Origin of the sequence: Litorivicinus lipolyticus (genome assembly GCF_009650135.1) — a bacterium.
In the GTDB taxonomy this organism is placed as follows: Bacteria; Pseudomonadota; Gammaproteobacteria; order Pseudomonadales; family Litorivicinaceae; genus Litorivicinus; species Litorivicinus lipolyticus.
Map to the genome: position 1 here is coordinate 2083182 of NZ_CP045871.1, position 56248 is coordinate 2139429.

Consider the following 56248-nt stretch of genomic DNA (forward strand, 5'->3'; position numbering starts at 1 on the left):
AGCAACCACAATAGATTAGCAACCGCCTAGGTGCCCCGCAATAACAATGCGTGGTAAATTAAAGGTTTATTTGGCCATCTAACTAGCAAAACTGCCTTTATTCAGGAAAATCCATGAGCATCACCCCAAAACAGGTTCAACACGTCGCCACCTTAGCCCAGCTGGCGGTGCCCGCCGACGACATTCCGGAAGTCGCCGCCAAGCTGTCGAGCGTACTCGACTTGCTCGACGAAATGGCCGATGTGGATACCCAAGGGGTCGAACCGCTGACCAACCCGCTGGATCGCACCCAAACCTTGCGTGCCGACGCCGTGACCGAAACCAACCAGCGCGATGCGCTGATGCAAAACGCCCCTGCCACCCAAGACGGACTGTTTTTAGTCCCCAAGGTAATTGACTAATGTCCGACCTCACCATCGCCACATTGCGGCAACAGCTCGACGCGCTCGAATCGGGACAAATTTCGAGCCTGGAATTAGTCGACGCTCAACTTAAACGGACCGAGCACCTAAACGGCGCGCTGAATGCGTTCATCAGCATCGACCGCGACGGCGCCATGGCCGCAGCCGCAGCCGCCGACCAAGCCCGTGCCATGGGCCAACGCGCGCCGCTACTGGGCGTTCCGATCGCGCACAAAGATTTGTTCTGCACCCAAGGCCTGCGCACCAGCTGCGGCTCGAAAATGCTCGATAACTTTATCGCGCCCTACAACGCCACCGTGGTCGAGAATCTAACCGAGGCCGGTGCGGTCAGCCTCGGCAAGACCAACATGGACGAATTCGCCATGGGTTCGTCAAACGAGAATTCCTACTACGGCCCGGCCGTTAACCCCTGGGGCGAACGCCGTGTACCGGGCGGTTCGTCCGGTGGATCAGCGGCCGCCGTAGCCGCCTCGATGGTCGCCGCTGCGACCGCCACTGATACCGGCGGCTCAATCCGCCAGCCGGCCGCATTTACCGGTACCAGCGGAATCAAGCCCACCTACGGCCGCTGCTCGCGCTTTGGCATGGTCGCCTACGCGTCTTCGTTGGACCAGGCCGGCCCGATTGCCCAGACTGCGGAGGACCTGGCGCTGATGCTCAGCACCATGGTCAGCCACGACCCCAAAGATTCGACCAGTGCGCACGAGGGTCCTGAAGACTTTACGCGCCTGCTCAACAATGACGTCCAAGGCCTGCGCATTGGCGTGCCCGAACAGTTCTTTAGCCAGCAACTGGACGACCAAGTCGCCCAAGCCACACGCGACGCACTGGCGACGCTGGAGCAGCGCGGCGCGGTCTTGGTGCCGGTTGAGCTGCCGAACCTAGCCCACTCACTAGCGGCCTACTACGTCATCGCGCCGGCCGAGGCCAGTGCCAACCTGTCGCGCTTTGATGGCGTCCGCTACGGCCACCGCTGCGACCACCCGGCCAACTTGCAAGACCTATACCGACGCTCGCGCTCCGAAGGTTTCGGCCTCGAAGTCCAGCGTCGTATTTTGGTCGGCACCTACGCCCTCAGTGCCAGCTTCTTTGACGCCTACTACGTCAAGGCCCAGCAAATTCGGCGCCTGATTAAAAACGATTTTATGCGCGCATTCGAAACGGTCGACGTGATTGCCGGCCCGACCACACCGACACCGGCGTTTAAAATCGGCGAAAAATCCGATGACCCGGCGGACATGTACCTGCAAGACGTCTACACCATCTCGGCCAACTTGGCGGGCTTGCCCGGCCTTTCGATCCCGTGCGGCCTGGTCGACGGTTTGCCCGTCGGCCTACAGATACTCGGGCAACATTTTGACGAGGCCCGGATGCTGCAACTGGCGCACCAATACCAGCTAAACACGGACTGGCACCAACAGCGTGCGCCTATGCTGACGGAGGGCGCGGCATGATTTGGGAAACCGTTATTGGCCTGGAAATACACACGCAGCTGGCCACCGACTCGAAGATTTTTTCTGGCTCATCGACCCGCTACGGGGCCGAACCGAACACCCAAGCCAACATGCTGGACTTGGGGCTGCCGGGCACCTTGCCGGTCCCCAACGAGCGTGCATTTGAGTACGCCGCCATGTTTGGCATGGCGATTGATGCCGTGGTCCAAACGCGCAGCACCTTTGACCGTAAAAACTATTTCTACCCGGACTTGCCCAAGGGCTACCAGACCACCCAGCTGTTCCATCCGATCGTTGAGCATGGGCACATCGACATTCAGCTGGAAGGCCAAGACGTCCGCCGCATCGGCGTCACCCGCGCCCACCTCGAAGAAGACGCTGGCAAGAGCCTGCACGAGGACTTCGACGGCATGACCGGAATCGATTTGAACCGCGCCGGCACCCCGCTGATCGAGATTGTTTCGGAGCCGGACCTGCGCAATGCCCGCGAAGCGGTCGCCTACCTGAAAAAGATCCATGGCATTGTGCGCGCCCTTGGGATCTGCGACGGCAACATGGCCGAGGGATCATTCCGCTGTGACGCCAACGTCAGCGTGCGGCCCAAAGGCCAAGCCGAATTCGGCACGCGCGTTGAAGTCAAAAACATCAACAGCTTTAAGTTTGTCGAGAAGGCCATCAACCACGAAATCGAACGCCAGATCGAATTGATCGAAGACGGCGGCACCGTGGTCCAGGAAACTCGCCTGTACGATCCGGACAAGGACGAAACACGCTCCATGCGTTCAAAAGAGGAAGCCAACGATTACCGCTACTTCCCCTGCCCGGACCTGTTACCCGTGGTGCTGACCCAGGACTACCTGGACAGCATTCGTGCGCGCCTACCGGAACTGCCCGAGGCACGCGCCCAGCGTCTGGTGGATGACTACCAGGTCACCGACTACGACGCCCGCGTGCTAACCGCTGAAGGCGACATGGCGGACTACTTTGAGAGCGCGGCAGCGGCCGGCGCCAACGGCAAGCTCACAGCGAACTGGGTGATGGCGGCGGTCAGCGCCTGGCTCAACGAATCCGACTCGCCCTTGAGCCAGTGCCCGGTACAACCGCCGCGGTTGGCAGCACTGGTCAAACGCATCGACGACCAAACATTGAACAGCAAAGGCGCCAAAAGCGTCTGGGAAGCGATGCTAAGCGATGACGCTGAGGTCGACGCGCTGATCGACCGATTGGGCCTAAAACAGGTCACCGACACAGGCGCCATCGAAGCCGTGGTCGACCAGGTCATCGCCGCCAACCCCGGCCAAGTCGAGGGTTATCGCGCCGCGGAGCCGGACAAGCAAGGTAAAATGGTCGGCTTTTTTGTCGGTCAAGTCATGAAAGCCAGTGGTGGCAAAGCCAACCCACAGGCGGTCAATAAAATTCTACGCGAAAAGCTTAAGGGTGAATGATGCAACACAGTCCTGAATTTCTGGCTATCGTCGAGCGCAGCCGCGCTCGCATTCAAGAAACCGACGTCCACGCCGTAAAAGCGCGCGTCGACAATGGCGAACCCCTGGTCATTATCGATGTGCGCGAAGACCTGGAATTCGCCGCCAAGCGGATTCCCGGGTCAGTGCATTTAGGTAAAGGGGTCATTGAGCGGGATATCGAAGCGCACTTTCCGGACAAACACCAAGAGCTGTTGCTGGTGTGCGGCGGCGGGTTTCGCAGCGCGCTGGCGGCCGACGCCATTCAGCAAATGGGTTACACCCGAGCCATCAGCGTCGATGGTGGGTTACGCCTGTGGGCCGAAGCCGGTTACCCGGTCGACGTCGAGGCGATTTAAACGGCGGCGGCGCCAACCGCAGCCAACAATAGAAAGCATCCAAGCAATCGCATGGCAGGTCCCTGCATCTGTGAATTTGCTGTCTAATTAAAGACCAATTCTCAGGGGTTGTGGGCACTTGACCGGCAATCACAGTGTTCCCGGTGCGTAAATGAGAGGTCCATCACATCTCCGTGGGGACCATCCCAGCGCCGCAGTCGCCCGACCGGCAGCGCCGCGACCGCACCTAGGTAGCTCAACGCCCACAGTGCCTGAGTGGTCGCGACCTGATTGACCACCGGGCCCAGCACACCACTGGTGTCGCACTGCTGGGCCGGCTCACGGATATGCCCAAAGACACATTCGAAGCACGGCGCGCCCGGCGCGAATGCCGCACATTGACCCGACCACATCAGCGCCGTGCCCATGATCCAGGGCAGCCGGTGACGGCGCGCCGCATGGTGCATGCACAAGCGCGTCGCCAAGTTATCACTGGCGTCGATCCACAGGTCATGATCGCTAAACCGACCCGCATTGTTGTCGTCAAACGCCAGCACCTGTGCGTCGACCGACCCCAAACCGGACAACAAGCGTGCCGCCGCCTCGACTTTCGGGCGACCGACATCATCGGCGCTGAACCACTGACGACTGAGGTTACTTAGGTCGACCCGATCCGGATCGACCAGCGTGATGCTGACACCGGCACGCACCAGATGCTGAGACAGCCCGTGCCCAAGGCCGCCGGCACCGACGATCAGTACACGGCTATTGATGACGCGTTGCTGGGCCTCGATGCCCCAGCCGTCTAACAAAATCTGGCGGCTGAACTGGTTTAACTGGTGGTCATTCATAGCTGCCCTCCGGTGATGCGGCGATGACCGCCAACATCCGTCAAGTGCCGAACCCGGCCAAACCCGGCCGCGCTCAGGGCATCGGCCACCGAATCCGCTTGCTGATACCCGTGTTCGAGCCAAATCCAACCACCGCTTAGCAAACGCGCAGGGGCGGCGGCAATAATCGCCTGTAAATCTGCCATGCCACGATCCGCCGCGACCAAGGCCTCGAGCGGCTCAAAACAAACCCCGTCGCCACGCAATTCCGGTTCGCCAGCGTCGATATAGGGAGGGTTGGCCACCAGTGTGCCGATACAGTTCGGGGCGATCGCGTCGAGCCACGAGCCGCGGACCAGGCTGACGCCGCGGCCACCCAGGTTGCGCCGCGCATAGGATAAGGCCTGGCACGAGCGCTCCAGCGCCAGCACCATGGTATCGGGGTGTTGCTGTTTCAGCACCGTGGCGAGCGCACCCGAACCGGTCCCCAGGTCCAGAATCGGACCGGGCCCCAATGTGATTTGGGCGAAGGTTTCACTGTCCGGGCGCGGTACCAATACGCCTGGCCCAACCGCAAAGGTGGCGTCCAAAAAGTCAGCACGACCGCTAATCACCGCCAGCGACTCGCCGGCGACGCGACGTGCCAGCGCCGCCTCAAATGCGGCCTGCGACAATTCGCGCTCCGGGTGAATCATCAAACTGACCTGGTCAACACCGGCCACCGCCATCACCAGCCAACGCGCTTCCATACGCGGATCGGCCAGCCCAGAAAGGGCTGACTGTGCCGTTGCCAGCGCCTGACCTAAGGTCATTCGCCGGACAGACTGGCCAGCTGTTCGGCCTGATACTCGCTCAACAGCGGGTCCAACAACGGATCCAAGTCGCCTTCCATGACCTCAGCAAGCTTATACAGCGTGACGTTGACGCGATGGTCGCTGACGCGACCTTGGGGAAAGTTATAGGTTCGGATTCGCTCACTACGATCGCCCGAGCCGACCAAACTTTTGCGCGCCGCGGATTGCTCGGCGTGGACCGAATCCTTGGCCGCCTGATTCAATCGGCTTTGCAACACTGAGAGCGCCTTGGCCTTGTTCTTGTGCTGCGAACGCTCGTCCTGGCACTCAACCACGACCCCTGTTGGCAGGTGGGTAATGCGAATCGCCGAGTCCGTGGTGTTGACGTGCTGGCCGCCGGCGCCGGATGAACGGAAAGTATCAATGCGCAGCTCATCCTTGCTAAAGGACACCTCGTCGACCTCGCCGGCGTCGGGTAACACCGCCACCGTACAGGCCGAGGTGTGAATACGCCCCTGACTTTCGGTCGCCGGCACACGCTGAACGCGATGTGCGCCGGATTCGAATTTCAAGCGGGCATAGACATCCTGGCCGGAGATCTTGGCGACCACTTCGCGATAGCCGCCCATTTCACCGCTCGATTCACTCATAATTTGCAGCTTCCAGCGCTGACTTTCGGCGTAGCGTGCGTACATGCGGAACAAATCGCCCGAAAACAGAGCGGCTTCATCGCCCCCGGTCCCGGCCCGAATTTCCAAGTAAATGTCCTTGTGATCGTCCGGATCTTTGGGCAAGAGGGCACGGGTCAGGTCGTCCTCCAAGGCCGCCACCTGGGACTTCAAACCCGGCAGCTCCTCGCTCGCCATGGCCTTTAAGTCCGGGTCCTCATCACTCAACCACGCCTGGGCTTGCTCCAAGTCGTCGACGACCGATCGCCAGCGCTGATAGACGCCAACGGGCCCTTCCAACTCAGAGTATTCGCGCCCCAGGGTGGCGAATTTTGAGGGGTCGCTCATCACCTGTGCATCGGACATCAAGGCTTGGACTTCTTCAAAACGGTCTAACAGCCCTTCCAGGCGGCGTTCAATTCCGGGGTTCAATCCCTATCATCCTTATCAAGCCCAAGCACCTTTAAGGCCTGCGCCAGTTGCTCGGGGTGGGTGGCGGCATCGCGCAGCCCGAGGGACGGCTCGTGCAGCAATTTTTGGGTCAATTCATGCGCCATCCGCGCCAGCACCAACTCCGGCGACTCGCCTTTGCGCAGCCGCGACAGGCTTTTAGTCAAGGCGACTTCGGCTTGGCTGGCGCCACGTTGGCGCAGCTGGGCTACATGCCGCCCCGCATCACGCACCGCCTGATCGCGAGCCAGACTTTCAATTTCGGCCTCGATAATCAATTCCGCACGGCTGCCGGCTTCGGCGCGTTTGGCTCGGCCTTTATCAATCACTTCACGCAGGTCGTCAACGCTGTAAAGGTAAACGTCAGCCAGCTCGTCTACTTCCGGCTCGACATCGCGCGGCACCGCCACATCGACAATCATGATCGGACGGCGCCGGCGCGCCTTTAGCGCTCGCTCCACCATGCCCTTGCCGACCAATGGCAGCGGCGCCGCGGTTGAACACACCAGCAGGTCCGCATGCACCAAGGCGTCGCCCAGTTGATTCAAGGGCAAGGCCTGAGCATTCAATTCCGCGGCCACTTCGCGGCAACGCCCCATCGAGCGGTTAACCAGTCGCAATTCGCCAATGCCGCGCTGGCGCAGGTGTCGGCCGACCAACGCGCAGGTTTCACCGGCGCCCAACAACACCGCATTGCAGTCCTCAAGGCTGTCGAACACACGCTCGGCCAAGCGCACCGCCGCGAAGGCCACGGACACTGGCTCTTTGCCAACATCAGTTTGGGTGCGCACTTTTTTCGCCGCGCCAAACACGTGCTGCAGCAGATGATGCATGGACGAACCAAGGTGGCCATTGGCTTTGGCCACGGCCATAGCGGTTTTGAGCTGGCCAAAAATTTGTGGTTCGCCCAAGACCAGCGAATCCAAACCCGCCGCCACGCGCATCAAGTGACGTGCTGCATCCGCATCGTGGTAACGATATATGTGGGCACTGAGCTGGGCCGGATCCAGATCCGCACGCTTGGCCAACCAATGCAACATCGCGGTTTCATCGGTGTGTTCGCCTTGGATCACCACTTCCGTGCGGTTACAGGTGCTTAGAATGAGTGACTCACTGGCACCGGTAGCGGCCTTGATTTGCGCTAATTGGCCCGGAATTTCCGATTCGGAGACGGCCAAACGCTCGCGCAAATCAACCGGCGCGGTGTCGTGGTTCAATCCAATCGCTAATAGGGTCACAAAAATCTGGCCTGTGATGAAAACGTTGTTGTCGCGCACTTTAACACGCTGGAGCGATTACGCAGTCACTGGCATAGTGAGCCAATGAAATGGATCCCACTGTTTGTCCTGCTAAGCAGCGGCTGCGCGTCGCTGACCGGCGACATCGCGGCGCCGCCACACCCCCAAGCCGCCCCGGTGACGCCGATGGCGCCCGGCACTTTGGGCGATCTGCTAAGCGCCGAAATTGCTTTGAACCAAGGCCAGCCTGCCGTTGCCTTCGACTTTTTGCACCGCCAAGCACAAGCCACCGGGGATCGCGCCTTGATCCGGCGCGCCGCACGGGTCGGCACTCAGGCAGGCCCGGCCAATGCGCTGCGTTCAGCGATCGCCTTTGCCGACGCCGAGCCTGAGTCGTTCGAAGCCCAGGCCCTCGTGGCGCGCGCTTACCTGACCGACGGCAACGCCGCACGGGCTGCCGGCGCGCTGCATGCGGCGGCATTGCTGCGCGCTGACCAGCCGCTAGGCTTTGTGCGCGACCTGATCAATGACAAGCCAGCACTGGCGCAGCAGCTGACCGATGCCCTAGGCGACGATGACGGCAACGGGCTGGCCATCGAGATCGTGCGCGCCCATGCCATCGAGCAGGCAACTGGCCCACGCGCCGCACTGACGGTCATCAAAGCGCTGGCGACACGCCACCCCAAAGACTTAGGCGCTCTGTCCGAACTGGCGCGACTGTCCCAACAAACCGGTGACATCGAGGCCGCCATCAGCGCCCTGCGCCAAGCCCGGCGCTACCACCCAGACAACCTGGGACTGACCCAAACCCTGGCCCAGTTACTGGTCGGCGAAACGGACTACGCCAGCGCCATCGGCCTGTTTGATGACCTGATTGCACTGGCCGACGACCCGGCGCCCTACCGGCTATCCCAAGCCATGCTGGCGATGGAGCTGGAGCAACTGGACTTGGCCGAACAGCGCGCCCAAGAAATTATCGACCAAGTCGACTACCGCGATGATGCGCTGTTGCTGCTAGGAACCGTCGCCATTCGCCAAGGCCGACTGGGCGATGCCCGCGGGCATTTGAGCCAGGTTCGAGGCGACAGTTTTTTGAGTGCACGCTTTCGTTTCGCCGAGGCCGCCATTGCACAGACACCCCAGGCCATCGCGGCATGGTTTGATGAGGCCCGCGCCGTGCGCCCCGACTTGGCCGCTGCGCTGACACTGAGCCGCGCCCAGATTATCGCGGACAGCGGTGACAAGGCCGCCGCTTTGCAGGTATTGGACGGTGCAATCGAGCGCTCACCAGACGACACCGAGTTGCTATATGGGCGGGCCATGATGCGCGACGGCGATGACTTGGCCGGCATCGAAGCGGACCTCAACAAAACCTTGGCGCTGGACCCGGACGACGCTTCGGCGCTGAATGCACTCGGCTACACCTATGCCGATGCCAACCTCAAGTTAGAACAGGCCCTCAGCCTGATTGGCCGCGCCCTTGCCATTCGCCCAGACGATCCGGCGATACTGGATTCCATGGGCTGGGTCGAATACCGACTCGGCAATCTGGCAACAGCTGCGCAGTGGCTCGAACGCGCGCTGGCATTGCTTAAGGATGCCGAAATTGGCGCGCACCTCGGCGAGGTTCAGTTTGCAATGGGCCTGCAAGACCAAGCGCGCGCGACCTGGCGTGATGCCCAGACGCACGACGCCGACAACCCGGTGCTAATAGAAACACTCGACCGATTGATTGGCAGCCAATCGCCATGATGCGCCTTTTTTTAGTGGTGCTGGCTACGGCTATCGGCGGCTGCGCGGTGCAACCCGGCGCCCCCCTGACCGGCCCAAATGACGCCCAAATCACCGGGCGCGTCAGCCTGACTCACGACGGACGCCGCGACGCTGGGGGCTTCACCTACCGCAGCGCTGGCGCCCGCCAAAGCTGGATATTGTTCGGCCCAACCGGCACCGCAGTCGGCGAACTCAGCAGCGGCCCCCGCGGCGCGCGCTGGCAACCCACGGATGGTGATGCGCTAGCGGCTGCGGACATCGATGCGCTGGTCGAAACCGCGCTCGGCGTGGCCGCGCCACTCGCATCCGCACGGGACTGGATATGGGGCCGCGTGCCATTAGGGGCGAGCGCGCGCGATGGCGGCTTCAACCTTAATGGTTGGCGCCTTGAGTGGCTGAAATACACGGCCGACGGCGTACCCCGACTCATGCGCCTAACGCGTGGCGACACCGAACTGCGGCTGGTCGCAAAAACATGGCAGTAAGCCCACGGCTGAGGCCGTCAGCCGCCCACGGGTTTGAATGCCAGATTGATGCGCCGGCCAAGGTCAACCCACTGCTACATGTGCTGGGGCGCCGCGACGACGGTTATCACGACCTGCAAGTCGGATTTGAGCTACTGGACTGGGGCGACCGGATCCACTTCAACGCCGATGTGGCCTTTACGGTGGATGGCATCGACGGACTGGCCATGGAGGCCAACTTGGTCACCCAGGCCGCTCGCGCCCTCGCACTGGACGCCGGGATTGTGCCGCGCGGCCACCTGCGCATCGACAAACGCACCCCACAGGGCGCGGGACTGGGCGGTGGCAGTAGCGACGCGGCGAGTGCGTTATTGCTGCTACGGGACGCCTGGGCTTTGGCCACCAGCGATGAAGCGCTGTCCGCCATCGGCTTGAAACTGGGCGCCGACGTGCCGGTCTTTTTGACCGGGCGCGGGGCCATCGGCCGCGGCGTCGGCGAAAGGCTGACCCCGATGGCGTGGCCGAGGCGGCGCCTTTTACTGTGCTTCAGCGGGACCGATGTACCCACTGCAAAGATTTTCCAAGACAAGGGCTTGACTCGCACCAGCGACCCCATTACGATTCGCGCCGCTTTGGACGGGCACGGACACAACGATTGTGAACCGGTCTGTCGCCGCCTCTTCCCTGAAGTTGAGCGGCTGTTCGTGGCCCTAGCGCCCTTTCAGCCTTCATTGTCAGGCACCGGCGGAACGGTATTTGTCGAGATCCATGACCCGGATCAATTCGACCAAGTCAAAGCAGCGCTGCCGGATGGAACACAGTTCCAAGACGTCAGCACCACAGAGTACTCGTCAGCCATCAAAAGCTGATTTACACTGTGAACCATTGGGGTGTGGCCAAGTGGTTAAGGCAGCGGTTTTTGGTATCGCCATTCGAAGGTTCGAATCCTTCCACCCCAGCCAAACAACAAAAAAGCCCGGTTTTACCGGGCTTTTTTATGCCTGCTGGACTATCAGCTACGGCCGATCAAGTCCCACAAATTCCCGTACAGATCGCGAAACACCACCACCTTGCCGTAAGCTTCCTGGCGCGGATCCTCGATAAAGTCGACCCCGGCCTCGGTGTAGCGGGCGTAATCGCCGTCAAAATTATCCGTGTGCAAAAACAAAAACACGCGACCGCCGGATTGATTGCCAATCGCCGCCTTTTGATCAGCGCCCTTGGCCTTGGCCAGCAGCAACGAACATTCCGAACCGGGCGGTGTCACCACGACCCAACGTTTTTCCGCGCTAACTTCTGAGTCTTCGGTGGCATCGAAGCCCAGCGTTCCCACATAATAATCCAAGGCCTCATCGTAGTCCGATACGACCAACGCAATGCGCGCCAGTGATTGCATAACTTACTCCCTAATCAATTCGCCTAGGATAGCAAAGCGCAATCGCCACAACCGCTGATCCGATCAAAATATTGGGTATGTTTTTGGCCGCAAAAGTCTGTAGAATTTGCGCCCTTGGAATCGGCCCCACGGAGAACGGACATGGCGCAAATGATGATTTTTTCGGGTAACGCAAACCCGAAGCTGGCAAGCGATATCTCGGAGTACCTGGGCATCCCGCTGGGCGCGGCTGAAGTCGGCAAATTTAGCGATGGCGAAATCGCCGTCGACATCGCCGAAAACGTTCGCGGCAAAGACGTCTTCATCATCCAACCGACCTGCCGTCCGACCAACGACAACCTGATGGAGCTGGTGGTCATTACTGACGCACTGCGCCGCGCCAGTGCCTCGCGCATCACCGCCGTCGTCCCGTACTTCGGCTACGCCCGCCAGGACCGACGCCCGCGCAGCGCCCGTGTCGCGATCACGGCCAAAGTGGTCGCGGACATGATGGTCAGCGTCGGCGTTGACCGCGTCATGACGGTCGACCTGCACGCCGACCAGATCCAAGGCTTCTTTGACGTCGCCGTTGACAACATTTATGCAACGCCGGTGCTGCTGGACGACATTACCCAGTCGCGTTACGAAAACTTGCTGGTGGTGTCCCCGGACATCGGCGGTGTCGTGCGTGCCCGCGCCATTGCCAAACAGCTGGACGATGCGGACCTTGCGATCATCGATAAGCGCCGCCCCAAGGCCAACCAAGCCGAAGTCATGAACATCATTGGTGACGTTGCCGGTCGTACCTGCATCATCGTTGACGACATCGTCGACACCGCCGGCACCCTGTGCAACGCAGCAAAAGCACTGAAAGAAAAAGGCGCCCTCAAAGTCATCGCCTACTGCACGCACCCGGTATTAAGCGGCAAAGCGTTGGAAAACCTGTCCAACAGCGAGCTTGACGAACTGGTCGTCACTGATACCATCCCGCTCCAGCCTGAAATGCTGGATTGTGGTGTGGTCCGCGTGATCAGCATCTCAGAACTGATTGGCGAGGCGATGCGCCGCGTCAGCAACGAAGAATCCATCTCGGCGATGTTCCGCTAACGGAACCTCCCGGGGGATAAACGGCGATAACTGGTCGAGGTTGTCGCCACTACACTTACCTTTAATAGGAACATAGACATGGCAAATTTTGTTTTGAATGCCACCAACCGTGACGTAACAGGGAAAGGTTCGAGCCGCCGCCTGCGCCGTCTGGAAGATTTGGTGCCGGCAATTGTTTACGGTGGACAGGGCGAACCCGCTCAGCTCAGCCTCAAGCACAACGAGCTGAGCAAGCTGCTCGAAGACGAAGCCTTCTACGCATCGGTCATCGACTTGAGCATCGACGGCGCCAGCGAAAGCGTGATTTTGAAGGACCTGCAACGCCACCCGGCTCGTCCGGTGATTTTGCACGCTGACTTTATGCGCATCGACATGAAGGTTGAAATCGTTGTCCACGTGCCGCTGCACTTCATCAACGAAGAAACCTGTGTCGGCGTTAAGATGCAGTCCGGCAAGATCCACCACGACGCATCAGACGTTGAAGTCCGTTGCTTGCCTGGCGATCTGCCTGAGTACATCGAAGTCGACATGATTGACGTCGAAGCGGGCACCACCTTGCACCTGTCTGACTTGGTATTGCCTGCTGGCGTTATCTCAACTCAGCTGGCACTGGGCGCGGACCACGACCAGCCCGTGGTCGGTGTTAACAAGCCGAGCGGCGCCGCTGCTGACGAAGACGGCGAAAGCGAAGAGTAATCCACTCTTGGCGTCGACCTTCTTGATAGCGGGCCTGGGAAATCCAGGCTCACGCTACGACCAAACCCGGCACAACGCCGGGTTTTGGTTTTTAGACGCACTCGCAAAGCGCGAGGGGCTGACGTTTCGCAATGAAGCCAAATTTCACGGCAGTTATTGCAAAGCGACAATCCACGGATGCCAGCAACTGCTGGTGATGCCGGGCACCTTTATGAACCGATCGGGCCAAAGCGTTGGTGCCCTGGCCAAATTTTATAAATTGCCGCCTGAACAAATCATCGTGGTCCACGATGAGCTGGACTTGCCCGCCGGCAGCATGAAATTCAAGACCGGCGGCGGCCATGGCGGCCATAATGGCCTGCGCGACATCCACGCACACCTGGGGTCGCCCAACTACCACCGCCTGCGCATTGGCATCGGTCACCCCGGTGACGCCAAAGCGGTGGCTGACTATGTATTAAAGGCCCCCTCGATCGGCGACCGCCAATTGATCGACGGCGCGATTGATGAGGCGCTGCGGGCGCTGCCCCTTATTTTGGACGCGGACTTTGGACGCGCCACCAACCAAATTAACGGCTACCGGCCGTAAACAGGAGTTTCCATGGGTTTTAAGTGCGGCATCGTCGGCCTACCTAACGTTGGCAAATCAACACTTTTCAACGCCTTGACCAAGGCCGGCATCGACGCCGAAAACTTCCCCTTTTGCACGATCGAGCCGAACGCCGGTGTGGTCCCGGTACCCGATCCGCGCCAAGACAAGCTGGCGGCGATTGTTAAGCCGGAAAAAACCATTGCCACGACCATGGAATTTGTTGATATCGCAGGCCTGGTCGCCGGCGCCAGCAAAGGCGAAGGTCTGGGCAATAAATTCCTCGCCAATATCCGCGAAACGGACGCCATTGCCCACGTCGTACGCTGCTTTGACGACGACAACGTGATTCACGTTGCCAACAAAGTCGACCCACTGGCGGACATCGAAATTATCAACACCGAGCTGGCCCTGGCTGACTTAGACACGGTTGAGCGCGTCCACAATCGCCAGACCCGTGCCGCCAAAGGCGGTGACGTCGAAGCCAAGGCCCAGGTTGCACTGTGCGAGCGCCTGCTGCCGATTTTGAACGAAGCCAAACCGGTTCGTGCGCTGGACTACAGCGACGAAGAACTGCGCCACTTGAAGTCACTGCAACTGCTGACGTCAAAGCCGACCCTATACATTGCCAACGTCAGCGAAGACGGGTTTGAAGGCAACCCCCACCTGGATGCACTGAACGCGCTGGCGGCCACCGAAAACGCCACCGTGGTGGCGATCTGCAACAAGCTGGAATCCGAAATCGCCGAATTGGACGACGACGAGCGCCAAGAGTTCCTGGCCGATCTGGGCATGGCAGAGCCGGGCCTGGACCGCGTCATTCGCGCAGGTTATGAGTTGCTAGGCCTGCACACCTACTTCACCGCCGGCGTCAAAGAAGTACGCGCCTGGACGGTCAAGAAAGGCGCCACCGCGCCCCAGGGTGCCGGTGTTATTCACACTGACTTCGAGAAAGGCTTCATCCGCGCCGAAGTCATCGCCTACGACGACTTCGTCAGTTTGGGTGGTGAAGCCGGCGCCAAAGAGGCCGGAAAATGGCGCTTGGAAGGCAAGGATTACATCCTAAAAGACGGTGACGTAGTGCACTTCCGCTTCAACGTCTAAATGGACCGAAATGGCGACCGTAAAAGGTCGCTATTTCCCCGCCAAACAGCGTTGACAAGGTGTTTTGGTGCGCCTATCATTCGCGCCCACGATGGCTATGTAGCTCAGCTGGTTAGAGCACAGCATTCATAATGCTGGGGTCGGTGGTTCAAGTCCACCCATAGCTACCATCTTCGTTTTGCCCCCACCCTGTTACTACTTTTCGGCCTGACTGCATGCACTCAGGCCGTCTGCGTTAATCCAATCGCACCGGCATCCCGGACGCCTGGACGCCTAGCCTGGTATGGCCGGCGCTAGTCTGCCTTGTAGTCGTCATGGCAGCCCTTGCAGCTAACCATGACCTGTTTAAACGCCACCGCCGTGGCATCCGAGTCGGATGTTTGGCTGACGCTGAGTAAACGCGCGGTCGCCATTTCATAGTCGCCGGCCTTGGCACTAAATCCGGCCCAATCCGTCCACACACTGTCCAGCGCCTCAGAGGGGCTCGGGTTACTGCCCTCGGGAAAATAAGTGGTCATCTCGGCCGCCCAGGTATTGAGCGCACGGGCGTGTGTCTGGATACGTGCAAAATCACCGGACTTTAACCCGCCGCGAATGGCTTTTGCGCTGTCTTTACTGGCGCCAAAGCGATCCATCCGCTCTTTGACGACGCCGCTGGCCCCATCGTGGGCGAGTGCCGCCGCCGACACCATCAGCGCCCCTAGTACCGTAATTTTAATCATCCGATTCACCCTTTACTGAAACTGCCCAACACGCATTAAACCGGCGACCACCACCAGCGTTGCGAGCAGTAACCATAAACCACCGCGCACCAGCACCGCGGTGCCAAAGCGCTCGTGACCGCCGGCTTTGCGCCCGTGGATCATGCCCTGAATCAAGGGTTCTTTCATCAGTCGCTGATGCCAAAAGATTGCCAACACGTGCCCCAGCACCGTCAGAATCAAGACCTTGCTGGTGATATGGTGAACTTGGGTGATCAGCGATGAGTTCGCCGATCCGACGAAATGGCTGAGGGGGCCATCGAACATCAGGTCATCCGACGCAAACAACCCGGTCACCGCCATCAAGGCGATCAGCGCCATCAATACGATCACGCCTGCGCCGCCGGCATGGGTATGGCCGGGAACGGCCTCGTGCTGACGCCGACCCAGTTTTTTAAAGCTCTCGATAATGCGCCGCGGTGAGCCCACAAAATCGGCAAAGCGCGCATGCCGCGTACCCCAAAAACCCCAGCCGATGCGAAATACCACCCACACCAGCAGCGCGATACCGGCCCAGGCGTGCCGATCGCGCAGCGCCATGTCCTCGCCCGAGTACACCTGAAAACCGATCAGTAGCACCACCAACCAGTGACCCATTCGCACCCAAATATCCCACACCATCACCGACGTCCCCCAGTTGACTGAGAATCAAACTGTGCGGCGACCGCAGTGAAGTCAATAGCGGACCCTGCAACCCTGGCCTGTGCTCACGCAAATTTGCGCGACAACGACACGGCGCTACGGATCAAACCAAACCGCGATTACACTTCGCCATCTGTGTTGGAAGGGCGACCATGACCTACCTTACCGCGGCCCTGTGGGTGGTGTTTGCCGCTGCGCTGTTTGGCCTACAGCCGATCTATGGGCTGATGCTCAAAGACTCCGCGATCGATGTGAACGGCATGATGCTGATCCGGTTTGCGGTGCCGACCTTGGCTGCGCTGGTTTGGGTCGGTTTGACCCGCCCGTCCCTCCAACCCTGGGCCTGTGCGCAGCATGCGCTGATGGGGGTGGCCTTCGCGCTGACTGGCATTGGCTACTACCAAGCCGGCTACCAGATCGGCTTCAGCCTGGCCGTACTGCTGTTCTACAGCTTCCCCCTGATTGTCACGGTTTACACCGCCCTGTGCCTGCGCGCCACGCTGCGCCCGGTCCAAATCGGTTCAGTGGTAGTCGCCACCGCCGGGTTGGTGCTGGCGATTGATGTTGGCGACGTACAGGCGTCCGCAATCGGTATCGCGTGGGCGCTGTTGGCGGCTGCGTGCTACGCCTTTATTTTGACCTTTAAGTCGCACTATGCGCCGCCGCTGGCGGAATCCGCTTCGTTGCTGATGTTGACTGGCGGCGCCACAGCCACGGTGTTAGTGATCGGCATGAGCAGTGGCTGGACATTGCCCAGCACGCTATACGAATGGCAGTGGAGTCTGGCGCTGGCACTGTTTGCCGGGTTGGTGCCGATCGCCCTGATCATGCTGGCGTCGCCCGTCACCGGCGCCACCGATTCGGCCACCTACTGTTTAATCGAGCCGGTGGTGGCGATCGCGGTGGCGGTCGGATTTATGGGCGAGCCGTTTTCAGTCCGGACTTTGCTGGGCGGCACGCTGACACTGATTGCAGTTACGGTGCTGGTACGGACGCGACATCGCGCACGCCCTGTCGATCAAAGCGCCTTGGTGCAGTAGTAGAAATCTTTGCACGGGTACTGCGCGTCGTTAAGCCGCGCAAAGGCCATGAATTCGGTCGTACAGACCGGCGTAAAATCCGCCGGATGGGAAAACAATAGCAACCATTTTCCTTGATAGTCAGCCAGTGTACGGCGGCCGGATGTGGTGTCAGCGTCGAAGTCTGGCGCAGCTTCATTTAAACGCGGCAGCCCTACGTGCGTTTGATCCATAGCGATCGCTCCATGTAAGTCGGCCCGGCGGCCCAAAACGGCCGGCCCCGGCAACCCGTACGTTCGGCGCGACGGGCGACTGCGGGCACCCGACCACCGTCCAATTTCAAACCCACCTTGAGCTAGGTCAAACCGGGGCATCCGCGCATAAAACCGTTGGATTTGGCGGACACAGTCATTAGGCTCCGAGCTAACGCGCTAGGAAGGGTTTGCGATGCACCGGGTATTTTTAGTTGACGACGATCCAGAGATTTGCGAGCTACTCAGCAGCTACCTCAGCGGCAACCAGCTACAGGTGACCGCCTTCGCTGATGCCGAGTCACTGTTGGCGACCCGCTTAGAGGGCGCGGATTGCGTGATTTTGGACATCGGCTTGCCCGGCATGGATGGCCTGCAAGCGTGCCGCGCAATTCGATCGACCCATGATCTGCCAATCCTAATATTGACCGCCGCCGGCGACGACGTAGATCGCATTTTGGGGCTCGAAATCGGCGCCGACGACTACATGGGCAAGCCCTTCAATCCGCGTGAATTACTGGCCCGAATTCGGGCATTACTGCGCCGGTCAGTCCCGAAAATCCCAGTCGGCGGCTTTGCCCATATCAGCCACGCCCGCGAAGTGCGCTTTAACGGCGCCGCGGTTGCACTGACAGGATCCGAGTACACCGCCTTCGTCACGCTGTGGGACCACAAACCCGGCGTGGTCGACCGCGACACCCTGGGGCTGGCGCTGCACAACCGTAAACCCGGCCCATTTGACCGAACCGTTGACACCACCGTCAGTCGCCTGAGGGCCAAACTGACGGACGCGACCGGCCACAACTGCGTGCGCACCGTTCGCGGCCAAGGCTACGCGCTGATCATGCCGCAATGAGCGCGCTGGGACGCCTGCGCGACCGCTGGTTACCGCGCTCGATTGTCGCGCGCATGAGCCTTGTACTGTTCGTCGGCATTTTGATTGCGCAAACGCTGGGCGCGGCCCTGTGGGCTCGACAGGTAGCTAATGATGAACGCAAACGGCTGGTCGAGGTGTCCGAAAACCTGGGCGCCCGGGTCGGCCAAACCCTGCAGTTTTTCAACCGCCTGCCCGATCAGTACCGACACGTCGTGCTAGATCAACTGCGCGACATGGGGGGCACGCGTTTTTTCGTCTCGGTCAACCGCCAACTGATTGACCTGAATCAGCTGCCTACGACCGACCGCGCCGAGCTGTCCAAACAGGTCATCGCGACCCAACTGCAAGCGCAAACGGGACCACTCAACGACCTTAGCCTGCAGTTGGTTGCCTTTGAGCAACTAAAAATCCTGTCGGGTAACAACCTGATGGTTGACCTGCCGTTACGGTGGAAGCGTTTTGCACTGGTCAACCCCGGCGATCAAAGCCCGGTAGTCGTCATTCAACATCGGCTGAACGCGGGCGAATGGATCTATGTGGCGGCGGTACTGCCGGTGGGAGAAGCCATCCAAGGCAGCCAGTGGCTGACCCCGGAGCGGCTGTGGAGCTTGACCTTGGTGTCGCTGACAGTGCTGGCGCTGACCACCGCGCTGGTGCGTTGGATTGTCGGTCCGCTACGGCTGTTAGCACGCCAAGCCGATGCCCTTGGGCGCGGCCAAACGCCGGCGCTGATCGTCGAACAAGGCAGCCGCGAGATGGTCTCGACAATTCGCGCGTTCAACGTCATGGGGCTGCGCATCCACAAATTTATCGCCGACCGCGAACGCCTGTTCGCATCGATCTCGCACGACCTAAAAACACCCCTGACACGGGCACGCTTGCGCGCGGAAATGCTGCCGTCCGAGCAAGGCGAGCCCCTGATCCGGGACTTAGGAAACCTAGATGTGATGGTCAAGGGTGCGCTGCAAATGATGAAAGAAGGGGCGATCCACGAGAACCCCGAACCGGTTGAGCTGAAATCGCTGTTAAGCCAATGCCTGCAATCAGCCACCGTGGCCGGCGTCCCCAGCAGCCTAATCTGCGACCCCGCCCTGGTTATTCAGGGGCGGCGCTTGGCGCTGGAACGGGTATTTTCCAACCTGATCGATAACGCAGTCCACTACGGGCGCAGCATCGATGTCAGCGTACGGCCTGCCGCCGGCGCCATCGAATTGAACTTTAAGGACCGTGGGCCGGGCATTCCCGACGCGCTCAAATCCAAAGTATTCGATCCCTACTTTCGCGCCCAGCATAGCCCCAGCACGATCCACGTCGGCTTGGGCATGGGCATTGTGCGGTCCCTGGTCCAGCAGCACGGCGGCACCATTGAGCTATCGGATCGGACCGGCGGCGGGCTGGTGGTAAGACTATTACTGCCGCTGTCACACTTTGACACAAACCGAAACGTTGAGGCACACCCAGCTCCGTAGTCTGGCTAGGTCAAAGTTGACACCGATAATAACGAGGACGATCACATGAAGTTGAAGCCTACACTTGCCGCCATCTTGGCCGCATCTGCCGCAGCACTGAGCCCCGCACACGCCAATGAAGTTGAAGTACTTCACTACTGGACCAGCGGCGGCGAAGCCAAAAGTGTTGCCTACCTAAAAGAACGTTTGACCGCATCCGGCGTTAGCTGGAAAGACTTTGCGGTCGCCGGTGGTGGCGGTGAAAACGCCATGACCGTACTGAAATCACGCGCCGTGTCCGGCAACCCGCCGACTGCCGCACAAATCAAAGGGCCGTCCATCCAAGAATGGGGCGAGCTGGGCTTTTTGGCCGATATCGACTCGGTCGCTAAAGCTAACAACTGGGATGGCTTGCTGCCTGGCGTGGTATCCGACGTGATGAAGCACGACGGCAAATACGTCGCCGCACCCGTCAACGTTCACCGCGTCAACTGGCTGTGGGCTAACCCAGAGGTATTCAAGAAAGCCGGTGCTACCATCCCGACGACCTGGGCTGACTTCATGGTCCAAGCCAAGAAACTGCAAGACGCGGGCTTCATCGCCCTCGCACACGGCGGCCAGGCATGGCAGGACGCGACCGTATTTGAAGCGGTCGTATTGGGTGTCGGCGGCGCTGACTACTACCAAAAAGCCTTCGTAGAGCTGGACATGGACGCGTTGAACAGCGCCACCACCGAGGAAGTCTTCAAGGTCTTCGGCGAGCTGCGTCAGTTCATCGACTCGAACAGCCCCGGTCGTGACTGGAACGTCGCCACATCAATGGTCATCAACGGCGAAGCCGGCATGCAGATCATGGGTGACTGGGCCAAAGGCGAATTCGGCGTTGCCGGCAAATCAGCAGGTACCGACTACGTCTGTGTCGCTGCACCGGGCACTTCGGGCGCGTACACCTTCAACGTTGATTCGTTTGCCTTCTTTAACCAGAGCGACGCCGGCGCACAAGACGCCCAGCAAGCCATGGCCAAAGAAATCCTGAGCACCGAGTTCCAAGAAGTCTTCAACCTGAACAAGGGCTCGATCCCGGCTCGTTTAGGCATGGCACGCGATCAATTCGACAGCTGTGCACATGACTCAATGGATGCCTTCGTCGCCAGTTCAGCCAACGGCTCACTGGTCCCCAGCTTTGCCCATGGCATGGCGGTTTCAGAAGCAGTCTCCGGCGCCATCTACGACGTCGCGACCAACTACTTCAACTCCGACACCTCGGCTAACGACGGCGCCAGCCAACTGGTCAGCGCCATCAAAGCGGCCATGTAAGACGAGTTAATTCGTCTGAACACCCCGGGGGCCTTAGGGCCCCCACTCTAAACCCACGGGAATTCCTATGTCATCGCAACGCAGACCTTCGGGGTCGCTCGAACGGCTATTGCCCAAAATTGTGCTCGCACCGACCACACTCGCCATGGTGGTTTGCATGTACGGCTTCATTTTGTGGACGGGCGCATTGTCCTTCACCAGTAGCCGCATGCTGCCGCAGTGGAACTTTGCCGGCTTTGATCAGTACGAACGACTGTTCAATAACCCGCGCTGGGACGTCGCGATGTCTAACCTGGTCGTATTTGGCGTGCTGTTCATTGCGATTTCACTGGTCTTGGGCCTAGCGCTTGCTATTTTCCTGGATCAAAAGATTCGCGGCGAAGGCGCTATTCGCACGATCTACCTGTACCCCATGGCGGTGTCATTTGTAGTCACCGGTACCGCCTGGAAATGGATTTTGAACCCCGGCTTGGGCCTTGAAAAATTGGTCCGCGACATGGGGTTTACCGATTTCGAATTCCGCTGGCTGGTCGAGCAGGACATGGCGATCTACACCATCGTGATTGCCGCCGTCTGGCAGTCCAGCGGCTTTGTTATGGCAATGTTCTTGGCCGGTCTACGCGGCATTGATGACTCGCTGATTAAGGCCGCACACATCGATGGCGCGTCACCGACCCAGGCCTACTGGCACGTGATCTTACCAATCTTACGGCCGGCATTTTTCAGCGCTGTGGTGATCTTGTCGCACATCGCCATTAAGAGTTTTGACTTGGTCCAGGCGCTGACCGGCGGCGGCCCAGGCTACTCGTCCGATCTGCCGGCCAACTTTATGTACACCTTTGCCTTTAACCGCGCCCAGATGGGCGTCGGTGCCGCCAGCGCCATGGTCATGCTGTTTGGTGTGCTGGCCATTTTGGTGCCCTACCTGTACTCCGAATTACGAGGGTCTAACCGTGACTAACACTTCCATGAGCTGGCAACGCGGGCTGATCTACGCAATTTTGCTGGTGTTTGCGGCGATCTACTTGGTTCCGCTGTACGTCATGCTGACAACGTCGCTTAAAGACATCGAAGAAATCCGCCAGGGCAACCTGCTGGCGCTGCCCGACAGCCCTACCTTGTATGCCTGGAGCAAGGCCTGGTCCAGCGCCTGCACCGGCAGCGAGTGCCAAGGCCTGGCCCCGTTCTTTTGGAACAGCGTACGCATTGTAGTTCCGGCCGTGATCATCTCGACCGTGGTCGGCGCGCTCAATGGCTATGCCTTGGCTAAATGGCGCTTCCGCGGCTCCGAGATGCTGTTCGGCGCCCTGTTATTTGGGTGTTTTATCCCATTCCAAGTCATTTTGTTGCCGATGGCGCGCTTGCTGGCGACCCTGGGTCTGGCCAACACCGTCACCGGATTAGTGCTGGTTCACGTGATCTATGGGGTGGCTTTTACGACCCTATTTTTCCGCAACTTTTACGTCAGCGTACCCAGTGAACTGGTCAAGGCGGCGCAACTGGATGGGGCCGGGTTCTTTGCGATTTTTCGGCATATTTTCCTGCCGATTTCATTGCCCATTTTCACCGTCACGCTGATCTGGCAGTTCACCCAGATCTGGAACGACTTCTTGTTTGGGGTGGTCTATTCCGGCCCCGGTACACAGCCAATTACCGTCGCCCTTAATAACCTGGTGAACACCTCCATGGGCGGCAAGGAATACAACGTCGATATGGCCGCCGCCATCATCGCAGCACTGCCGACACTGGTGATTTATGTGTTGGCGGGTAAATATTTTGTGCGCGGCCTAACAGCCGGCGCGGTTAAGGGGTAAGTCATGGGTTCTTTACGCATCAACCAAGTCACCAAGTCGTTCGGCGACACCGAGGTCCTCAAGGGCATCAATATCGACGTCCAAAACGGCGAATTTATTATCCTGGTCGGGCCGTCCGGCTGCGGTAAATCGACCCTGATGAACATGATCGCCGGGCTCGAAAGCGTGACGGCCGGCACCCTCGAAATGGATGGCCGTGACGTCACCCACATATCGCCCAAGGACCGTGACATCGCCATGGTGTTCCAGTCCTACGCGCTGTATCCCACCATGACGGTCGGCCGCAACATTTCGTTCGGACTGGAAATGCGCGGCGTCGACAAAGTCGAACGCGAGCGCGTCGTCGCTGAGGTCGCTGCGCTGCTGCAAATCGACCATTTACTGGACCGTAAACCCTCGCAACTGTCCGGCGGCCAGCGCCAACGCGTCGCCATGGGTCGGGCGCTGGCGCGCTCACCGGAAGTGTTTTTGTTCGACGAACCGTTATCGAACTTAGACGCCAAACTGCGCGTCGAGATGCGCACCGAAATCAAAAAACTGCACAAGCGCCTGGGCACCACCATCGTGTATGTGACCCACGACCAGGTCGAGGCCATGACACTGGCCGACCGTATCGCGGTCATGAAAGACGGTATTTTGCAGCAGCTGGGGACGCCGGCGGAAATTTACGACAACCCGGCCAACCAGTTTGTGGCCGGCTTCATGGGCTCGCCGCCGATGAACTTTATCGACGTCGATACCTGTGAGGGGGGCGACATTGAGGTCGAAATCGGGGGCCAAACCCATCGCCTGACACTGCCCTGCTCGCCCGGCATCGCTGCCAGCGGGCTGGCCCGAGTGGTGCTGGGGATTCGCCCGGAAATGATCACCCAGCCAAAACCTGAAAACCGCGACGGCATCGCCGCGCACATGAACTTTGATGTGATCGAACCAATGGGCGCTGACACCATGGCCATTGGCGAGTGGAATGGCCAAACGCTATTGGCTCGGCTGTCGCCCGAAGCCGGTCAAAAAGCCGGCCCGGCCACGGCGATTCAACTGGACACCAGCAAGTGTGTCGCGTTTGATGGCGCAAACGGAGAAAGGATTCGCTAGATGCGCTTTGGTGTTTTGGGTTACGGCAAGTTGGTGCGCGAGCAAGTCGCGCAGGCGTTTGAGGACGCGGGGCACCCGATCGTCGCGGTCGGCAGCCTGTCCGGCACGCGCCCGGACGGGTTCGCCGGCAACCTGCACCGAACCTACACCGGGTGCATCGATGACCCCGCGGTCGAAGCGCTGTACATCGCGACCCCAAACCTATTGCACGTGCCGCTGTGCATTGAAGCCATGGGCGCAGGCAAACCGGTGTTGTGCGAAAAACCGATCGCCATGAACGCAGACCAGCGCGATCAACTGATTCAAACCCAAGCCAAGACCGGCGGCCACGTGCATGAAGCCTTCATGCTTGAACACCATCCCCAGTGGTCACAGATCGAAACGCTGGCGCTGGGCGACCAACGCGTACTGACGACCTCGTTTACCTACGGGCCGAGGCGCGGTGATGATGTCCGCTCCAAAGCCAATTTAGGCGGCGGTGTGTGGCTGGACATCGGCTGTTATGGGCTATACGCCTGCTATCGCTTTGGCGGGCGCCGCCTGATCGACATTGACGGCCGCTGCGAGGTCGACAACGGCGTGACCACACGCGTGGTGGTGCGTCTACAATTCGCCGAGGGCTTGGAAGCTCTGGTCACGGTATCCAGCCAGCATTTTCGCCAACAGTCGCTGAATCTGGTCACCGACAGCGGCCGTTTAACGATGCCGCGCCCGTTCAATCCCGAGGGGCCTGCGATCAACACCTGGGAAACCGACGCCGGCACCGAAACATTGACCTCGCACGGCAATCACTACGCGGCCATGATCGAGCACTTTGTCGCCCATGCTGGCGAACCAGGCATTGCCTTTGACGAACGCACGCGCTTAATCGGCACGTGGAGCGATCAAATCACGGCCCATCTCGGCTTTTAGGCCGTGGCCTGGCCTGACGACCTTGAACTGCGCCGCTCTCGGCGCAAAACCCTGAGTCTGCTAGTCGAGCGCGACCGGATCATCGTGCGCGCCCCGCTGCGCACGCCTCAGCATCAAATCCTGAGCCTAATCGAGCACAAACTCGGTTGGGCGCGCGCACGCCGCGATGCGTTTCAGGCGCCGCCCGCCATCGATGCGCATATGCTGTTGCACTGGCGAGGTCAGCGCGTCCAGTTAGGCACACCGGACTGCCCGTTCAGCGCCTGCCCGGGGCCTGCGGTGCGCCAGCCCAATGCCTGGATTCGCCAACGCCTGGTCGATCAGTACCGCGCCTACGCCTTAGCCTATTTCAACGAAAGATCGTCCCATTGGAGCGCTCAACTGGGCGTCACTATTGGCGCGGTGAGCGTGCGCGACTACCGCGCGCGCTGGGGCAGTTGCAGCCGCAATGGCGAACTCAAATTTAACTGGCGACTGATGATGGCACCGCCCGCCGTTGCTGACTATGTGGCCATTCACGAGGTTTGTCATCGGCTTGAAATGAACCATTCCAAGGCCTTTTGGCGCTGGGTTGAATCGCTCTGCCCCGACTGGCGCGTGCAGCGCAAATGGCTAAACGAGCACGGCCCAGCACTCATGAATGCACTGCCAAAGTCAGGTGAATAAAACTATCGCATAGCGGAAATTTCATCGCTTTCGCGTTTTTGCCGTCGCCCTATACTGCGCCGGTACCTCATTACTGCACACACAAGGAGCCCAGCATGAGCACACACAAGCGCTACAACGCATTTAACCCTCTCGCCACCCCCGCGCAAGCGCTGTCATGGTTGGCTTTCCCCTTTGTTGCCCTGGCGCGCCTGTCGGACTCGCTGCTGGCCACCGAAGAAGCGCTGCGCGCCATGCGCCGCGAAGCGGAATTCCTCAACCGTGTCGGACGCACCCAACTGGGCCGCTAAAACCACGCTATAGTCAGGGGCCTTATTAAAGGCCCCTTTTTTATGTCCGATCCCTACGCACACCTGCTGTCGTTGCCGTATCAAACCCTGCGTGAATATATCGTTCAGTCCGGTCCCGTCGACCTCGGACAACGCTTTGTTGCGAACCCGTGGGAAGCGATCGTCCGCACCGTGATTGGCCAGCAGGTCAGCACGTCAGCAGCCCACTCGATCTGGTCGAAGGTGCAAAGCGCGGCCGCTGGCGATCTATTTGACTGTTTTTTGGATCAGCCCGAGCAACTCGACGGGTGCGGACTGTCGCGGGCAAAACTGCGCACCTTGACGGAGTTGCTGCGTGCCGGGCGCGACGGTCAGCTGGACCTGGCGTGGCTGGCGACGCAGCCGATGGCCGTGCGCCTGGAGCAGCTGTTGCCGTACTGGGGCATCGGGCCATGGTCCGTCGAAATGTTTAGCCTGTTTCATGCGCGCGACCCGGATGTGTGGTCGCCCGGCGACTTGGCGTTAAAAAAAGGCGCCGCCGGATTTGCCGGCGATGCCGGTGCGGACGCCTTAATCGAAGCCACCCGACCCTACCGTTCGTACTTGGCGCTGTATTGTTGGCGCGCGGCCAACGCTAAGTTGTTCGGCTAAACCCAGCCGGCCAGCTCTTCGCCGACCAACTGATTAATCATGGCGGTGCCCAGCGCCGAATCGTTCAAGCAAGGCACAAAGGCAAAGTTTTCGCCGCCGTGATGCTTGAATATTTCAGCCCCTTCGATGGCCAACTCTTCCAAGGTTTCCAAACAATCCGCACTGAACCCCGGGGCCGCAATCAGCATGTTTTTGACCCCACGCTTGGCGGCCGCTTCAATGCTGACATCGGTGTAGGGTTGCAACCATTCCTTGGGCCCAAAGCGCGATTGGAAGGTCTGTTGATACTGATCAGCCGGCCAATCCAATGCCTCACGGATAAGGCGGCCTGATTTGGCACAGAAGCAGTGGTACGGATCGCCTTTGTCCAGGTACTCCTTGGGCACGCCGTGAAAACTGGTCATCAGCAAATCCGGCGTCCAGTCCAAGCCGGCGACGTGATCGCGGATGCTCTGGGCAATGGCGTTCACATACGCGGGGTGGTCATGGTACTGCGGCAGTGTCCGCACCGCCGGCTGCCAGCGCTGTTTTTGCAGCCACTCGAAGACCTTGTCATTGACCGTCGCCGTGGTCGCCGCACTGTACTGGGGGTACAACGGCACCACCAAGATCCGGTCACAACCGCCCCCAGCCAACGCATCCATGCCCACGGCGATGCTGGGGTTGCCGTAACGCATGGCCCATTCAACCTGAACGTTCGGCCAGTGTGCGGCTGCGTGTGCCGCCAGGGCGTCGGACTGGTTTCGGGTAATTGTGCGCAGCGGCGATTCGTCCAGCTCACGGTTCCAAATGCTGTCGTAAGCTTTACCGGATTTCTGCGGGCGCAGGCTCAAAATAATGCCCTGCAAAATCGGCTGCCACAGCAACGGGCTCAGTTCGATGACCCGGCGGTCGGACAGAAATTCCGACAGGTAGCGGCGCATGGACCAGTAATCGGTGGCATCAGGGGTGCCAAGGTTGACCAGCAGTACGCCAACGCGTGGTGGTTTGACCGCAGGGTGTTCGGCAGGCAGGTGACTCATGTCGGGATCCTTATTTAGCTTCCTCCATCATTGGGCCATCAACCGCCGCGCGCAAGGTTAGGCGATCAAACTTCGGCCATCGACCCGAATCAAACGTTCATTGCGACGGCGCCCCATGGCCATGGCCTCGTGCGCAATATCCATCAATTCAGAGGCGCTAATAGGATGGTCGGCATGGCAGGTCGCGACCGCAACGCGCTTGGCCCAACCGTCTAGACTTAGCAGCCGGCGCGCGACCACCGCGGCCCCGGCGTCGACCTCGCCGGGCAACAAAACACCATACAACCGCTCGGCCAAGCGCCCGAACTCATCCCCCGGCCGGCAAATACACGACAGCATGTCGTTGGACGGCATCGGTAGCCCGGTATTGGACTCGATCAGGATCACAGACAACGAATGGCGGTCACGTCGCGAGCGACCGTGCAGTTTATACAGCGCCGCTTTGAAACCGTGGTGATTCAACAGCCCAGACTCGGTGTCCAGCAGCACAAAGTGCTGCAAGTCGCGCCCGGTGTCGTAGAGTTCGCGCATGGCACTGCTCATGCGATCCATCGCCAACAGCTGAATTTGTAACAGCGACGGCGACGAGTCGGCGCACATTAAGATGTCCGCACCCAACGCCAGCATGTGACGCGCCAAGCGCGGTTGGGTCGACTCGACCCAGGCGACGACGGGACGGGCATAGGGCTGGTCGATGCGAAAATCATTGATCCAGCGTTCGGCGGCGGCGGGGTCGGCGGCATCGACCATCATCCAGTCGCAGCCCAGTTCGGCGTCCATGGTCCACTCACAACCCAGCGGCGTTAATAAACCAGCGATCGCGTGCAGCGACTCCTGGCTGAGGGAACGAAGCAAGACGCGCATGACACTCTCTCCTGAACAAGGTTGTTCAGACTAGACCCACGCCGCGCGTCTGCCCGCGCGCCAGTTAACAGTTTTAGACGCTGTCGGTTTGCCCTAAGTCATGCAAACGATAGAAACCGCACAACAGTTGGGCCAACCACTGAGGGTCACGGTGGCCGGCGGTCTCGCGCGTCGAGTGCATGGCAAAGGTTGGCGCGCCGATGTCCAGCGTGCGCACGCCCAGTTTGCTGGCGGTAATCGGGCCGATGGTGCTGCCACAGCCCAGGTCAGCGCGGTTGGCGAACTGTTGCAGCGGTATGTCCAGGGCCTCCCCCAGCGCCACCATGCAAGCCAGCGTTTCCGGCTCGCTGGCGTAGCGCTGATTGGCATTGACCTTTAATACCGGACCGGCATTGAGCACGACCTGTTGGTTGCGTGAGTGTTTGTCGATGTAATTCGGATGCAGCCCGTGGGCGTTGTCTGCGGATACCATCATCGAGTCCTCGACCACGCGTTCCCAGTCGCCGCCCCAGTGATCCAGGCATTTCGCCAATAACGGGCCGTCGGCTCCGACGGTTGACTGGCTGCCGATTTCTTCGTGGTCGTTACATACCAGCAACATGCCGACTTCGCCGGCGGTCTCGGAGGCCGTCAACAGTGCCTGAAGGCCGGCGAAACAGCTGAGTAAATTATCCAGCCGCGGCGCCAGCAACCACTCGCCAGCGAGGCCAATAATGTCCGATGGCTGGACCGGGTAGGCACACACGTCCGCCGCCAACACCCGATCGCCGTGCTCCAGCCCCCAGGGCATTAACAGTTCGGTTAACGTGGGCACGTCATCGCCCTGGCCCAACACCAAATTAAGGTGCTGTTCAGCATTCACGGTGCGCTCTTTATTGGCCTCGCGGTCCAGGTGAATCGCCAGTGACGGTACCATCGCCACGGCCCGCTCCGAATCAAACAACCGCGTTACGCGGGCGCCGCTGGCATCGACCACGACGGCCCGCCCCGCCAAACCCAATTCGCGGTCAAACCAGGGGTTCATCAGCACGCCGCCATAGGTCTCGACGGACGCCATCAGATAACCATCCTGTAGGTACAGCGCATTTGGCTTGAAGCGTAGATTAGGGCTGTCGGTGTGGGCCCCAACCAAGCGCCAGCCGGCGATCGCATTCGCCGGGGTGATCGCGGCGACGACGGCGCCGGCGGCACGCACATAGACCGCGCTGCCGGGGGCCGGCGTATCGGTCGCCTGAATCGATTGGAAACCAGCGCCCTCAAGGGCCTGAACCAGGTTATCGACCGCGTGCCACGGTGTCGGCGAGGCATCAATGAATTCGAGTAGCCGCTGATTAAAAGCGAGCGGTGAGACGTCGTCGATCACGATTGAGTTTTACTCCGGCATGGGTCCGACCTAGTATCAAAGGCGGAACTGATTAGTAACGCCGTACTCTAACCGAAAAATTCACCGTTCAGGACACCCTATGCGCACTGCTATTGCCCTACTTGCACTGATTGCTTTCTCGACCTTGCCTGCGCATGCGCTGGTGCTTGAACCGGACGCCAAAAACGCCGACCTGATCGAAGCCGTCGTCAAAATCACCAAGCGTCGGCATTTCGTCCAGCTCGAAATTAATGACCGCCTTGGCTCAGATGTGTTCGAGGCCTATATCGACGGCCTCGACCCGACCAAATCGCACTTCACCCAGGCTGACCTTGTCAGCCTAGAGCGCTGGCGCCGGCTGATGGACGACCAACTCGAGGCTGGCCAACAAAGCGCCGCGTTTGACATCTACAACCGCTACATTGAACGCGCCCGCCAACGCCTCAACCATTATTTAGACGGACTGACCGACGTCGACCTGATCGACTTCGATGGCGACGAGCGACTAGAGCTGGACCCGGAATTGCGCGACTTCGCCGCTGACGACGCTGAACTGCGCGCGCTGTGGCGCCTTCAGGCTAAAAACCAGATGCTCAATCTGCTCAGCGCCGGCCAAGGCCTGAGCGAGGCCAGCGCCACACTGCAGCGCCGCTTTAATGCCCAGCTCAACCGTCTTGAACGGACCCGCTCGATGGACGTGGTGACCGCGTACCTGAACGCCTACACGCTGTTATTCGACCCCCACACCACGTTCTACGGCCCGCGCGAATCGGAAAACTTTGACATCAACATGAGCCTCCAGCTCGAGGGCATCGGTGCGGTACTGCAGGCCGAAGACGAGCTGACTAAGGTCGTCAATCTGATCCCGGGCGGGCCGGCTGAAAAAGGCGGCGAACTCAAAGCCGCCGACAACATCGTTGGCGTCGGTCAGGCCGGCGAGGAAGTCGTCGATGTGATTGGCTGGCGGTTGGATGAAGTGGTCCAGCTCATTCGAGGACCGAAAGGCAGTGCCGTGCGCCTGGAAGTCATTCCCGGTGGCGCGCCGGTCGGCAGCCCGTCACGCTTTATCGATATCACGCGCGACCGCGTGCAATTGGAAGATCAAAGCGCCCAATCGCAAGTGTTAGAGCTCGAATTGAACGGCGTCAAAAGCAAAGTCGGCGTCATCGACGTGCCGACTTTTTACACGGACTTTGCGGCGCGCCAAGCCGGCGATCCGGACTACCGCTCGACCACCAAGGACGTCGCTAAAATCCTTGAGGACCTGCAGTCCCAGGGTGTCGACTCGCTGATCATTGACTTGCGCGGCAACGGCGGCGGCGCCCTCCAAGAAGCCAACAGCCTGACTGGCTTATTTATTCGCTCAGGCCCGGTCGTGCAAATTCGTGGCACCGGCCGGCGCCAAAGCGTGCTGGCCGACCAGGACCCACGCGTGCAATACGCAGGCCCCTTGGTGGTACTGGTCGACCGGTCCAGCGCCTCGGCCTCCGAAATTTTTGCCGGCGCCATTCAGGACTACGGTCGCGGCCTGATCGTGGGCAACCAAACCTTTGGCAAAGGCACCGTCCAGGCTGTGATTCCAGTCGGCGACGCCCAGGTCAAACTGACTCAAGCCAAGTTCTATCGAATCTCCGGGGACTCGACCCAAAACCGTGGCGTTAAAGCCGACCTGTTGTTGCCGATGGTATTTGACCCCGCCGACATGGGCGAAGGCAGTTTGCAACGTGCCATGCCGTACGACGAGATCAGTCCGGCGCCGTACCGGCGTATCGACAACCTGCGCGGCTTGATCCCGTCATTGCAAAGCCGGCACAACCAGCGCTCGGAACTGGATCCAGACTTTATCTGGTGGCGCAAGCACGTCGCCGAGCAAACCGCTCAGCTCGCGGACACCGAAATTCGGCTGAACCTGAATTCGCGCAAGGCACTGATTGAAGCGCGCCGGGTGGCGTTGGTGGAATTGGAAAACGAGCGCCGAGCGGCGCGCGGTCTGGATGCGGTTGACGAAGTCACGCGCAGCGACGCCCAAGACGTCATTTTAGAGGCGGGCCTGCGAGAAGCGGGTTACATCCTGATGGACCTGATCGAGCTCTCGCAGGGCAAGGTCGCCGGAACGCTTTAGTAGTGGATGCCGCGGGGTAAGTCGCGCGCCTGGCGGATCCAGTTGGTCACCGCGGTTTCGCTGGGAACCGCTCGGACTAGCTTGCGCTGGGCATTCAGGTCGCTCATACGGCTGACCAAGTTTTGGGCGTTACGCCGTGCCAGCGCCTTGACGGTGTCGACACCGCAGTGCTCCAGCAAGTCGGCGTATTCCTCGCCAATACCGCGCACCCGCGCCAAATCCGCGCGGTTCACAAAGGCCAATATTTGCTTTTCTGAAATGCCACTTTCCCGGGCCAAACGCTTGCGTCCGGACGGACGGCAGCAATTGTCCAAGAGTTTTTCCTGAGTGCTGATACCCGCCGATTGCAGTTTGGCGGCGTAGGCGGGGCCAATGCCCTCGATTTCGGTCAGTTTTGTCATCGTTATCTCCGACTAGAACAAATGGGTCGGCTCAAAGGCCGCACCCAGTGTCGGAGGCTTAGGGCACTGAAACCGAGGACCCGGTCACACCCGTCCGCCGGTCCAATGCGGCCATTGATGGCCGCACCTAGTCGAAATCGCGCGGCTGCGAGAAATGTATCGGTGTCACTTTGGCGGCCCCGTCGCGTACTCGGGTCACCCCGACACGCTCAACTTCATCGACGCGAACAATCGCGTGGACGGGGATGTAGGTGCGTTTGACGCCCTGGAACTCGGCCTTGAGCTTTTCTTCGGTCGGGTCGACCACCAGCGCCGAGCGCTCGCCGAACACCAGCTCTTCAACCTCCAAAAAACCGTACAGGTCGGATTGATAGATTTGCTTGGCGTAGATCTCAAAGACCTTGTCCTGATTGACAAACAGCACGCGGTACAAAGGTGTCTCGGCTTTTAAGGTCATGGGTGCTCGGGAATATTGCGGGGCGCAAATATTCCAGTTAGTGAAAGACTCGTCAAGGCGCGTGCACTTTCGTTTATACTCGACCACCGTTTTCCACCACTTTCAAGAGCACGCGCATGGCCAAAAAGCTATACATCAAAACTCACGGTTGTCAGATGAACGAGTACGACTCCAACCGTATGGCTGATGCGCTGCGAGAATCCCACGGGCTGACGCTGACCGATTCCCCCGATGACGCCGATGTGATTTTGCTTAACACCTGCTCGATCCGCGAAAAGGCACAGGAAAAAGTCTTTAGCGAACTGGGCCGACTGCGCCCGCTGAAAGACAAAAACCCGGAGCTAGTGATTGGGGTCGGCGGCTGCGTCGCCAGCCAAGAAGGCGCCGCCATTCAGTCGCGCGCGCCCTATGTGGACATGGTGTTCGGCCCGCAAACGCTGCACCGACTGCCGGCCATGGTTAACGCCGCGGCGAACAAGGAAAAAGTCGTCGACGTCAGCTTTCCGGAAATCGAGAAATTCGACAACCTGCCCGAACCCAAGGTCGAGGGCGCCAGCGCCTTTGTTTCAGTCATGGAAGGCTGCTCAAAATACTGCACCTTTTGCGTCGTGCCCTACACCCGCGGCGAAGAAGTCAGCCGCCCGTTTGACGACGTTATCGCCGAATGCGCCGGACTGGCCGAACAGGGCGTGCGCGAAATCAATTTGCTGGGTCAAAACGTCAACGCCTTTCGCGGCACCACCCATGACGGTGGCAGCGCCAGCTTGGCAGACCTGATCACCGTGGTCGCAGCGATCGACGGCATTGATCGCCTGCGCTTTACCACCTCGCACCCGGTCGAGTTCAGCGACGACCTGATCGATGCCTTTGCCACGGTGCCCGAGCTGGTCAGCCACCTGCACTTGCCGGTTCAATCCGGCTCGGACCGTATTCTGGCCCAGATGAAACGCGGCCATACGGCAATCGAATACAAGTCAAAAATCCGCGCGCTGCGCAAAGCACGGCCCGGCATCAGCCTGTCGTCGGACTTTATTATTGGCTTCCCGGGTGAAACCGACAAAGACTTTGAGGACACCATGAAGCTGATCGAACAGATCGGCTTTGACCACAGCTTTAGCTTTATTTACAGCCGTCGCCCGGGCACCCCAGCGTCGGACATGCCCGATGATGTCGACGCCGATGTTAAGAAAAAACGGCTATCGATTTTACAGACTCGGATCGCCGGCATGGCGGCCAAAATCAGCCATGACATGGTCGGGTCAACACAGACCGTCCTAGTCACCGGTGTCTCTAAAAAAGACCCTGGCCAGCTCCAGGGCCGGACCGAAAACAACCGAGTGGTTAACTTCAGCTGTGACGACCGCAGTTTGATCGGCCACTTCACCGATGTCGCCATCGGCGAGGCCCTGCCCAACTCCCTGCGCGGCACCTTGGTAGACCCTTCGGTCAAGCGCTAGTTGCAATGTCATTAACTCGGGTTATGCTTCGCGCATGCCCATTAAAGAAGCCCACCATTGAGCGCTGACACAATTACCCGTCGGGTTGAACTCCAACCCGATGACGCCAATCGCCTTCAAGCCCTGTGCGGCTTGCATAACGAAAACATTAAGCTGGTCGAACGCCGCCTAGGCATCGAGATTCGAGGTCGCGGCAACCGCTTTGAAGTGACCGGCACGGCCGACGCGTCCGACACCGGCGCCGAGATCCTGAACCGGATTTATGAGTCGACCGAGAGTAACCGCGACGTCGGCCCCGAGGACATCCATCTGGTCCTGCAAGAAGCCCGCATCGACACCGTATTCGCCCGCCACGACGACATCACCGACGGCTCGGTCATCCAGACCCCGAAAATGTCGGTCCGCCCTCGCGGCGGCAACCAGCGTGGGTACGTCGAGTCGATCATGCGCCACGATATTTCCTTTGGTGTCGGCCCCGCCGGCACCGGCAAAACCTGGTTGGCCGTGGCCTGTGCCGCCGAAGCATTAAAACAAGACCGGGTGCGCCGAATTCTATTGGTTCGCCCGGCCGTTGAAGCCGGCGAAAAACTGGGTTTCCTACCCGGTGACCTGGCTCAAAAAGTCGACCCGTACCTACGCCCGCTGTATGACGCGCTTTACGAAATGCTGGGCTTTGAGCAGGTCGGACGCCTGATCGAGCGCCAAGTCATCGAAGTTGCCCCGCTGGCCTTCATGCGCGGTCGGACCTTGAACGACGCCTATATCATTTTGGACGAAAGCCAAAACACCACCCGCGAACAGATGAAAATGTTCCTGACGCGCATCGGCTTTGGTTCCAAAGCGGTGATTACCGGCGACCCCAGCCAAATCGACTTGCCCAAGGCCCAGGCCTCGGGCCTGATGAACGCACTGGAACTATTGGAAGGCGTTGAGGGCATCGGCATCACCCGCTTTGCCAGCAAAGACGTGGTCCGGCATCCACTGGTCCAGCGCATCGTCGAAGCCTACGACCGCAAGGACAACCCATGATCGTGGTGGTCCAAAGCGACGGCATGGACGTGTGCGAACACGAGATACCCGAGCCCGACTCGATTATCGCCTGGGCCAATTGGGCTTCAGGCGAGCTAACCGACGGCGCATCCGCGCTGGCCGAGAACACCGAACTGTGTGTCCAACTGCTGTCCGAAACGGACATGCAGGCGCTAAATCAGCAATACCGCGGCAAAGACAAGTCCACCAACGTGCTGTCGTTCCCGTTCGAGTCCATGCCAGGGGTCGAATTGCCGATCCTCGGCGACATCGCCCTGTGCCCCGCCGTGGTCGCACGCGAAGCGATAGAGCAAACTAAAACACTGCACAACCATTGGGCCCATATGCTGGTGCATGGTGTGCTGCACCTGCGTGGCTATGACCACATTGACGACACCGACGCTGACCACATGGAAGGCTTGGAACAGGCCATCCTAGGCCGCCATGGAGTGGGCAACCCGTATGAGTCTTAATCTGGCACACCGGGTCTACAAAGCCCTCAACCCCGACCCACAAGACCGCGAAGAACTGCTCACGGTATTGCGTGATGCACACACCGCGAACCTATTGAACGCGGAAGTGTTAAGCATTATCGAAGGCGCGTTGCAGGTCTCGGAAATGCAGGTGCGGGACGTCATGATTCCGCGCTCACAGGTGGTCGAAATTCGCTCGCACGAACCGATTGCGGACTTTATGCCGCGCGTAATCGAGTCGTCGCACTCGCGTTTTCCGGTTCTCAATGATTCGGACGATGTGGTCGGCGTGCTGCTGGCCAAAGACCTGTTGCCGCTGCTGGTGACCGAAAAAGGCGTCAGCGATTTCGCCCTCAAAGAAGTCGCCCGTCCGGCCCGCTTCGTGCCCGAATCAAAACGGCTGGACACGCTGTTGCGCGAATTTCGTGACCAGCGTTTTCACATGGCCCTGGTGGTCGACGAATTCGGTGAGTTTGCCGGTCTGGTGACCATCGAGGACGTGCTGGAGCAGATCGTCGGTGACATCGAAGACGAACACGACACCGACGACGATGATGCCGTGCGCGACTTAGGCGATGGCGTCTATATGGTCAAAGCCGGCCTTGAAATCGAAGATTTTAACGAAGCCATGGGCACCGACTTTGCCGATGACGAATTTGACACCATCGGCGGCATCGTCGTGCATGCGTTTGGGCACGTGCCCAAGTGCGATGAAACCGTCACCGTGGCCGGGCTGCGCTTTGAGGTGACCAACGCGGATAAACGCCGCGTCCACCTGTTCAAGGTCGCCCGGGTTGAAAGCACCCACGCCTAAACGCTGGCTTATCTGGACCCTGGCCGCCCTTGGCGGCGGTCTGCAAACCCTAAGCCTGGCTCCGTTTGATCAATGGTGGTGCTTGCCACTGGCGCTCGCTGCATGGCTGTTCGCCCTCCAACGCGACCCCATCGTTGGCAGTTTTGCCTACGGTGTCGGCCTGTTTGGATCCGGGGCGTCGTGGATTTGGGTCAGCATGGTCACCATCAGCGCCACTCCGATTGCGATCGCCCTGGTCCTTGAATTGGCCTTCTTGGGCCTGCTCGCGTCGACCCTAGCGTTGTGCGGGTGGGGCTACGCGCGACTTCGTGCGCCCAACCCCTGGCTATGTTTCCCGGCCCTAGTGGTGGCCGCCGAAGTCATTCGCACCTTCGCCTTTACCGGCTTCCCATGGCTGTTCGCCGGTTACGGTCTGATCGACTCGCCCTGGGGCTGGCTGGCCTCGGTGGTCGGCGTATACGGCCTCAGTGCGCTGGCGGCGGTCGTCGCGGTGGCGGTGCATCAGCCATCAAAGCTGGTTGTGCTGCTGCCCATTTTGGGGTTGTTAGCCTGGCTGAAACCGCCACCGTTGGGCGCGGATGCGCAACCGATCAGCGTTCGCCTAATTCAGCCCAACGTACCGGCCGAGAAAAAGTGGGACCCGGATTGGCGCACCACGATTCTAAACCGACACATCGAACCGACCCTGACCGCTGACACCGACTGGGTAATTTGGAGCGAAAATGCGGTCCCGCTGTATGGCGCCGACGCCGATGCGTTTTTCAACGAGATGGCCCGCCAGCGACCGGACATTGCGCTGTTTGCTGGACGTCTGATCGAGGCTCCGCCAAACCGCACCCGGCGCTTTTACAACGCCATCGAAGGGTTCGCCGACGCCGGCGGCCGCCACTACAAAAGCCGCTTGGTGCCCTTTGGCGAGTATGTGCCGCTGGAAGGCGCGCTGCGTGGGCTGATTGATTTCTTTGACCTGCCGTTGTCGACTATCGTGCCCGGACACAGCTCGGACCCCTTGCGCGCCGGCCCCACCGCCGTCAGCGCGCTGATTTGTTACGAGGTTGCCTATCCGCTGTTGGCGTGGACGGCGAGCGAGCAGGCCGATGTGCTGTTAACCGTCAGCAACGACGCTTGGTTTGGACACAGCATCGCCCGCGACCAGCACCTGCAGATGGCGCGCATGCGCGCGTTGGAGCTGGGCCGGCCGATGCTACGCGCCACCAATGACGGCATCAGCGCGGTGATCGATGCCCAGGGCCGGATCAGCGCGCGCCTGGACAGCGGCGTCACCGGCTACCTCGATACCACGCTTAATCGAACTGGCATCGACAGTCTGTACCGACTTTGGGGCCCTTGGCCGGTGTGGATACTGAGCCTGGGATTGCTGCTGTCACAATGGCGTGGTCTGGCGCTACCCTCCAGGCGCGCCGACCGCTAGACTGTCGGCTGATTCATCATCGGCCCAGACCCCTGCATGCAAAACCTCTACGATCCCAAAGCCATCGAAGCGCGCGTCCAAACTCGCTGGAACGAATCCGGCAGCTTTAACGTCACCGAAGACCCCAGCAAAGAGAAATACTATTGCCTGAGCATGCTGCCCTACCCCAGTGGAAAGCTGCATATGGGGCACGTGCGCAACTACACCATCGGCGATGTCGTCAGCCGCTACCAGCGCATGCTTGGCAAGCAGGTGATGCAGCCGATGGGTTGGGACGCCTTTGGCATGCCGGCGGAAAACGCAGCGATCGCCAATAAAAGTGCACCGGCGGCCTGGACTTACGCCAACATCGATAACATGCGCGACCAACTCAAAGCGCTGGGTTTTGCCTACGACTGGGACCGTGAAGTCACCACCTGCCAGCCGGACTATTACCGCTGGGAGCAGTGGCTGTTCACACGCATGATCAAGTCCGGCCTGGCCTACCGCAAAAAAGCCTTGGTTAACTGGGACCCGGTCGATCAAACCGTCCTGGCCAACGAGCAAGTCATCGACGGTTGCGGCTGGCGCAGTGGCGCACCGGTTGAGCGTCGCGAAATCGACCAGTGGTTTATCCGCATTACCGATTACGCAGAACAGTTGCTGGACGATTTGGACGGCGTCGAGTGGCCGGAACAGGTCAAAACCATGCAGCGCAACTGGATCGGCCGCAGCGAGGGCCTGACCTTCCGCTTTGCCGTGAATGATCGCGACCAGCAGTTGGAGGTCTATACCACCCGCCCGGACACCTTGATGGGGGCGACCTATGTTGGCATCGCGCCACAACACCCGCTGGCGCTGGAAATGGCCGCCAACAACCCGGCCCTAAAGACCTTTTTGCACGAATGTAGCCAGATGAAAACCGCCGAAGCGGACATGGCCAAAGCCGACAAAAAAGGCATGGACACGGGGTTGACCGTGGCCCACCCGATCAGCGGAGAGCCCTTGCCGATCTGGGTCGCCAACTTTGTCCTGATCGAATACGGTTCGGGCGCTGTCATGGCCGTACCGGCGCATGACGAACGCGACTACGAGTTCGCCACCCAATACGCACTGCCGATCAAAGCGGTGGTCGAACCGATTGAAGCGGACCCGGACTACAACATCAACCTGCGCCCCTGGACACTCAAGAGCGGGCGTTTGATCAACTCCGGTGACTTCGACGGCCTCAACTTTAAAGACGCCTTCACCGCGATCGCCGAGGCCCTGGCCGGCAACGGCAAAGGTGAGGTCACGGTCAACTACCGCCTGCGCGATTGGGGCGTCGGCCGCCAACGCTACTGGGGCTGCCCGGTGCCGGTGATCCACAAGGCCGATGGCAGCATCGAAGCCGTCGCCGAAGACCAGTTGCCGGTGGTATTGCCCGAGTACACCGAATTTGATGCGTCCGGCAGTCCGCTCAAAAAAGACCAAAACTTCATTCAAACGGTCGACAGTGATGGCAACCCAGCCGAGCGTGACACCGACACCTTTGACACCTTTATGGAGTCCAGCTGGTACTTCGCCCGCTATGCCTGCCCGGACGCTGACGCGATGCTGGACGGCCGCGCCAAATACTGGTTGCCGGTGGATCTGTATGTCGGTGGCATCGAACACGCGATCCTGCACTTACTGTACGCCCGCTTCTACCACAAGATCATGCGTGACGAAGGCCTGGTCGACTGTGACGAGCCGTTCAAGCGGCTGTTGACCCAGGGCATGGTGCTGGCGAAATCGTTCTACCGAACGCAGGCCAATGGCGGCAAAGTCTGGTTCAACCCGACCGACGTCGAAGCCATCACCGACAACGACGGCAAGGTCAACGGCTACCGACTGATCGCTGACGGTGAACCGGTCATCGAGGGCGGCGTCACCAAAATGTCCAAGTCCAAGAACAACGGCATTGATCCGCAGTCAACCATCGACGCCTGGGGCGCCGACACCGTGCGCCTGTACACCATGTTTGCGGCGCCGCCGGAACAAACCTTGGAATGGTCCGACGACGGTGTCGCCGGCGCCCAGCGCTTTATTCGGCGCTTGTGGAATGCGGTACACGCCGACTTTGAACCCGGCAATGGGGTCGACGCGGACCTACGCCGTAAGGCCCACGAAACGCTGCAAAAAGTCAGCCATGACTTGGGCGAACGCCTCAACTTCAACACCGCGATCGCCTCGATCATGGAATTGACCAACGCCATCATTGCCCACACCGGCTCCCAAGCGGCGCGCGACGAGGCCATCAGCATGGCCCTGCGCATGCTGTCGCCGTTCGTGCCGCATGCGACCCAAGCGATGTGGGAAAGCACCGGCCAGGCCGGCTTGATCATTGACGCCGAGTGGCCCGAACTGGACCACAGTGCGCTGGTTCGTGACACCGTTGAGATGGTCGTCCAGGTCAATGGCAAGGTCCGTGCGAAAATGCAGATGCCCGTCGGCGTCGACAAAGACAGCGCCGAAAAAGCCGCCTTGGCCGAGCACAATGTGGCCAAGTTCTTGGATGGCCTGACCCTGCGCAAAGTCATCGTCGTGCCGGGCCGGTTGGTCAATTTGGTCGCTAACTGATGCGTGCGCTGTGGTTGGCGTTGGCGCTGGTGTTAACCGGCTGCGGTTACCAGCTGGTTGGCTTGGACAGTGGCGGCCAAAAGCCCGCCGCCCTGGCCGGCGGCCTCAGCGTGTCGATCACCGACCCCTACGCCACCCCAGCCAAGATACTGGCCCGGGCCATTGCCCAGCGCGAGCTGGCAGGGTCTGCGTATGAACTGAAGATCGAACAAATGACGATCGAGCGGCGCGAGCTCAGCGATTTCAGTGACCGCACCGAGTACGAGTTGCGCGCCACTCTAACGTGGGGTATCAGCCGCGACGACGAGCGCTACCTGGTCGGGCCTGAAACCCTGCGCCGGGATGCCCTGCTGGTGTTGCTGGACAGCAACAGCGACTCGCTCGACAGCGACTTGGAGCGCCAGCGCGGTGAGGCTTTGTTCGAAGACTTAACCCGATTAATGCTGGACCGTCTGTACGTTGCCGCCGAAAACGGGCAGTTGGCGACACCGTGAAAATTCGCCCGGATCAACTGCCCAAGCAGCTGGCCCAGGGGCTGGCGCCGGTGATAATGGTCGAGGGCGAGGAAACACTGCTGTGCATCGAGGCGGCGGACCGAGTGCGCGCCGCGGCGCGCGCGGCCGGCTACGAGCGTGAAGTGCTTGATGCTGGACCCGGATTTGACTGGGGCCAGCTGATCGAGGCACGTTCCGGGCTGTCACTGTTCGCGACGCTGACGCTGTTGGAGCTGCGACTGGTCAAAGGCAAACTCGATGCCAAGGCCGAAAAAGCGCTAACGTTTTATTTGGACGACCCGTCACCGGAAAAATGCTTGCTGATCACGGCGCCGAAACTGGAGCCGAGCCAAACCAAGAAAGGCTGGTTCAAACAGGTCGAGCAGCAAGGCTGGCACGTCAGTTGCGCCAAGATCTACAGCGACAAATTCGGTGCCTGGCTAAAAGGCGAGCTGCGCAATCAGGGCGTCGCGCTGACCGACGAAGGATTTGACGCGCTGATGTTGCGGGTCGAGGGCAACGCCTTGGCCGCACGCCAAGAAATCCAAAAACTGCACCTGTTTTTCCAAGGTCAGCCGATGAGCGACCTGGATGTCGCCAAGATTACCGCCGAAAGCGCGCGCTATACCGTGTTTGAACTGACCGATGCTTGCCTGGATGGCAAGGTCGCCAAGGTCGACCACATCCTCAGTGTGTTGGAAGCCGAAGGCGCCGCACCCTTAGGGATCCTACGCTTGATTGCGCGCGACCTCAGCATGCTGACGGACATTCAGAGCCATCCCAACGGTATCCGTGCCGGCGCCCAAAGCGCACCAACCATTGCCAACAAACGCCCCAAGCTGGAACGGGCGGCAAATCGCCTCAGCGCGAATGCGTTGTTGTCATTAAATCAGCAGGCCCTGCGGGTTGACCGAGCGGTCAAGGGCCAAAACAAAACGCCAGCCTGGCTATCGCTTAGCCAGCTGGCGCTGAAAATTGCCGGGGCGCGAACCCCGGCCAGTTAAGGCTAGTTGGACGCCTTAAAGGTCTTTTTGACGGCGCTGACGGATGCCACCACACGACGGTTCTGTTCGCGGCCGGCCGCATTCATGTTGTCGGCGATCGGTTTGGATTCTCCGAAGCCTTTGGCATCAATGCGATCACTCTGAACACCCCGCGCTACCAGCGCGCGCTTGACCGCGTCAGCACGCTTTTGGCTTAGGGTCATGTTAAACGCCGCTGAACCGACGCTGTCCGTGTGACCACCCAGCAACACACGGGTGTTCGGGTACTCGCCCAGGAAGCTGGCAAGGTTGTCGATGTCGCTGACGTAGCCGGATTTAATCGTGGCGATGTTGGTGTCAAATTCAACATCCAAGTTAAAGGTCACCACTTCGCTTTGCAGCACCGGACAACCGGCCGCGTCGACCGCTAAACCCGGTGCCGTACCCAAGCAATCGTCTTGGCTATCGACCACGCCGTCGCGATCTTCGTCCAGTTCACAGCCACTGGCATCGACATTGGCGCCGGCCGGCGTGCCCGGGCAGACGTCCATGTCGTCGTTGACGCCGTCACCGTCAGTGTCGGCGACCATCGGCATCTCCATCATTTTGTTGCCGCCAAGGCCAAACACCATCGACAGGGTGGCGACCACATCTGTGGCATTGGCTTCGTCGGTGCGCAGGCCGCGCAAGTCAGCGCGCAGGTCCAGTGCTTCACTGAGGGCATACTTGACGCCGCCACCAAGGCTGAACAGCGAGTCGCTGTTTTTAGCGCCTGCGCTGGTCTCGGTTTTCATTTCACCGACACCCGCCGACAGATAAGGCGTCCATGCGCCGGTCGGGGCTAGGTGATACAAACCATCGAGCTGAAACATACGGGCGTCAAACGAGGCATTGGTGGTGTCCTCGGCATTGGCTGCGCTGTAGGACAGCTCAGCGCCAAAGGGGCTGTCGGGGTAGCGGTAGCCAACACCCAGTTTACCCAATACATCATTGTCGACATTGCGGTCGCCATCAAAATTGATGAGGCCGGCGCCGACGCTCAATTCCGCTTCGGCCAGCACGACGCCAGAGATGCTCATGGAGCCGATCAGTACGGCCAGCAGAGTTTTCTTCATTCGGTTGTTTCCTTGTGTAGTGACCCAACAAGTTTGGGCCATGACGGCCAGATAATCAGCCGTACCTTGCGCTTAGAACTAGTACCCTAGGGCAATTAAATGACGCATCAGGTGGCGCGGCCAAGCCTGTTTGAAGGCTTCGAGGTCCGTAATACCTAGTCTACGTGCATCCGTCATCGGCAAGGATTGATAACCGCAGGGGTTGATGCCATCAAACGGCGCCAAATCCATATCGACGTTGAGGGCAATGCCATGAAAGCTACGTCCTTTGCGGACCCGCAGCCCTAACGAGCTGATCTTGGCGGCCCCGACGTACACGCCCGGCGCTCGTTTGCGTGCGCTGGCATAGATCCCGCGCTGGGCCAGCACATCGACCACGGATTGCTCCAGCGCAGTGATCAGATCGCGCACACCGATGCGCGCGGCTTTGATGTCAATCAAGGGGTATAAAATAAGCTGGCCCGGGCCGTGATAGGTGATCTGGCCGCCACGGTCCGTTTGCACGACGGGAATGTCACCTGCGAACAACAGGTGCTCCGGCTTTCCGGCCTGGCCCTGGGTATAGACCGGCGCGTGCTCAACGGCCCAAAGTTGATCCGGGGCCGATGAATCGACCCACGCCCGCATTGACTCCCAGCAACTGGAATAGTCTTGGAGCCCTCGCCAATGCAGGGGTATCACAGAACGAAGTGGACCTCACCGGTGTCTTTTAAGTCTTCGAACAGCGCCTTAAGTTGCGGCTCACCGGTGGCCCATATGCGCATACGATAGGACTGGTAATTGCCGTTCTTTGATTCGCTGATGACAATGCTGGTGACGTCAAAGTGCGGGTCGTGCTGGCGCACAATCGCCACCATGGCCGAGTGAAAGCCGTCAACGGAGTTGGCGACCACTTTAATGCCGTAATCCAGCGGAAATTCGATTTTCGGGGCTGTCGGTTCTGTCATTATCAATCCTAGGGCGGCGCGGTTACTGAACCGCGCGCAACACCCAATCCATGGCTTGTTTAAATAGCGATCCGTCAACGACCGCTTCGGTGGCAATCACCGGGACCAACGCCAAGGTCTCGCCTTCCAAAGTCACCGACAGCATGCCGATTTGCTGGCCCTGGGCGATCGGCGCAACCAGCTCCGGCTGCATGTCCAGCGACACCGACAGGCTCTCGCGCGCGCCCTTGGGCAAGGTCAGGTAGACCGCGTCTTTCGGCCCCAGCGACACGACGTCGCGCTCACCACCCCAGACCCGGGCGGTGGTGTCCAGCGTTTGGCCGGCTTGGAACAGCGACACGCCCTCAAAAAAGCGGAAGCCGTAGTTCAGCAGCTTGGCGGTTTCTTGTTCGCGAGACTGGGTGCTTTTGGTGCCCATCACCACTGAAATTAAGCGCATACCGTTGCGCTCGGCGCTGGCGACCAAACAGTAGCCGGCTTCTTCGGTGTGTCCGGTTTTCAGACCGTCGACGCTGGGGTCTTTCCACAGCAGACGGTTGCGGTTGTCTTGCTTGATGTCGTTGTAGGTAAAGGACTTTTGGCTGTATAGCGAGTACAGATCCGGGTGCCCGTAAATGATTTCGCGGGCCAAAATCGACAGGTCACGCGCGGTCGTAAGGTGCCCGGGGGCCGGCAACCCAGTGGCGTTGTAATAGGTGGTATTGGTCATGCCCAGTGCGCTGGCCTGGGCGGTCATCAGTTCGGCAAAGCCGCCTTCGCTGCCGCCCAAAAATTCGGCCACGGCGACCGAGGCATCGTTGCCGGATTGAATAATAATGCCTTTGAGCAAGTCACCCATCTCGACCTGGGTGCCCTCGCGAATGAACATCCGCGAGCCGCCCGTCTTCCAGGCCTTAACGCTAATCGGCACGCTGTCTTCAAGCGTCACAGTCCCCGCTTTAAGGTCCTTTTCGACCAAATACGCAGTCATCAGCTTGGTCAGGCTGGCCGGCGGCAGCGGCTGGTCGGCATTGGACTCAACGATCACGGTGCCAGTGCTGCCGTCGATCAATAGATAGCTGGAGGCGGCCAGGCTGGGCGCCGACGGCACCGGTCGTTTGATGCTGGTCGGAACCGGCACGGTCAGAGTGGCGGCCATGACCCAGCTCGACAGGGTCAACAGCAATGGCAATGTTAGTAAGCGCATTCGATTCTCGTTTAGTTAGTCACGGTAATGGCGTCGATGTCTTGTTGTGCCAAATTCAATCGCGTCGCCTCACCCTGCTCCGCTGAAAACGGCCCCAGTTGCACCCGATACGACGATACATCACCTATGGTAACGGATTGCACGCGGCCTTGCGCGGGGCTCAAACCAAGCTTACCAAGGGTCGCCGTCAGCAGGGATTCGGCGGCCGCTCGCTGTGACACGCTGGCAATCTGCAGGAACTCAGTGGCACTGGGTTGCGCGGCCGTTTCGACCAGGTCCGGATGGGCTAAAATTTCCAGTTGAACACGGGCCGTGCCCAAGGTGTCGTAGCCGATACGCTTGGCCGCGGCCCACGACAAATCAATAATTCGGCCTTTGGCGAAGGGCCCACGATCGTTGACCCGAACGATCACCTGCTGGCCGTTTGCCAAGTTGGTGACGCGCAGATAACTGGGGATCGGCAAGGTCTTGTGGGCGGCGGTGAATTCAAACATGTCATACGGCTCGCCCGAGCTGGTCAAGCGCCCGTGGAACTTGCGCCCATACCAGCTGGCGGTGCCGACTTCTTGGTAACCGCTGGCACTCGGCATCACCTGATATTCGACTCCAAAGACCCGGTACGGACTGACGTTGCCACGGCGAATGCGCGCCTGCGACACCGGTGTTGGCAGCGGCTTATTGGCGACGTCCATGGACCGCAGCGGTGGCCCGTCCTGGCTGCTAACCTGCGCTGGCGGTTTGCCAACACTCATGCCCGATATGGCCGAGCAACCCGACAGCAGTGCTACTCCGAGTAATCCAACTAACCTCATTCGACTTGCCTTGAGCGCTCAATCCGGCGCGATAAATTATTGACCGATAACGCGTACATCAATGAACGGTTGTAGCGCGTAATCACGTAAAAATTGTTCAATGCAACATAATATTCGTCACCATCGGCGCCATCCAGCCGAAACAGCTTGGCACGCGCCGTGTCGCCGCGCTGAACGTCAAACTTAACGCCGGCGTTGCGCAGCGTCTGTAGTGTCGTGTCGAGTTTTAAACCTCGTGAAACCAACGCATTGGGGTTGGACTGTGGCGGTCGCGCACTGACCACAATCGGTTCGCCCTGACGCCAGCCGTGGCGCGCCAAATAGGCGGCGACGCTGCCGATCGCATCGACCGGGTCGTTCAAAATATCGCGGTCACCGTCACCGTCAAAGTCAACCGCATAGGCGCGGTAGCTGGACGGCATAAACTGCGCAATGCCCATGGCGCCGGCGTAGGAGCTATTGAAGCTCGTGGCCTCGCGGTTTTCTTCCAGCGCCAAGGTCAATAATTCGCGCAGCTCGCGGGTAAAAAATTCGCTACGCCGCGGGTAGTCCAGCGCCAAGGTCGTCAGTGCCTCCAGCGCACCGAACGATCCGGTAATCTGACCGTATTGGGTCTCGACCCCAATGACCGCAACAATCACCGATGCCGGCACCCCGAAGTCTGCCTGTGCACGGGCCAAGGCGTCGGCGTGAGTTTGCCAAAACGCCACACCCTGCAATGCGCGCTCGTCGTTGTCAAAAATGGGCCGGTAACGAAACCACGGCATGGCTTCGGCCTGGCGATCAAACAGGTCGAGCACCCGCTGTTGTTTCTCGACCCCGATAAACTGGCGTTCCAGCCAGCCTTTAGGCATCTGGTAGTCCAGCGACCATTCACTCATCAGACGCCGCAAACGTGGGTCGTCGGCATAACCGTCCGCCGACACCCAGGCAGGCATTGCCAGGCACAAAGCCCACCACCATTTCACAGTGACACCATCCGCTTTTCGCGTTGTGTGGCCATAATTAGGCCAAATGAAAGCAACAAGGTCATGGCGCTAGTGCCACCGTAGCTGACCAGCGGCAGCGGCACACCGACCACCGGCAACAGCCCACTGACCATGCCAATATTGACGAACAAATAGACAAAAAACGTCAGTGTCAGCGCTCCGGCCAACAGTCGCCCCCAGGTTTCATGGGCATTGCTGGCTAGCCATAGGCCACGGGCAATCACGAACAAATACAAAATTAACAAGACCAACACGCCGAGCAATCCGAGCTCCTCGGCCAACACTGCAATAATAAAGTCGGTGTGGCTTTCAGGCAAAAAATCGAGCTGAGCTTGGCTGCCCATTAGCCAGCCCTTGCCACTCAGGCCGCCCGCGCCGATCGCTGTTTTCGATTGAATAATGTTCCAGCCGGTGCCCAAGGGGTCACTTTCCGGATCCAAGAATGTCAGCACGCGCTGGCGTTGGTATTCGCGCATACCCAACCACAACGCGGGCAACGCAACCGCCGCCAAACCACCCGCCGCGGCGATCCAGCGCCACTTCAAACCGGCCAGCAAAATGACAAAAATGCCGGACGCGGCGATCAATAGCGAGGTCCCCAAATCCGGTTGCCGAGCGACTAACACCACCGGCACCACCACCAGTCCCAGGGCCACCAGCGCAGTCGGAATGGTGACCGGCAAGCGGTGACGTGAAATCCACAGCGCGACCATCAGCGGGACCAGCACCTTGAGCAATTCCGACGGCTGAAAGCGCGGCAAACCTGGAAAATCCAACCAGCGCTGGGCGCCTTTGGCACCGGTCCCGGCCACCAGCACCGCGATCAGCAACAAAATACCCACCCCGTAGCCAATCGGCGTCAGCAGTCGAATCCAATGCGGCCGTACCCAGGTCACCGCCACCATCAACGAAAAGCCCGCGGCTAATCGAATAGCTTGGCTTTGGACCCGGTCCATGTCTTGGCCGCTGGCGCTGTATAGGACATACAGGCCAAACGCACTGATCGCGATTAGCCCCAGCAGCAGCGGACCGTCCAACCCCATGCGCGCCAGCACCGACGGTTCACGGCGATAGCTTTGCAACCCGGCATCGGCATAACTAGTCATCGAACACTCGCAGCTCGCCATTCTGGTTAAGTAAATATGCGTCCATGACCTGACGCGCCACAGGGCCTGCGGTTGAACCGCCCGAGCCTCCATTTTCGACAATCACCGCCACCGCAATGCGTGGGTCCGTCGCCGGCGCAAAGCCCACGAACAAGGCGTGATCGCGATACTTTTCTTTGATCGACTCGGCGTCGTATTCCTCGTCTTGGCCCAAGCCACGAACCTGCGCTGTACCGGTTTTCCCGGCGATTCGGTATTTTGCATTGGCGCCCGCCGCACGCGCCGTACCGCGGCTGCCGTGCATCACTTTTTCCATCGCCGTAACGACCCGCCCCCAATTCTTAGACGCCATCGAAGGCAGTTCGACCGTCTCTGGGCGCAATGGTTCCACCGCCCCATGCGACAGCGACTGAACCATTTTCGGTTCACGCCACAGCCCACGGTTTGCCAGCGCCGCGGTGCTGGACGCCAATTGCAACGGCGTGGTCAGCCAGTAGCCCTGGCCAATCCCCGTGATCACGGTTTCGCCGGGGTACCAGGCAATGCCGCGGTTGGCTCGCTTCCAGTCGCGCGACGGCAGGATCCCCGAGGCATCGCCCCAGACATCCATGCCCTGCTCGCGACCAAAACCGAACTGCTGCATGAACGAGGATAGATCGTCGATACCGGTGCGCACGGCGAGGTCGTAAAACACGATGTCGCAGCTTTCAACAATGCCATCTTCGAGCCGGACCCAACCGTGGCCACCACGCTTCCAATCGCGGTAGCGACGCCCGGCACCGTCAAGTTGGTAAAAGCCCGGATCAAACACCCGGCGCTGCCAATCCACCGTGCCCGCGTCCAAACCGGCCATGGCCAGCAACGGCTTAATGGTCGATCCGGGTGGGTATTGGCCGCGAATGGCGCGGTTATACAGCGGCAGCTGAGGATTTTCGCGCAGCGCACGGTAGGCCTTGCTGGAAATCCCAGTGACGAATGGATTGGGGTCATAACTGGGGATCGAGACCATCGCCAAGACCCCACCGGTGCGCGTATCCAAGGCCACCACGCTGCCTTTGCGCCCGGCTAAGGCATCCACCGCGGCTTGCTGCAGGGCCACATCCAGATACAGCGTCAAATCCGCACCCGGCGTCGGGTCGACTTGCGACAGCACACGCATGACCCGGCCGCGGGCATTGGCTTCGACTTCGCGCACGCCGACCTGGCCGTGCAACTGAGTTTCGTAAAAGCGCTCGACCCCCAACTTGCCGTGGTATTCGGTGGCCCGGTATTGAGCGGCGTCGACCCGACCCAGTTCTTTCTCGTTGATCCGCCCAACGTAGCCGAGCGCGTGCGTCAGCAGGTTGCCGTAGGGATAACGCCGGGCCAGCCGGGCCTCGATCGAAACGCCGGGTAGCCGATGGTTGTCGACACTGATGAGCGAGACCTCGTCATCGGTCAATTTGGATTTTAAGGTGACGGACTCGAACGGCCGGCGCGAACGCTCGAGGCGCGTTCGAAAACGCTGAACTTGCTCGTCCGACAAGTCAATTAGGCTACGAAGCACATCCAACGTAGCGGCCAAATCATCGATCTGCTCGGGCACCAAGACCAGGTCATTGACAGGTGAGTTGAGCGCCAGCAAGCGCCCTTGGCGGTCGTAAATCAATCCGCGCGGTGGGGCCACCGCCTGGCTTTGGATACGATTTTGAGCGGCAAGCTCAGCGTATTTTTGGTGTTGAATGATTTGCAGGTACGCCAGTCGCCCGACCAGACCCAGGGTCAACGCCACCACTAACCCAAATGCCACCAGCACCCGGCGCTGAAAAATACCGCGTTCTTGGTTGCGATCGGTGAACTTCGAGGTATCGGAGCGAAAGCCCATACTTAGTCCCGGTGGTAGGGATGGCCGGCCAACAACGCTTGGCTGCGGTACAGGCTTTCGGCCATAAAAACCCGCACCAAGGCGTGCGGCAAGGTCAGTTGCGACAGCCCCCAGAGCGCATTGGCGCGGCTACGAATGTCATCGTGCAAACCGTCTGCCCCGCCAATCACGAATGCCAGCGGCTGGCCCTGACCGACCCACTTGGCATAGGCCTGGGACAGTTCGCGCGAACTGAATTGACGCCCACGCTCGTCCAGCGCGATGACCCAGGCGCCCTTGGGCAGCTTGGATTCGATCAAACGCGCTTCGTCGGCCTTGCGGCGATCGCTGTCGCTGTGCTTGCTGGGCGCCAGCAGCTGGGTCACCAACCCCGGCCGCAAACGCTTGGTGTACTGCTCTATGCCCTGGTTAACCCAGTCAGGGGCCTTGTGGCCGACACAGAGCAACTGGTGGTTCATCAGTCCTCGGCGGCGACGTCGTCACCGGGGCGACGGTCCCAAAGGCTTTCCAAGTCGTAAAATTCACGCGTTTCCGGCAGGAAGCAATGGACCACGACCACGCCTAAGTCGACCAACACCCACTCGCCCGAGTCTTGGCCTTCGGAGCCCAAAGGACGCTGATCCGCGTCTTTGGCTTTTTCGATCACGTTTTCCGCCAACGAGCGTACGTGACGGTTAGATGTTCCACTTGCCACCACCAGCATATCGGTGACCGAGGTCTGGCCGGTGACATCGATGGTAACGATGTCGTTACCCTTCATGTCTTCCAGTGCATCCACCACCAATTGGGTCAGCGCTTGGGTGTTCATATTACTCATACAGTCCGTGTTCCTTTATGTAGTCGGCAACCGATTCGGTTACCCATGTTTGCCAGTCGCCGCCGTTAGCGCGCGCATGGCGTACCCGCGACGACGCTGAATCAACCGCCGCAAAGGGCAAGTGGGTCCAGCGCCCTTTCGGGCTCTGTTTAAATTCGTCCAGCGTCGCCAGTCGGCCACGCCAGGCGTTCGGGGGTGCCGGCAGCTCAAAACCCGGCCGGCTCAATACCACAATGCCCGCCAACTCAATCAGTTGCGGGTAAGCGTGCCAGCGCTCAATCGTCGCCAGCGCATCGGTGCCCAAGCAAAACACCAAGGTGTCCACATTTTCACGCGCCAAGTGCGCAAGCGTGCGCACAGTATAGCTAGGTTGGGGAAGTGACAACTCTACCGGATTCACGTCGATGCCCGATTGATCGCGACAGGCCAACGCCAACATGGCCAAGCGGTGATGATCGTCGCCAGGACGGCCTTTCAACGGCGACTGGCGATTCGGGATCAACTCAACCGAACACCCGAGCGCATCACGCACCGCACGTGCCGCCGCTAGGTGACCGCGCGTGACCGGGTCAAAGGTACCTCCCAGAAGCGCCCTCAAGGCCGCGTCTGACCCTCGCCCCAAACTACCCATTTTTGGCTGGTCAGGCCTTCCAAACCGACCGGACCACGGGCGTGAATTTTGTCCGTCGAGATACCGATTTCGGCACCCAGGCCGTATTCAAACCCATCCGCAAATGCGGTTGATGCATTGACCATGACACTGGCCGAATCGACATCACGCACGAACTGGCGAGCGCGCTCGATGGTGGCGGTGACAATGGCGTCGGTATGGCCGCTGCCGTAACGGTTAATATGTTCGACCGCGGCGTCGACGTCCGCCACAACACGACAGCTCATGACCGGCCCCAGGTACTCGGTGGCATAGTCTTGGTCCGAAGCCGGGGTCGCGTGGGCAATGAACTTGCGAGTTTCGTCGCAGCCGCGAATTTCAATCGACCGAGGCGCCAAGGCCGCTGCAATTTTGGGCAAAAATACCGCCGCCACGGCGCTGTCCACCAGTAAACTTTCCAACGCATTGCAGACGCCAAATCGGCGGGTCTTGGCATTCACAACCAGGCGCTCGGCCATCGCCAGGTCCGCATCCGCGGCGACGTAAATGTGGCAATTGCCATCCAGATGCTTAATCACCGGCACCCGGGCGTCACGGGAAATCCGTTCAATCAGACCGCGGCCGCCACGTGGCACGATCACATCGACATGACGGTCGTCTTGGATCAACAAGCTAACGGCTTCGCGGTCCGTAGTATCGAGTACCTGAACCGCGTCCTCGGGCATGTCCGTCTCGCACAGGGCGCGATGAACAATGCGCGCAATCGCCTGATTCGAGTTCAGGGCTTCTTTGCCGCCGCGCAAAATGGCGGCGTTACCCGATTTAAAACACAAGATGGCCGCATCAACCGTCACATTCGGTCGCGACTCATAGATGATGCCAATCACACCCAGCGGCACGCGCATTTGGGACAGGTGGATCCCGGAGGGCAGGTATTTACCATTGCTGGTTTGGCCGATCGGATCGTCCAACGCCGCTACCTGGCGGACGCCCTCGGCCATCCCAGCCACGCCCTTTGCGTCCAGGGTCAACCGATCCAGTAACGCGGCGTCCAGTTGCTGTTCACGACCCGCCGCTAAGTCCAGCGCGTTGGCCGCAATCAATGCCCCCGCCTCGGCTTCGAGCAGGTCGGCCAAACGCAGCAGCGACGCGTTTTTTTGGGCCGTCGATGCGCGCGCCATCTGACGCGACGCGGTGCGGGCACGTTGACCGAGTTGGTGCATGTAGTCGGACAAAATCATTGTATTCAAACCGCGGTTAAATTCAGCGCCCAGTGTAGCAGGAAAGCGTCACGGTTTAAGCGCGCCTCAGGTTGGCGCTTGGAGTGTTGACAGCGCCTCACGTAGCGCATTTAAACGCGCCAGAGGGTTCGGCTGTTCGATCAACGATTGCTTGACCGCCAGGTCAAACGGCAACAATTCCAGCAGCCGCCAGCCGACCTCGGAGGCACTCTCAAAATCGATATCCAACTCCAGCGACACCACCGCAGGGTGCTCGCTCAATGACGCCAGCAAACTGACCAGGTCCGCCTCGGCCTCGCCCGGTTCTATATCCGCTTCGGGCGGCAAATCGACGTGCTCGGCCCACCATAACCCGTCGTCGTCCTGGCTCGGCTGGCTTAGCTCGACCAAGCGATCGCCGACCGCGGTCAAGCCCAAACAGCCGTCCGGCAGCTGGTCAAAATCAACAATCCGACACACGCACCCGCGCGGTGAAAAGCCGTCGCCATCGGGGGCGACCACGACGAACCCTTGCTGATGGCGCATGCACCATTTGACCATCGCCAGGTAGCGCGGCTCGAATATACGCAGCGGCAAACGCCCACCCGGCGCCAGCACCAGCCCCAACACAAACACCGGCAAACGAATTTCACTCATGTCGAGCCCCCCATCGTGGCACCAAGTCTTGTTGAAGGTTGAGCTGCCCTAAAATTCGCGCGACCACGAAATCGACCAAGTCCTGGATCGATTCCGGGGCCCTATAAAAGCCCGGGCTGGCAGGCAAGATGACCGCCCCTTGGCGCGTTAACGACAGCATGTGTTCCAGGTGAATGGCCGAGTAAGGTGTTTCACGCGGCACTAGAATCAACGGCCGACGCTCTTTAAGCGCCACATCCGCCGCCCGTTCCAGCAAGTTATTGCTGGCCCCGGTGGCAATCGCTGACAAGCACCCCGTCGAACAGGGGCACACCACCATCGGCACCGGCGCACCACTGCCGGACGCCACCGGCGCCGACCATTGCTGCTCGCCGAACACGCGTATTTGACCGGCGCGAGCGCCAAAGGTTTCACTCAGAAAGCGCTCTAGGTCCGCCGCCTTCGGCGGCAACTTCAAGTCGGTCTCTTCGCCAAACACGATCCGCGCGGCTTGCGAAATCATGAACCAAACGCGCACGTCTTGTGCCACTAGGGCCTTTAACAGGCCCAAGGTATAAGGCGCGCCGGACGCGCCGGTAACCCCTACCGTCACTGTTTTTGCAAAATCACTCATACCTACACTATGGGGCCATCGTGGCAAAACCTAAAGCCGTGCGGCGCGCGTAACTGTGGCGGCGGTGTAAACTTACTAAGGTTGACAGCACCCACCGCATTGACAACGATAGCGCCGCTCAAATCAGCAGGGACGACTCATGTCAGGACGCAACGCTTTTTACGCCCAATCCGGAGGCGTCACCAGCGTCATTAACGCTAGCGCCTGGGGCCTAATCCAAGGCTGTCGCGCACGGCCCGACACCTTTGGCACGGTCTATGCGGGCCGCGAAGGCATCATTGGAGCGCTGGACGAAAACCTGATTGATACCAGTAAATTTCTGGATGACACCCTGGAACACTTACTCTGGACACCCGGCGGCGCGTTCGGCAGTTGTCGCTACAAGCTCAAAGGCATTGAACAAAATCGCACCGAATACGAACGCCTGATTGAAGTGTTCGACGCCCATGATATTGGCTACTTTTTCTACAACGGCGGCAACGACAGCATGGACACCGCCCACAAAGTCAGCCTATTGGCGTCTGAAATGGGCTACCCACTGACCTGCATCGGCATTCCCAAAACCATCGACAACGATTTAGCCGCGACCGACAACTGCCCCGGCTTTGGCAGCGTCGCTAAGTACGTCGCAACATCAACCGCAGAAGCCGGGTACGACATTGCCAGCATGTGCGGCTCGTCGACCAAGGTCTTTATCATGGAAGTAATGGGGCGCCATGCCGGCTGGATCGCGGCGGCGGCCGGCCTCGCCAGCGAGCGGGCAGAGTTCCCGCCGCACATGATTTTATTCCCTGAGTTGACCTTTGATGCCGACGATTTTCTAAACGAAGTTGATCGCTGCGTGGCCGACTACGGTTACTGCGTGGTCGTTGCCAGCGAGGGCATTGCCTACGCGGATGGCACGTTTGTTGCCGAAAGCGGCGTCAAAGATGCATTCGGCCATGCCCAGCTGGGCGGCGTCGCCCCGGCACTTGCAAAACTGGTCGGCGAGCGCACCGGCCACAAGTACCATTACGCCATCGCCGACTACTTACAGCGCAGTGCACGCCACATCGCCTCCAAAACCGACCTGGACCAAGCCATAGCGGTCGGTGAAGCCGCCGCGCGCTATGCAGCCGAGGGCCTGCAAGGGGTGATGCCGGCGATTATTCGAGGTGACGGCGACAGCTACACCTGGAGCATCCAGCCTGCCGATTTGTCCGACGTTGCCAATCACGAGAAATTCATGCCGCGCGATTTTATCACCGACAATGGCTACGCCATTACCCAGGCGGCGCGCGACTACCTGCAGCCACTCATTGAAGGCGAGTGTTTCCCGCCCTTTAAGGATGGCTTGCCGGAGTATCAGCGCCTGGACTTGGAGCGACTGGTAGCGCGTAAGCTGGCGCCCCGCGCTTAGCTGGCCGGGCCACGCTGGCCGGGCCACGTTGGCCGCGCCTAGCAGGCCGCGCCTAGCAGGCCGCGCCTAAAGGCGATATTGCGGGATACCTCTGCAGCGGCGATAATCTTGCCGCTTCCACTCAAAACATTTAGGTAGGACTATGTCATTTAACAACATTCCCGCGGGCAAAGATCTGCCCAACGACATCTATGTCGCGATCGAAATCCCCGCCAACGCGGACCCGATCAAGTACGAAATCGACAAAGATTTTGACGCGGTCATGGTCGACCGTTTTATGGCCACGCCGATGTTCTACCCCGCCAACTATGGTTTTGTTCCCAGCACATTGGGCGAAGACGGCGATCCGTTGGACGTGTTGGTTGTGACGCCCTACCCGGTCATGCCTGGCAGCATCATCCGCGCGCGGCCCGTCGGCATCCTCGACATGACTGACGAAGCCGGCAAAGATGCCAAAGTGCTCGCGGTGCCGCACACCAAGGTCAGCAAGCTTTACGACCACGTCCAAGAACCCGGTGATCTGGGGCAGCTGTTGCTGGACCAAATTCAGCACTTTTTCGAGAACTACAAAGACTTGGAAGACGGCAAGTGGGTCAAGGTTGACGGATGGCGCGGCAGTGACGCCGCCCGCGAAGCCGTGATCGCATCGGTCGCCGCCTACAAAGGCTGATCCCTACCCGATAGGACAGCGATAGCCGTCACCCTCACCGGTGGCGGCTTTTTTATTGGGGACAATTGGTTTAGCGTTTTCGCTCACGTCCACACCCAGAGTTGCCCATGCCCATGATCACGCCCCCGCCCGCACCCGCACACGAAGAGCACCACTTTATCACCCGCAGCGGCTGGCTTAGGGCCTCTGTACTTGGAGCCAACGACGGCATCGTCTCGATATCTTCGTTGCTGGTCGGTGTGGCCGCAGCCGATCCAAGCCCGCG

The 56248-nt window shown here is 59.9% G+C and carries 61 protein-coding genes and 2 tRNA genes (1 of these 63 running past the window's edge); 36 read left to right on the forward strand and 27 right to left on the reverse strand.

Going from position 1 to position 56248, the window contains the following annotated elements; translation table 11 throughout:
• Positions 1–113 precede the first annotated feature (113 nt).
• The 4 genes from gatC to GH975_RS10635 are packed head-to-tail and all read left to right on the forward strand — an operon-like array spanning position 114 to position 3698.
• Complete coding sequence (gene gatC / locus GH975_RS10620; RefSeq protein ID WP_153714499.1) at positions 114–401, forward strand: Asp-tRNA(Asn)/Glu-tRNA(Gln) amidotransferase subunit GatC; 288 nt, start codon at positions 114–116, stop codon at positions 399–401.
• Complete coding sequence (gatA, locus tag GH975_RS10625; protein ID WP_153714500.1) at positions 401–1876, forward strand: Asp-tRNA(Asn)/Glu-tRNA(Gln) amidotransferase subunit GatA; 1476 nt, start codon at positions 401–403, stop codon at positions 1874–1876. The genes gatC and gatA overlap by 1 nt, the downstream gene beginning before the upstream one ends.
• Complete coding sequence (gatB, locus tag GH975_RS10630; protein ID WP_153714501.1) at positions 1873–3321, forward strand: Asp-tRNA(Asn)/Glu-tRNA(Gln) amidotransferase subunit GatB; 1449 nt, start codon at positions 1873–1875, stop codon at positions 3319–3321. The genes gatA and gatB overlap by 4 nt, the downstream gene beginning before the upstream one ends.
• On the forward strand, positions 3321–3698 hold the full coding sequence (locus tag GH975_RS10635) for a rhodanese-like domain-containing protein (protein WP_153714502.1): 378 nt from the start codon (positions 3321–3323) through the stop codon (positions 3696–3698). The genes gatB and GH975_RS10635 overlap by 1 nt, the downstream gene beginning before the upstream one ends.
• A gap of 101 nt (positions 3699–3799) precedes the next feature.
• On the opposite strand, the gene GH975_RS10640 is transcribed toward GH975_RS10635, so the two are convergent.
• From GH975_RS10640 to hemA, 4 genes are read right to left on the reverse strand one after another with little or no spacing between them, the layout of a single operon-like run.
• Positions 3800–4528 (reverse strand): HesA/MoeB/ThiF family protein, encoded by a 729-nt coding sequence (locus GH975_RS10640; RefSeq protein WP_153714503.1) that lies wholly within the window; start codon positions 4526–4528, stop codon positions 3800–3802.
• Positions 4525–5319 (reverse strand): HemK/PrmC family methyltransferase, encoded by a 795-nt coding sequence (locus tag GH975_RS10645; protein ID WP_153714504.1) that lies wholly within the window; start codon positions 5317–5319, stop codon positions 4525–4527. The genes GH975_RS10640 and GH975_RS10645 overlap by 4 nt, the downstream gene beginning before the upstream one ends.
• Positions 5316–6401: a peptide chain release factor 1 gene (prfA, locus tag GH975_RS10650; protein ID WP_153714505.1), complete on the reverse strand. Its 1086-nt coding sequence runs from the start codon at positions 6399–6401 to the stop codon at positions 5316–5318. The genes GH975_RS10645 and prfA overlap by 4 nt, the downstream gene beginning before the upstream one ends.
• Entirely contained in the window at positions 6398–7657 is a 1260-nt protein-coding gene (hemA, locus tag GH975_RS10655) for a glutamyl-tRNA reductase (RefSeq protein WP_170272633.1), read from the reverse strand. The genes prfA and hemA overlap by 4 nt, the downstream gene beginning before the upstream one ends.
• A gap of 84 nt (positions 7658–7741) precedes the next feature.
• Between hemA and GH975_RS10660 the strand changes: the two genes are divergently transcribed.
• The 4 genes from GH975_RS10660 (at position 7742) to GH975_RS10675 (ending at position 10856) form a co-directional block, all read left to right on the forward strand.
• Positions 7742–9409 carry a tetratricopeptide repeat protein gene (locus GH975_RS10660; protein WP_153714507.1) on the forward strand — a complete coding sequence of 556 codons (1668 nt, stop codon included), beginning with the start codon at positions 7742–7744 and terminating at the stop codon, positions 9407–9409.
• A complete protein-coding gene (locus tag GH975_RS10665) occupies positions 9406–9915 on the forward strand; it encodes a lipoprotein insertase outer membrane protein LolB (RefSeq protein ID WP_153714508.1) in 510 nt (169 codons plus the stop codon). Before GH975_RS10660 ends, GH975_RS10665 begins: the two co-directional genes overlap by 4 nt.
• Entirely contained in the window at positions 9906–10763 is an 858-nt protein-coding gene (gene ispE / locus GH975_RS10670; protein WP_153714509.1) for a 4-(cytidine 5'-diphospho)-2-C-methyl-D-erythritol kinase, read from the forward strand. The genes GH975_RS10665 and ispE overlap by 10 nt, the downstream gene beginning before the upstream one ends.
• 17 nt (positions 10764–10780) lie before the next feature.
• A tRNA-Gln gene (locus GH975_RS10675) sits at positions 10781–10856 on the forward strand.
• A gap of 50 nt (positions 10857–10906) precedes the next feature.
• Here GH975_RS10675 and GH975_RS10680 read toward each other — a convergent pair.
• Positions 10907–11290, reverse strand: a complete 384-nt coding sequence (locus GH975_RS10680) for a VOC family protein (RefSeq protein ID WP_153714510.1) — start codon at positions 11288–11290, stop codon at positions 10907–10909.
• Between the two features lie 141 nt (positions 11291–11431).
• Here GH975_RS10680 and GH975_RS10685 point away from each other — a divergent pair, with 141 nt between their 5' ends.
• The 5 genes from GH975_RS10685 to GH975_RS10705 all read left to right on the forward strand — a co-directional run bounded on the left by GH975_RS10685 (position 11432) and on the right by GH975_RS10705 (position 14935).
• Complete coding sequence (locus tag GH975_RS10685; protein WP_153714511.1) at positions 11432–12376, forward strand: ribose-phosphate pyrophosphokinase; 945 nt, start codon at positions 11432–11434, stop codon at positions 12374–12376.
• Positions 12377–12454: 78 nt separating this feature from the next.
• Positions 12455–13072 carry a 50S ribosomal protein L25/general stress protein Ctc gene (locus tag GH975_RS10690; RefSeq protein WP_153714512.1) on the forward strand — a complete coding sequence of 206 codons (618 nt, stop codon included), beginning with the start codon at positions 12455–12457 and terminating at the stop codon, positions 13070–13072.
• A gap of 22 nt (positions 13073–13094) precedes the next feature.
• Positions 13095–13661, forward strand: coding sequence for an aminoacyl-tRNA hydrolase (gene pth, locus GH975_RS10695; RefSeq protein WP_246164721.1), 567 nt, complete (start codon positions 13095–13097; stop codon positions 13659–13661).
• 12 nt (positions 13662–13673) lie between these two features.
• A complete protein-coding gene (gene ychF, locus GH975_RS10700; RefSeq protein ID WP_153714514.1) occupies positions 13674–14765 on the forward strand; it encodes a redox-regulated ATPase YchF in 1092 nt (363 codons plus the stop codon).
• Between the two features lie 93 nt (positions 14766–14858).
• Positions 14859–14935 (forward strand) — tRNA-Met (locus tag GH975_RS10705).
• A gap of 123 nt (positions 14936–15058) precedes the next feature.
• Here the strand turns inward: GH975_RS10705 and GH975_RS10710 are convergent.
• Positions 15059–15487 (reverse strand): c-type cytochrome, encoded by a 429-nt coding sequence (locus GH975_RS10710; protein ID WP_153714515.1) that lies wholly within the window; start codon positions 15485–15487, stop codon positions 15059–15061.
• Positions 15488–15499: 12 nt separating this feature from the next.
• Positions 15500–16147: a cytochrome b/b6 domain-containing protein gene (locus GH975_RS10715; protein ID WP_153714516.1), complete on the reverse strand. Its 648-nt coding sequence runs from the start codon at positions 16145–16147 to the stop codon at positions 15500–15502.
• Between the two features lie 173 nt (positions 16148–16320).
• Here GH975_RS10715 and GH975_RS10720 point away from each other — a divergent pair, with 173 nt between their 5' ends.
• Positions 16321–17208, forward strand: a complete 888-nt coding sequence (locus GH975_RS10720) for a DMT family transporter (RefSeq protein ID WP_153714517.1) — start codon at positions 16321–16323, stop codon at positions 17206–17208.
• Here the strand turns inward: GH975_RS10720 and GH975_RS10725 are convergent.
• Positions 17187–17420: a redoxin domain-containing protein gene (locus GH975_RS10725; protein WP_211365809.1), complete on the reverse strand. Its 234-nt coding sequence runs from the start codon at positions 17418–17420 to the stop codon at positions 17187–17189. The two genes, GH975_RS10720 and GH975_RS10725, sit on opposite strands and share 22 nt — an antisense overlap.
• Positions 17421–17634: 214 nt before the next feature.
• Here GH975_RS10725 and GH975_RS10730 point away from each other — a divergent pair, with 214 nt between their 5' ends.
• From GH975_RS10730 to GH975_RS10775, 10 genes are all read left to right on the forward strand, one after another.
• Positions 17635–18294 carry a response regulator transcription factor gene (locus tag GH975_RS10730; protein ID WP_153714518.1) on the forward strand — a complete coding sequence of 220 codons (660 nt, stop codon included), beginning with the start codon at positions 17635–17637 and terminating at the stop codon, positions 18292–18294.
• Positions 18291–19784 (forward strand): ATP-binding protein, encoded by a 1494-nt coding sequence (locus GH975_RS10735; RefSeq protein WP_153714519.1) that lies wholly within the window; start codon positions 18291–18293, stop codon positions 19782–19784. The genes GH975_RS10730 and GH975_RS10735 overlap by 4 nt, the downstream gene beginning before the upstream one ends.
• A gap of 45 nt (positions 19785–19829) precedes the next feature.
• Complete coding sequence (locus tag GH975_RS10740) at positions 19830–21080, forward strand: ABC transporter substrate-binding protein (protein ID WP_153714520.1); 1251 nt, start codon at positions 19830–19832, stop codon at positions 21078–21080.
• A 67-nt stretch (positions 21081–21147) separates the two neighbouring features.
• Positions 21148–22041, forward strand: a complete 894-nt coding sequence (locus GH975_RS10745) for a carbohydrate ABC transporter permease (protein ID WP_153714521.1) — start codon at positions 21148–21150, stop codon at positions 22039–22041.
• A gap of 7 nt (positions 22042–22048) precedes the next feature.
• Positions 22049–22894, forward strand: coding sequence for a carbohydrate ABC transporter permease (locus GH975_RS10750; protein ID WP_153714840.1), 846 nt, complete (start codon positions 22049–22051; stop codon positions 22892–22894).
• Positions 22895–22897: 3 nt separating this feature from the next.
• Entirely contained in the window at positions 22898–23989 is a 1092-nt protein-coding gene (locus tag GH975_RS10755) for an ABC transporter ATP-binding protein (protein WP_153714522.1), read from the forward strand.
• Positions 23990–24901, forward strand: coding sequence for a Gfo/Idh/MocA family protein (locus GH975_RS10760; RefSeq protein ID WP_153714523.1), 912 nt, complete (start codon positions 23990–23992; stop codon positions 24899–24901). It begins immediately after the preceding gene.
• Positions 24902–24904: 3 nt separating this feature from the next.
• Positions 24905–25567 (forward strand): M48 family metallopeptidase, encoded by a 663-nt coding sequence (locus GH975_RS10765; protein ID WP_153714524.1) that lies wholly within the window; start codon positions 24905–24907, stop codon positions 25565–25567.
• Positions 25568–25662: 95 nt separating this feature from the next.
• Positions 25663–25857: a hypothetical protein gene (locus GH975_RS10770; RefSeq protein WP_153714525.1), complete on the forward strand. Its 195-nt coding sequence runs from the start codon at positions 25663–25665 to the stop codon at positions 25855–25857.
• A gap of 42 nt (positions 25858–25899) precedes the next feature.
• Positions 25900–26487, forward strand: a complete 588-nt coding sequence (locus GH975_RS10775; protein ID WP_153714526.1) for a DNA-3-methyladenine glycosylase family protein — start codon at positions 25900–25902, stop codon at positions 26485–26487.
• Here GH975_RS10775 and hemH read toward each other — a convergent pair.
• From hemH to GH975_RS10790, 3 genes are all read right to left on the reverse strand, one after another.
• Positions 26484–27509: a ferrochelatase gene (gene hemH, locus GH975_RS10780; RefSeq protein ID WP_153714527.1), complete on the reverse strand. Its 1026-nt coding sequence runs from the start codon at positions 27507–27509 to the stop codon at positions 26484–26486. The two genes, GH975_RS10775 and hemH, sit on opposite strands and share 4 nt — an antisense overlap.
• Positions 27510–27566: 57 nt before the next feature.
• Positions 27567–28373 (reverse strand): nucleotidyl cyclase domain-containing protein, encoded by an 807-nt coding sequence (locus tag GH975_RS10785; protein ID WP_153714528.1) that lies wholly within the window; start codon positions 28371–28373, stop codon positions 27567–27569.
• Positions 28374–28446: 73 nt separating this feature from the next.
• Positions 28447–29736, reverse strand: a complete 1290-nt coding sequence (locus tag GH975_RS10790; protein WP_246164722.1) for a M18 family aminopeptidase — start codon at positions 29734–29736, stop codon at positions 28447–28449.
• Between the two features lie 100 nt (positions 29737–29836).
• On the opposite strand from GH975_RS10790, the gene GH975_RS10795 reads away from it, so the two are divergent.
• A complete protein-coding gene (locus GH975_RS10795) occupies positions 29837–31858 on the forward strand; it encodes a carboxy terminal-processing peptidase (protein ID WP_153714529.1) in 2022 nt (673 codons plus the stop codon).
• Here GH975_RS10795 and GH975_RS10800 read toward each other — a convergent pair.
• A complete protein-coding gene (locus tag GH975_RS10800) occupies positions 31855–32259 on the reverse strand; it encodes a DUF4332 domain-containing protein (protein WP_153714530.1) in 405 nt (134 codons plus the stop codon). The genes GH975_RS10795 and GH975_RS10800 overlap by 4 nt on opposite strands.
• Positions 32260–32386: 127 nt before the next feature.
• A complete protein-coding gene (locus GH975_RS10805; RefSeq protein WP_153714531.1) occupies positions 32387–32716 on the reverse strand; it encodes a DUF1820 family protein in 330 nt (109 codons plus the stop codon).
• Between the two features lie 116 nt (positions 32717–32832).
• Between GH975_RS10805 and miaB the strand changes: the two genes are divergently transcribed.
• The 8 genes from miaB to holA are packed head-to-tail and all read left to right on the forward strand — an operon-like array spanning position 32833 to position 41999.
• Positions 32833–34173: a tRNA (N6-isopentenyl adenosine(37)-C2)-methylthiotransferase MiaB gene (gene miaB / locus GH975_RS10810; protein ID WP_153714532.1), complete on the forward strand. Its 1341-nt coding sequence runs from the start codon at positions 32833–32835 to the stop codon at positions 34171–34173.
• Between the two features lie 57 nt (positions 34174–34230).
• Positions 34231–35202, forward strand: a complete 972-nt coding sequence (locus GH975_RS10815) for a PhoH family protein (RefSeq protein ID WP_153714533.1) — start codon at positions 34231–34233, stop codon at positions 35200–35202.
• Entirely contained in the window at positions 35199–35675 is a 477-nt protein-coding gene (ybeY, locus tag GH975_RS10820) for an rRNA maturation RNase YbeY (RefSeq protein ID WP_246164723.1), read from the forward strand. Before GH975_RS10815 ends, ybeY begins: the two co-directional genes overlap by 4 nt.
• The gene (locus GH975_RS10825; RefSeq protein WP_153714534.1) at positions 35665–36489 is read left to right on the forward strand and encodes an HlyC/CorC family transporter; all 825 of its coding nucleotides are present in this window, start codon (positions 35665–35667) and stop codon (positions 36487–36489) included. Before ybeY ends, GH975_RS10825 begins: the two co-directional genes overlap by 11 nt.
• On the forward strand, positions 36470–37921 hold the full coding sequence (gene lnt, locus GH975_RS10830; RefSeq protein ID WP_170272635.1) for an apolipoprotein N-acyltransferase: 1452 nt from the start codon (positions 36470–36472) through the stop codon (positions 37919–37921). The genes GH975_RS10825 and lnt overlap by 20 nt, the downstream gene beginning before the upstream one ends.
• Positions 37922–37957: 36 nt before the next feature.
• On the forward strand, positions 37958–40501 hold the full coding sequence (gene leuS, locus GH975_RS10835; protein ID WP_153714536.1) for a leucine--tRNA ligase: 2544 nt from the start codon (positions 37958–37960) through the stop codon (positions 40499–40501).
• Positions 40501–40995: an LPS-assembly lipoprotein LptE gene (locus tag GH975_RS10840; protein ID WP_153714537.1), complete on the forward strand. Its 495-nt coding sequence runs from the start codon at positions 40501–40503 to the stop codon at positions 40993–40995. The genes leuS and GH975_RS10840 overlap by 1 nt, the downstream gene beginning before the upstream one ends.
• Positions 40992–41999, forward strand: a complete 1008-nt coding sequence (holA, locus tag GH975_RS10845; RefSeq protein WP_153714538.1) for a DNA polymerase III subunit delta — start codon at positions 40992–40994, stop codon at positions 41997–41999. The genes GH975_RS10840 and holA overlap by 4 nt, the downstream gene beginning before the upstream one ends.
• A gap of 2 nt (positions 42000–42001) precedes the next feature.
• Here holA and GH975_RS10850 read toward each other — a convergent pair whose 3' ends face one another.
• The 14 genes from GH975_RS10850 to GH975_RS10915 all read right to left on the reverse strand — a co-directional run bounded on the left by GH975_RS10850 (position 42002) and on the right by GH975_RS10915 (position 53914).
• A complete protein-coding gene (locus GH975_RS10850; RefSeq protein ID WP_170272636.1) occupies positions 42002–43093 on the reverse strand; it encodes an OmpA family protein in 1092 nt (363 codons plus the stop codon).
• Positions 43094–43171: 78 nt separating this feature from the next.
• Positions 43172–43774, reverse strand: coding sequence for a lipoyl(octanoyl) transferase LipB (lipB, locus tag GH975_RS10855; protein ID WP_407657225.1), 603 nt, complete (start codon positions 43772–43774; stop codon positions 43172–43174).
• A complete protein-coding gene (locus GH975_RS10860) occupies positions 43771–44040 on the reverse strand; it encodes an HP0495 family protein (RefSeq protein ID WP_153714541.1) in 270 nt (89 codons plus the stop codon). Before GH975_RS10860 ends, lipB begins: the two co-directional genes overlap by 4 nt.
• Positions 44041–44062: 22 nt before the next feature.
• Positions 44063–45226 (reverse strand): D-alanyl-D-alanine carboxypeptidase family protein, encoded by a 1164-nt coding sequence (locus tag GH975_RS10865; protein ID WP_153714542.1) that lies wholly within the window; start codon positions 45224–45226, stop codon positions 44063–44065.
• 11 nt (positions 45227–45237) lie between these two features.
• The gene (locus GH975_RS10870; RefSeq protein ID WP_153714543.1) at positions 45238–46038 is read right to left on the reverse strand and encodes a septal ring lytic transglycosylase RlpA family protein; all 801 of its coding nucleotides are present in this window, start codon (positions 46036–46038) and stop codon (positions 45238–45240) included.
• Positions 46035–47006 carry a lytic murein transglycosylase B gene (gene mltB / locus GH975_RS10875; protein ID WP_153714544.1) on the reverse strand — a complete coding sequence of 324 codons (972 nt, stop codon included), beginning with the start codon at positions 47004–47006 and terminating at the stop codon, positions 46035–46037. The genes GH975_RS10870 and mltB overlap by 4 nt, the downstream gene beginning before the upstream one ends.
• A complete protein-coding gene (gene rodA, locus GH975_RS10880; protein ID WP_153714545.1) occupies positions 47003–48133 on the reverse strand; it encodes a rod shape-determining protein RodA in 1131 nt (376 codons plus the stop codon). The genes mltB and rodA overlap by 4 nt, the downstream gene beginning before the upstream one ends.
• Positions 48126–49997, reverse strand: coding sequence for a penicillin-binding protein 2 (mrdA, locus tag GH975_RS10885; protein ID WP_153714546.1), 1872 nt, complete (start codon positions 49995–49997; stop codon positions 48126–48128). The genes rodA and mrdA overlap by 8 nt, the downstream gene beginning before the upstream one ends.
• A gap of 2 nt (positions 49998–49999) precedes the next feature.
• Positions 50000–50455: a 23S rRNA (pseudouridine(1915)-N(3))-methyltransferase RlmH gene (rlmH, locus tag GH975_RS10890; protein ID WP_153714547.1), complete on the reverse strand. Its 456-nt coding sequence runs from the start codon at positions 50453–50455 to the stop codon at positions 50000–50002.
• Positions 50455–50814, reverse strand: a complete 360-nt coding sequence (gene rsfS, locus GH975_RS10895) for a ribosome silencing factor (protein ID WP_322788850.1) — start codon at positions 50812–50814, stop codon at positions 50455–50457. Before rsfS ends, rlmH begins: the two co-directional genes overlap by 1 nt.
• The gene (nadD, locus tag GH975_RS10900) at positions 50807–51412 is read right to left on the reverse strand and encodes a nicotinate (nicotinamide) nucleotide adenylyltransferase (RefSeq protein WP_170272637.1); all 606 of its coding nucleotides are present in this window, start codon (positions 51410–51412) and stop codon (positions 50807–50809) included. The genes rsfS and nadD overlap by 8 nt, the downstream gene beginning before the upstream one ends.
• Positions 51409–52665, reverse strand: coding sequence for a glutamate-5-semialdehyde dehydrogenase (locus GH975_RS10905; protein ID WP_153714844.1), 1257 nt, complete (start codon positions 52663–52665; stop codon positions 51409–51411). Before GH975_RS10905 ends, nadD begins: the two co-directional genes overlap by 4 nt.
• Before the next feature lie 66 nt (positions 52666–52731).
• Complete coding sequence (locus GH975_RS10910) at positions 52732–53301, reverse strand: LON peptidase substrate-binding domain-containing protein (protein WP_153714549.1); 570 nt, start codon at positions 53299–53301, stop codon at positions 52732–52734.
• Positions 53294–53914 (reverse strand): flavin prenyltransferase UbiX, encoded by a 621-nt coding sequence (locus GH975_RS10915; protein WP_153714550.1) that lies wholly within the window; start codon positions 53912–53914, stop codon positions 53294–53296. The genes GH975_RS10910 and GH975_RS10915 overlap by 8 nt, the downstream gene beginning before the upstream one ends.
• A 139-nt stretch (positions 53915–54053) precedes the next feature.
• On the opposite strand from GH975_RS10915, the gene GH975_RS10920 reads away from it, so the two are divergent.
• The 3 genes from GH975_RS10920 to GH975_RS10930 form a co-directional block, all read left to right on the forward strand.
• Positions 54054–55313, forward strand: coding sequence for a 6-phosphofructokinase (locus GH975_RS10920; protein WP_153714551.1), 1260 nt, complete (start codon positions 54054–54056; stop codon positions 55311–55313).
• 142 nt (positions 55314–55455) lie between these two features.
• Positions 55456–55983: an inorganic diphosphatase gene (gene ppa, locus GH975_RS10925; protein WP_153714552.1), complete on the forward strand. Its 528-nt coding sequence runs from the start codon at positions 55456–55458 to the stop codon at positions 55981–55983.
• Between the two features lie 107 nt (positions 55984–56090).
• A protein-coding gene (locus tag GH975_RS10930) for a VIT1/CCC1 transporter family protein (RefSeq protein WP_322788851.1) crosses the window boundary here: on the forward strand, positions 56091–56248 show its start. Its footprint extends 559 nt past the window's final position; 158 of the gene's 717 nt are visible here — the first part of the coding sequence; the start codon lies at positions 56091–56093; its stop codon lies beyond the right edge, outside the window.

Bases quoted from the DNA above. Each gene is read 5' to 3' on its own strand.
- GH975_RS10750 (WP_153714840.1), top strand. From the start codon at position 22,049: ATGAGCTGGCAACGCGGGCTGATCTACGCAATTTTGCTGGTGTTTGCG.
- hemH (WP_153714527.1), bottom strand. From the start codon at position 27,509: ATGAGTCACCTGCCTGCCGAACACCCTGCGGTCAAACCACCACGCGTT.
- GH975_RS10795 (WP_153714529.1), top strand. From the start codon at position 29,837: ATGCGCACTGCTATTGCCCTACTTGCACTGATTGCTTTCTCGACCTTG.
- GH975_RS10800 (WP_153714530.1), bottom strand. From the start codon at position 32,259: ATGACAAAACTGACCGAAATCGAGGGCATTGGCCCCGCCTACGCCGCC.
- GH975_RS10870 (WP_153714543.1), bottom strand. From the start codon at position 46,038: ATGAGGTTAGTTGGATTACTCGGAGTAGCACTGCTGTCGGGTTGCTCG.
- GH975_RS10840 (WP_153714537.1), top strand. From the start codon at position 40,501: ATGCGTGCGCTGTGGTTGGCGTTGGCGCTGGTGTTAACCGGCTGCGGT.
- GH975_RS10660 (WP_153714507.1), top strand. From the start codon at position 7,742: ATGAAATGGATCCCACTGTTTGTCCTGCTAAGCAGCGGCTGCGCGTCG.
- GH975_RS10745 (WP_153714521.1), top strand. From the start codon at position 21,148: ATGTCATCGCAACGCAGACCTTCGGGGTCGCTCGAACGGCTATTGCCC.
- GH975_RS10910 (WP_153714549.1), bottom strand. From the start codon at position 53,301: ATGAGTGAAATTCGTTTGCCGGTGTTTGTGTTGGGGCTGGTGCTGGCG.
- GH975_RS10735 (WP_153714519.1), top strand. From the start codon at position 18,291: ATGAGCGCGCTGGGACGCCTGCGCGACCGCTGGTTACCGCGCTCGATT.
- GH975_RS10805 (WP_153714531.1), bottom strand. From the start codon at position 32,716: ATGACCTTAAAAGCCGAGACACCTTTGTACCGCGTGCTGTTTGTCAAT.
- GH975_RS10775 (WP_153714526.1), top strand. From the start codon at position 25,900: ATGTCCGATCCCTACGCACACCTGCTGTCGTTGCCGTATCAAACCCTG.
- leuS (WP_153714536.1), top strand. From the start codon at position 37,958: ATGCAAAACCTCTACGATCCCAAAGCCATCGAAGCGCGCGTCCAAACT.
- GH975_RS10685 (WP_153714511.1), top strand. From the start codon at position 11,432: ATGGCGCAAATGATGATTTTTTCGGGTAACGCAAACCCGAAGCTGGCA.
- GH975_RS10920 (WP_153714551.1), top strand. From the start codon at position 54,054: ATGTCAGGACGCAACGCTTTTTACGCCCAATCCGGAGGCGTCACCAGC.
- gatA (WP_153714500.1), top strand. From the start codon at position 401: ATGTCCGACCTCACCATCGCCACATTGCGGCAACAGCTCGACGCGCTC.
- rlmH (WP_153714547.1), bottom strand. From the start codon at position 50,455: ATGAACCACCAGTTGCTCTGTGTCGGCCACAAGGCCCCTGACTGGGTT.
- GH975_RS10850 (WP_170272636.1), bottom strand. From the start codon at position 43,093: ATGAAGAAAACTCTGCTGGCCGTACTGATCGGCTCCATGAGCATCTCT.
- GH975_RS10785 (WP_153714528.1), bottom strand. From the start codon at position 28,373: ATGCGCGTCTTGCTTCGTTCCCTCAGCCAGGAGTCGCTGCACGCGATC.
- mrdA (WP_153714546.1), bottom strand. From the start codon at position 49,997: ATGGGCTTTCGCTCCGATACCTCGAAGTTCACCGATCGCAACCAAGAA.
- GH975_RS10865 (WP_153714542.1), bottom strand. From the start codon at position 45,226: ATGCGCTTACTAACATTGCCATTGCTGTTGACCCTGTCGAGCTGGGTC.
- GH975_RS10640 (WP_153714503.1), bottom strand. From the start codon at position 4,528: ATGAATGACCACCAGTTAAACCAGTTCAGCCGCCAGATTTTGTTAGAC.
- GH975_RS10740 (WP_153714520.1), top strand. From the start codon at position 19,830: ATGAAGTTGAAGCCTACACTTGCCGCCATCTTGGCCGCATCTGCCGCA.
- GH975_RS10725 (WP_211365809.1), bottom strand. From the start codon at position 17,420: ATGGATCAAACGCACGTAGGGCTGCCGCGTTTAAATGAAGCTGCGCCA.
- GH975_RS10635 (WP_153714502.1), top strand. From the start codon at position 3,321: ATGCAACACAGTCCTGAATTTCTGGCTATCGTCGAGCGCAGCCGCGCT.
- GH975_RS10710 (WP_153714515.1), bottom strand. From the start codon at position 15,487: ATGATTAAAATTACGGTACTAGGGGCGCTGATGGTGTCGGCGGCGGCA.
- rsfS (WP_322788850.1), bottom strand. From the start codon at position 50,814: ATGAGTAATATGAACACCCAAGCGCTGACCCAATTGGTGGTGGATGCA.
- ychF (WP_153714514.1), top strand. From the start codon at position 13,674: ATGGGTTTTAAGTGCGGCATCGTCGGCCTACCTAACGTTGGCAAATCA.
- miaB (WP_153714532.1), top strand. From the start codon at position 32,833: ATGGCCAAAAAGCTATACATCAAAACTCACGGTTGTCAGATGAACGAG.
- gatB (WP_153714501.1), top strand. From the start codon at position 1,873: ATGATTTGGGAAACCGTTATTGGCCTGGAAATACACACGCAGCTGGCC.
- GH975_RS10915 (WP_153714550.1), bottom strand. From the start codon at position 53,914: ATGAGTGATTTTGCAAAAACAGTGACGGTAGGGGTTACCGGCGCGTCC.
- GH975_RS10645 (WP_153714504.1), bottom strand. From the start codon at position 5,319: ATGACCTTAGGTCAGGCGCTGGCAACGGCACAGTCAGCCCTTTCTGGG.
- GH975_RS10730 (WP_153714518.1), top strand. From the start codon at position 17,635: ATGCACCGGGTATTTTTAGTTGACGACGATCCAGAGATTTGCGAGCTA.
- GH975_RS10905 (WP_153714844.1), bottom strand. From the start codon at position 52,665: ATGATTTTGTCCGACTACATGCACCAACTCGGTCAACGTGCCCGCACC.
- GH975_RS10825 (WP_153714534.1), top strand. From the start codon at position 35,665: ATGAGTCTTAATCTGGCACACCGGGTCTACAAAGCCCTCAACCCCGAC.
- GH975_RS10665 (WP_153714508.1), top strand. From the start codon at position 9,406: ATGATGCGCCTTTTTTTAGTGGTGCTGGCTACGGCTATCGGCGGCTGC.
- GH975_RS10720 (WP_153714517.1), top strand. From the start codon at position 16,321: ATGACCTACCTTACCGCGGCCCTGTGGGTGGTGTTTGCCGCTGCGCTG.
- ispE (WP_153714509.1), top strand. From the start codon at position 9,906: ATGGCAGTAAGCCCACGGCTGAGGCCGTCAGCCGCCCACGGGTTTGAA.
- ppa (WP_153714552.1), top strand. From the start codon at position 55,456: ATGTCATTTAACAACATTCCCGCGGGCAAAGATCTGCCCAACGACATC.
- GH975_RS10760 (WP_153714523.1), top strand. From the start codon at position 23,990: ATGCGCTTTGGTGTTTTGGGTTACGGCAAGTTGGTGCGCGAGCAAGTC.
- rodA (WP_153714545.1), bottom strand. From the start codon at position 48,133: ATGACTAGTTATGCCGATGCCGGGTTGCAAAGCTATCGCCGTGAACCG.
- ybeY (WP_246164723.1), top strand. From the start codon at position 35,199: ATGATCGTGGTGGTCCAAAGCGACGGCATGGACGTGTGCGAACACGAG.
- GH975_RS10715 (WP_153714516.1), bottom strand. From the start codon at position 16,147: ATGGTGTGGGATATTTGGGTGCGAATGGGTCACTGGTTGGTGGTGCTA.
- GH975_RS10770 (WP_153714525.1), top strand. From the start codon at position 25,663: ATGAGCACACACAAGCGCTACAACGCATTTAACCCTCTCGCCACCCCC.
- GH975_RS10680 (WP_153714510.1), bottom strand. From the start codon at position 11,290: ATGCAATCACTGGCGCGCATTGCGTTGGTCGTATCGGACTACGATGAG.
- GH975_RS10860 (WP_153714541.1), bottom strand. From the start codon at position 44,040: ATGACAGAACCGACAGCCCCGAAAATCGAATTTCCGCTGGATTACGGC.
- gatC (WP_153714499.1), top strand. From the start codon at position 114: ATGAGCATCACCCCAAAACAGGTTCAACACGTCGCCACCTTAGCCCAG.
- GH975_RS10690 (WP_153714512.1), top strand. From the start codon at position 12,455: ATGGCAAATTTTGTTTTGAATGCCACCAACCGTGACGTAACAGGGAAA.
- GH975_RS10755 (WP_153714522.1), top strand. From the start codon at position 22,898: ATGGGTTCTTTACGCATCAACCAAGTCACCAAGTCGTTCGGCGACACC.